The sequence below is a fragment of the Pseudomonas sp. NFX15 genome (genome assembly GCF_049132105.1).
Classification (GTDB): domain Bacteria; phylum Pseudomonadota; class Gammaproteobacteria; order Pseudomonadales; family Pseudomonadaceae; genus Aquipseudomonas.
The window spans coordinates 168,055-225,725 of record NZ_JAFMPV010000006.1 but is presented as its reverse complement, the minus strand read 5'-3'; the positions used below and the strand labels follow the sequence as shown (position 1 = coordinate 225,725).

The window sequence follows — 57,671 nt, the reverse complement described above, 5'->3', positions numbered from 1 at the left end:
TGCTGTTCGGTGGCTGACAAGCCCTCGATGGTGGTGATGCTGTGCCCCGCCACGGCGGCGACCGGCAACTGGCAGGAACGCACCGCGACACCGTCCAGGTGCACGGTGCAGGCACCGCACAGGCCCATGCCGCAGCCGAACTTGGTGCCGGTGAGTTTCAAGTGGTCACGCAATACCCATAACAAGGGCGTGGAGGGCGACGTGTCGGCCAGCTCGCGTCGTTCGCCGTTTACCGTGAATTCGATCATTGTCAGGCTCCAAGAGAGCGGCCCGTCTTTGTGCAGGCCTGGTGCTCGATTATTCGGAGCATTGAGAAAATCGGGCCAGCGACGATTTCTGCCATCCTGTGTAAGTAGGACTAACAGCATGTACAAGCGATACCCGTCAGTGCAGTCCATGAGCGCGTTTATCCAGGCGGCGCGCAGCGGCAGTTTCTCCAGTGCGGCGCGCAAACTCGACCTGACCCACAGCGCCATCAGCCAGCAGATTCGCGCCCTGGAAGACTTCATCGGCCAGCCGCTGTTCGTGCGCGAAGGTGGCGGCAGCAACCTGACCGATGCCGGGCAACTGTTCGCCAGCGTGCTGTCCGACGGGTTGGCGCAGATCGACCGGGCGCTGTCGTCGGTGAAAAACCGCAGCGTGGCGCAGCGCCTGACCCTGGATGTCGACAGTGAACTGGCCCAGAGCTGGCTCAATCCGCGCCTGCCGCAGTTGCTCGATCTGCTGCCCGAGCATGAGGTAGTGTTGCTGTCGATGCCGCGTTCGGATCGCAGCGCTTTCGAGCGCGTTGACCTGGCCTTGCGCTATGGCTATGGCGATTGGGACGATTGCGAGATGACGCAGATCTGCGGGGACCGGGTGATGGCGGTGGCTTCGCCTGGCTTGCTTGAACGGCACGGTTTGCAAGGGCCGCTGAGCCCGGCGCAAATCCTCGAATTGCCGTTGCTGGGGTATACGCGGCGGTCGTGGATTCCATGGCTGGATGCGGCGGGCATGCCGGCAGTCGAGCCTGCGGCGCGGGTGGTGTTCGACAATGCGGCGAACCTGATTGCCGCGGCCGAGGCCGGCGTTGGCGCAGGTTTGGTGCGTGGATTGCTCGCAGCGGATGCGCTGCGCAGCGGGCGGTTGGTGCTGCTGAACGAGGCGTACATCGCGGCGCATTACAACCTGTATGCGGTGTGGCCGCCGGGGCAGGCCGAACGGGTGGCGCCGGTGGTCGAGGCGATCAAGCAGCTGGCTTCGCGTACACAGGTCTGACGCCTTCGCTGGCAAGCCAGCGCCTACACGGGATGCACCACGATCCCTTGCAGGCGCTGGCTTGCCAGCGAAGAGGACGGCACATCCAACATCCAGCCCCATATCGAACACGTATCAACACCCCGCCCAATTAATATTGTACGAACCCGACCCCCCCTTCCAATACTTCCCCCCAAGCAGCCAGCGTCCCGAGCCGGATGCGACCAGGCGAGGGAATGCGTGAGTCTTTGCGCATAGAAATGGCCGATTGCCCGGGACGTGGCTGCTGCGAACCGCAAGGTTCCCTTCCCGCTATCAGGAGATCGACTTCAATGATCATCGATATCAGCTGCTATCCCACCGATCTGGTGGACCTCGCCTGGAGGCATGACGGTGACCCGTTCACCGGCGAGCGTCTGCTGGAGATGATGGATGGCCCGTACATGGTCAACGGCAAACCTCGCCGCATCGACAAAGCCTTCATCCAGCCCCCACAGGGCAACACCATCTACACCTGGACCGACGGCGACCTGACCGGTCGCGAGTCCATCGACGCCTACATGGCCTACACGCTGAAAATGGTCCAGACCTACCCGGACCGCTTCATCGGCTGCTTCGTCTACAACCCACGCTGCGGCGTGGAAAACGGCGTCGAGGCAATCGAGCGCTACGTCAAGGAACACGGCTTCAAGATGGTCCAGATGCAGGCCAACATGCACGCCTACCGTCCTGACCGTGCCCTCGACTGGGTGCGCCCGGCTTTCGAGAAATGCGCCGAGCTGGGCATCCCGGTCAAGCTGCACACCGGCGACGGGCCGTACAGTATCCCGTCGGAATGGGTGCCGATGATCAAGGAGTTCCCCAACGTCGATTTCATCATGGCCCACTTCGGCGTGCAGACCGGTGGCGTCTATGTGTTCGAACCGATGCAATGGGCGATGGAGTTGCCCAACGTCTACTGCGAGTCGGGCTGGTGCCTGCAATCGCGGATCGTTGAATTCGCCAAGGTCCTGCCGACCCACAAGATCCTCTTCGGCACCGACACCCCGCCGAACGAGCCGGGCATGTGGCTGCGCCTACTCGAAGTGCTATGCCACGAGCCGCCGCAGGGCCTGAACCTCGACGAGGACACCCTCGAAGAGTACCTGGGCAACAACACCGCACGGATGATCGGCCTCGAACCGACCCCTCCCCCTCGTTCCGTTTGCGAAGCAGAGGCGCAACTCAAGCGCCCCGTCACCACGCAACTGGCCAGGAGCTGAACCGATGATTATCGATACCCATCTGCACCCCACCAACCTGGTCGACGAGGCCTGGCGCCACACCGGCGAACCCTTCACCGGCGAGCGCATGCTCAAGCTGATGGACGGTCCGTACATGATCAACGGCAAGCCGCGCCGCATCGACATGGGCTTCATCCAGCCGCCACCGGGCAACACCGGTTATCGCGACGGCAACCGCCGGGGCCGCGAGGGCGTGCGCGACTACATGTCCTACGTCGCCGAACTGTGCGTGAAGTACCCGGATCGCTTCATCGGCAACTTCAACTTCAACCCGCGCTGGGGACCGGAAAACGGTGCGGCGGAGCTGGAATTCCACATCAAGGAATACGGTTTCAAGATGCTCAAGCTGCACGCCAACATGCACGGCTATCGCCCGGACCGGGCGCTGGACTGGCTGCGTCCGGCGATGAAGGTTTGCGCCAAGTACAACATCGTGGTGCTGATCCACACCGGCGACGGTCCGTACACCATTCCGACGATGTTCTACCCGATCATCCGCGAGTTCCCGATGGTCAACTTCATCATCGGTCACTTCGGCATCCAGACCGGTGGCAACTACTCGTTCGAAGCGTTCTGGATGGCCATGGACACACCGAACGTGTACTGCGAATCCGGCTGGTGCTTCCAGTCGCGGATCGTCGAATTCGCCAAGGACCTGCCGCGCAACAAGATCGTGTTCGGCACCGACTCGCCGCCGAACGAACCGGGCATGTGGCTGCGCGAACTCGAGGTGTTGTGCTCGCCGGCGCCGCAAGGCCTGGGCATCGACGAGGATCACCTTGAGGACTACCTGGGCAACAACATCGCCCGGTTGTGCGGCATCGAACCGACGCCACCCCCCAAGGACCTGATCGAGGCGGACATTCGTCTGACCACGACCTACCTGTAACGCCATGCCCTGTAGGAGCTGGCTTGCCAGCGAAGAGGCCCGACAGTCATGCGGTGCTTTTGCGGGCGCATTCGCCGGCAAGCCGGCTCCCACAGGGCAAAGCAATGTTTTTTATGAGGTGAAACCATGACCCTCTCCACGCTCGGCGATACCCAGGATTTCCATGTCTTCATCGACGCCTATCGCCGGCAATACCCGGACGATGTGCTCAGCGTCCGCCATTCCCTTTCTGCCGACCAGGACGTCACCGCCCTGGTCGATGCCCTCGCCGCCCAGGGCCGTGACCCGCTATTGATCTGCGAAAACGTCGGCGCGCTTGGTGTGCCGGTGGCCACCAATCTGTTCGCCTCCCGGACCCGCATTGCGCGCCTGTTCGGGGTGGATCCGGCGCAGTTGCACGAAACCTTCCAGCGCCGCGCCAACCAGCCCATCGCCCCGCGCTACGTGGAAAGCGGCCCGGTGCTGGATGAAATCTTCGAAGGCGAAGCCGTAGACCTCGCGCTGCTGCCGATGCTCAAGCATTTCGACAGCGACCGCGGGCCGTACATCACCAACGCCATCATTATTGCCGAAGACCCGGTGACCGGCATCGCCAACATGAGTTATCACCGCTCCATGCGCCACGCCCGGCAGACCCTCGCCACCAGCCTGCATTCACGCGGTCACCTGTGGCGCATGCTGCAAACCGCCCGCGAGCGCGGCGAAGAATTGCGCGTGGCCATGGTGGTCGGCGCGCATCCGCTGTTCATGCTCGCGGCTGCGGCGCGCTTGCCGTTCGGCAGTGATGAGCGTGCCGTGGCCGGCGGGTTGTTCGGCGCACCGCTGGAACTGGTGAAAACCCCGCGCTATGGCATCGGCGTACCGGCCTTTGCGGAGTTCGTCCTCGAAGGCGCCATCGACCCGGCGGCGTATGCCGAAGAAGGCCCCTTCGGTGAGTTCAGCGGTTATTCCTCGGACCGCTCGACCAACAACGTGCTGCGGGTCGACACCCTGATGCGGCGCAAGGATGCCTGGCTGGTGGATGTGGTCGGCGGGCGCTACGCCGAACACCTGACCCTGGCGCGGCTGCCCCGGGAAGCGGAGATGAGCGAGAAGCTCAAGGCGCGCTTCCCCGCTGTCACCGCCGTGCACTACCCCAACTCCGGCACCCACTTTCATTGCTACGTCGCCCTGGACCAGAGCCGCGACGGCGAGGCGCGGCAGATCATGCTCGCCTTGCTCGGCTGGGACCCGTACCTGAAGACCGTGGTCGCGGTGGACAGCGACATCGACATCAGCGACGACAGCCAGGTGCTGTGGGCACTGGCCACGCACTTCCAGCCGCATCAGGACATCTTTGTCATCGATGGGTTGCCCGGTAGCCCGCTGGACCCGTCGTCCTCGGTCAACGGCACCACCTCGCGCATGGGCCTGGACGCCACCCGGGGTTCGGGCTTCGACGGGATCAAGGCGCAACTGGACCAGGAGGTGGTCGAGCGCGCCCGCCAACTGCTCGCGGGCCTGCCATCATGAACCGCCAGCGCATGGTGGTCGGCATCAGCGGCGCGTCGGGTTTCATCTACGGTGTGCGCCTGCTGCAATTGCTCGCCGAACTGGACATCGAAAGCCACCTGGTCATCAGCCGTGCTGCGCTGCTGACCATGGCCCACGAAACCGACTACAAACTGGCCGACGTCACCGCGCTGGCCAGCCACTACCACCGCGCCGATGACGTGGCCGCCGGGATCGCCAGCGGTTCGTTTCGCTGCCTGGGCATGGTGGTCGCGCCGTGCTCCATGCGCACCCTGGCGGAGATCGCCACCGGCACCTCGTCGGGCCTGATCGGCCGCGCCGCCGATGTCACCCTCAAGGAACGTCGCACCCTGGTACTGATGGCCCGGGAAACCCCGCTGACCCTCGCCCACCTGCGCAACATGACCGCCGTCACCGAGATGGGCGGGATCATCGCCCCGCCCGTCCCGGCCTTTTACGCCCGCCCAAAAGACCTGGCGCAAATGGTCGACCACAGCCTCGGCCGCGTCCTCGACCTGTTCGGGCTCGATGCCGGCACGGCGTTGCGCTGGGGTGAACCCACAAAACCCTGTAGGAGCGAGCTTGCTCGCGATAGGGCAATCACATCCAACATCCCTGCTGGCTGACACACCGTTATCGCGAGCAGGCTCACTCCTACAGTTGAAAGCACTCCGACCTACCAAGGAGCATCACATGAACACCCCATTCAACGCCCCGACCCCGAACACCAAAATCCCCGTGACCATCCTCACCGGCTTCCTCGGTGCCGGCAAAACCACGTTGCTCAATTACATCCTCAAGGAAAACCACGGGCGCAAGATCGCCGTGATCGAGAACGAGTTCGGCGAGGTCGGCATCGACGGCGACCTGGTGCTCAGCTCCGAGACCGAAGAAATCTACGAGATGGTCAACGGCTGCGTGTGCTGCACCGCTGAAGTACGCGAAGACCTGGTGCGCATCGTTCGCGAACTGGTGGCGCGCCCGGTGCGGCTCGATCACATCCTGATCGAAACCAGTGGCCTGGCCGACCCGTACCCGGTGGCCCAGAGCTTCTTCATCAACGACCCGATTGCCGAGGAAGTGGAACTCGATGCAATCGTCACCATGGTCGACGCCAAGCACATCGCCCAGCACCTGGAAGACCTGCAACTCGATGGCGTGGACAACCAGGCAGTGGACCAGATCGTCTGCGCCGACCGCATCGTCATCAACAAGGTCGACCTGGTCAGCGCCGCCGAGGTGGCGTCCCTGAGCGAGAAGATCCGTGGCTTGAACGCCACGGCGGACCTGGTGACCTCCAGCTATGCCGAGATCGACCTGTCGAAGATTCTCGGCATCGGTGCCTTCGAGTCCAGCCAGAAACTGATGGAAATCGGCGCCGAGCACAATCATCACGCCGACGAAGATCACCACGAACATGACGATGCCGACCATGAGCACGACCCGAGCGTGACGTCGGTGGGCATTGCCGTGGACGGTGCGGTGAACCTCGGTGACTTCCACCGCTGGATCACCCAACTGCGCACCGAGCAGGCCGACAACCTGTACCGCATGAAAGGTGTGCTGGCGGTCGCCGATCAGGATCAGCGCTACGTACTGCAAGGCGTGCACAGCCTCGTCGAGTTCCGCGCTTCAACGTCATGGGGCAACGAACCACGCTCCAGCAAGATTGTGTTCATCGGCCGCGACCTGGACCGCGCGGCCCTGAACCAGGGCTTTGCCGCCTGCCTGGCAGGCTGAAACAGGCATCGGAGCCGGTGGATGGCGGTTCCGGGCACATGAATGACTGATGCCCACCAGTCAGGACACCGAAAACCTGTAGGCGCTGGCTTGCCAGCGATGACGGCTTGGCAGTCACCTTCTTTGTCGACTGACCATCCGCTTTCGCTGGCAAGCCGGCTGCTACAAGGAATGAGGCGTGGCTGAACAGGCATCAGAACGAATACCCCTCTCTACCGAATAACAACAGCAAGAGGTGATTCTCCATGTCGTCAGCCAATACCCCCTCCATCGTCCACCCCGTCGACCGGGTCCTGCCGGTGCGGCAAATGCTCACCCTCGGCCTGCAACACATGGCCGTGTCGTACATCGGCGCCATCGCCGTGCCGTTGATTGTCGCCAGTGCCCTGAAAATGTCCCAGGCCGACACGGTGGTGCTGATCAGCACCACACTGTTCTGCTCCGGCATCGCGACCCTGTTGCAAACCGTCGGTTTCTGGAAGTTCGGCGTGCGCCTGCCGATTTTGCAGGGCGTGGCGTTCAGCAGCGTGGGACCTGTGATCGCCATCGGCAGCAACCCGGAGGTGGGATTCGCCGGGGTCTGCGGCGCGGTGATCGGCGCGGGGATTTTCACCATGCTGATGGCACCGTTCGTGGGTCGATTGCGCCGCTTCTTCCCGCCGGTGGTCACCGGCTGCATCGTCACCGTGATCGGCTTGCAGCTGTTTCCGATTGCCTATGAGTGGGTCGGCGGCGGGCGGCATGCGGCTGACTTCGGCGCGCCGGCGTACCTGGCGGTCGCGGCGGTGGTGTTGCTGAGCATCTTGCTGGTCAACCGTTATGGCAGCCCGATGCTGCGCAACATGGCGGTGTTGGTCGGCATGTTGATCGGCGCAGCGCTGGCCTACGGATTGGGCATGGGCAGTTTCCACAGCGTGCAGGAATCGCCGTGGCTCACCGTGCCCTACCCGTTCTACTTCGGCCTGCCGACCTTCAGCCTGATCCCCATCGCCACGATGGTGGTGGTGATGATCGTGCAGATGGTCGAGTCCATGGGGCTGTTCGTGGCCATCGGCGACATCGTCGACAAACCGGTGGAAGAAAAGCAGGTAATCAACGGCCTGCGCGCCAATGGCCTGGCCAGCACCATCGCCGGGATGTTCGCGGCGTTTCCGTTCATTGCCTTCATGGAAAACGTCGGACTGGTGATCTTGACCGGCGTGCGCAGCCGCTGGGTGGTCGCCATCAGCGGTTTGCTGATGTGCTCGGTGGCGCTGGTGCCCAAGGCCGGCGCGATCATCGCCTCGATGCCGACCGCCGCCCTTGGCGGTGCCGGCATCGCCATGTTCGGCGTGGTCGCGGCGGCCGGCATCCAGACCCTGGCCAAGGTCGACTACGAGCGCAATCGCTACAACGTGCTGATCGTCGGCTTCACCATCGCCGCCGCGCTAGTGCCGGTATTGGCCCCGACGCTGTTCAAGCAATTGCCCGAGTGGTCGCAGCCGTTCCTGCACAGCAGCGTGGTCATCGCCTGCCTGGTGTCGGTGTTGCTCAACGCCACCCTCAACGGTGTCGGCGTGCCTGATACCACCGCCAGCAAATCCGCCACCCACAGCCTCTGACTGGAGCCGACCATGACTCAACTGCAAAACATCCTGATCAAAAACCCGCTGGCGGTGATGACCGGCCTGCGCGGCCCACGGGCCAGGGCCGGCGCCGTGGATATCCGCGTCGTCAACGGGCGCATTGCCGAAATGGCCGCCGGCCTTGAAGCGCAACCTGGCGAACGGGTGATCGATGCGCGTAACGCGGTGGTGTACCCGGGCTGGATCAACACTCACCATCACCTGTTCCAGAACCTGCTCAAGGCCGTGCCCGAAGGCTTGAACCAGGATTTGCAAGGCTGGCTGGCCAGCGTGCCCTACCCGCGCCTGAATCGCTTCACCCCGCAACTGGCGCGCATCGCCGCACAACTGGGCATGGCCGAGTTGCTGCTGTCGGGGGTGACCACCTGCGCCGACCACCACTACCTCTACCATGCCCACGGCACCACCGAGACCGGCGACCTGCTGTTCGACATGGCGGAGTCGTTCGGCCTGCGTTTCGTGCTGTGCCGGGGCGGCGCACTGGAGTCGGCCAGTGCTCATCCGGGGTTCTCGAAGACCGCGCTGCAACCGGAAACCCTCGACCAGATGGTCGGTGACATCGAGCGGCTGAAATCGCGTTATCACCAGGACACCCCGGACGCCCTGCGCCGGGTGGTCGTGGCGCCGACCACACCGACGTTTTCCCTGCCGCCGACGCTGCTGCGGGAACTGGCCCACACCGCCCGCGGCCTCGGCTTGCGCCTGCACACGCACCTGTCGGAGACGCAGAACTACGTGAATTTCTGCCGCGAGAAATACAACTGCCTGCCGGTGGAGTTCGTCGCCGAACACGAATGGCTCGGCCCGGACGTATGGTTTGCCCACGCGGTGCACCTGCAACCCGGCGAAATCCGCATGCTCGCGCAAACCGGCACAGGCATCTCCCATTGCCCGGTGAGCAATGCGCGACTGGGCAGCGGTGTAGCACCGGTGCCGCAGATGTATGAGGCCGGGGTGCCGATTTCCCTGGGCGTCGATGGCGTGGCGTCCAACGAGTCCGGGAGCATGGTCGGCGAAGCGAACACCGCGTGGCTGATTCACCGGGCCGAACAAGGCGCCTCGGCGACCACCGCCGAAGATGTCATTCACTGGGGTACGGCCGGTGGTGCGCAGGTGCTGGGGTTGGGCGCGGTCGGCACGCTCGAAGTCGGTCAGGCGGCCGACCTGGTGATCTATGGCCTCGACCATCCGCGTTTCTTCGGCTTTCACGACATCGCCGTGGCACCGGTGGTGGCGGGTGAGCCGATTACGGTGAAGTACAGCCTGGTCGGTGGCCGGGTGGTGGTCGACAACGGCGTGATTCCTGGGCTGGACGTGCAACGGATGCGCGCCGAAGCGTGGGATGGCGTCCGGCAGTTGATGAGCGTGGACGACTGACCCACCACCACTCCACCCCCTGTAGGAGCTGGCTTGCCAGCGAAGGCGGCGTGTCAGTCAACATTAATGTTGGATGTAGCGGCCTCTTCGCTGGCAAGCCAGCGCCTACAAGGGTTCTATCATTTTCAGGTGAGATGCCATGTCCGGCCTCAACGATCTTTTGCACGCCATCGACACCGCCGCCCGCGACGGTGAAGAAACCATCCTCGCCACCGTGGTCAAGGTCGAGGGCTCGGCCTACCGGCGCCCCGGTGCGCGGATGCTCATCCCCTTGCACGGCCGCACCGTCGGTACTGTCAGCGGCGGTTGCCTGGAGCAGGACCTGGCGAAAAAAGCCTGGTGGCTCACCGACGCCGGCGAACCGGTGGTGCGCCGCTACAGCACGGGCGCCACCGACGATGAAGACGACGAACAAAGCGCATTGACCTTCGGCCTCGGTTGCAACGGCACGGTGTTCGTCCTGCTCGAACGCGTGCGGGCAAAATCCTCGTCGCCCGTCATCGAACTGCTGCGTCGGGTGCGCGAGACACAACGACCGGCCGCCATGGCCACGGTGATTGCCACGTCCCGCAATGCCTCGGCGCGGGTCGGCGACCGGTTGCTGTCCGACAGCGATGGCACCTTGCGTCATGCACCACTGAGCACGGCGATGCGCGCCGACCTGCGCAAGACCCTGAGCGAGAAAAAGTCATCGATACGCCTCTACACCGACGCTCGCGGTGAAGTCGAAGTGTTCTTCGAATACGTTGCCCCGCCGCCGCGCCTGGTGATTTTCGGCGCCGGCCACGACGCGCAACCGCTGGTGCGCATGGCCAAGTTGCTGAACTGGCATGTCACGGTCATCGACAGCCGCAGCCACTTCGCCAGGCCGGAACGTTTTCCCCTGGCCGACGCGGTGATCTTCGCCAGCCTCGACAACCCGTTCGAACTGCACCCTCTCGTCGATGGCGCCGCCGTGAGCGTGATGACCCATAGCTATCGCCAGGACCGGCATTGGCTCGGGCAGTTGCTGCACGCCGCACCCGCCTACCTCGGCCAGCTCGGTCCCAAGGAACGCACGGAGCGCCTGCTAGCCGAGATTGGTCCGGGATCATCGGCTCTGCATTACCCGATAGGTCTGGATCTTGGCGGCGATGCACCGGAAAGCGTCGCGCTGTCGATACTCGCGGAAATGACCGCGGTGATGAATCAGCGCCTGGGCGGAATGCTCCGGCATCGGGTCAAACCGATTCACCCGGCGAATTTGCTGGTCTGCGAAAAACTCGCGGTGATGGCCGAACTGTAGGAGCCGGCTTGCCAGCGAAGAGGCCCGTAAGTTGAGCGGTGATCTCAGGGGCGCCTTCGCCGGCAAGCCGGCTCCTACAGGAATTTGTCATCAGCCCGCGCGGTGCGTACTGGCCACCGCCGCCGATGCAGCGAGCATCGCGCGTAACAACACCGCACACCCGGCCGCCAGGTCATCCGGCGCGGCGTTTTCGATTTCGTTGTGACTAATGCCGCCTTCGCACGGCACGAAGATCATCCCGGCCGGGCCGAGTTCGGCGAGGAAAATCGCGTCATGCCCGGCGCCGCTGACGATGTCCATGTGCGACAGGCCCAGGCCATGCGCTGCACCGCGCACGGCTTCGACACAGCCCTTGTCGAAATACAGTGGCGGGAAGTCGGCCGTCGGGGTCAGTTCGAAGGTCAGGCCGTGTTCGTCGCAGGTGGTTTCAATCACCTCGCGCACTTCGGCGATCATCGAGTCCAGGCGTGCCGGCTCCAGGTGCCGGAAGTCCAGGGTCATGCGCACTTCACCGGGAATGACGTTGCGCGAGCCGGGATAGGCTTGCAGGCAACCGACGGTGCCGCAGGCATGGGGCTGATGGCCGAGGGCGGCGCGATTGACCGCACCGACGATCACCGCCGCGCCGACCAGCGCGTCCTTGCGCAGGTGCATCGGCGTCGGGCCAGCGTGTGCTTCGACACCACGCAGCTTGAGGTCGAACCATTTCTGCCCGAGGGCGCCCATGACTACGCCAATGGTCTTGCGCTCGTCCTCAAGGATCGGCCCCTGTTCGATATGCGCTTCGAAATAGGCGCCGACCTTGTGGCCGCTGACCTTGCGCGGGCCGGCATAGCCAATGGCATTCAGGGCCTCGCCGACGGTCACGCCTTCGGCATCAACCTTGGCCAGGGTTTCCTCGAGGGTGAATTTTTCGGCAAACACGCCGGAACCCATCATGCACGGAGCGAAGCGCGAGCCTTCTTCGTTGGTCCAGACCACCACTTCCAGCGGTGCTTCGGTCTCGATGTTCAGGTCATTGAGGGTGCGCAGCACTTCCACACCGGCCAACACGCCGAAGCAACCATCGAACTTGCCACCCGTGGGCTGGGTGTCGATGTGGCTGCCGGTCATCACCGGAGGCAGGTCGGGGTTGCGCCCGGGGCGACGGGCGAAGATGTTGCCAACGGCGTCGATGCTGACACTGCAGCCGGCCTCCTTGCACCAGTTGACGAAAATGTCCCGGGCCTGGCGGTCGAGGTCGGTCAGGGCCAAGCGACACACGCCTCCCTTGACCGTGGCGCCAAGCCTGGCCAGCTCCATGAGCGATTGCCAGAGGCGATCGCGGTTGATGTGCTGATGGCTGGATTGCAGAACGTCGACGGCCGCGTTCATGGTGATCTCCTCAAGCTGTTCTTATGTGTTTATTCAGGCAGTTCTCGGGTGTTAGTGAGGCCGTCTTCGCTGGCAAGCCAGCGAAGAGGCCAGTCGCTACACCGCCGATTTCGCTACAGACGGGCTGGGCCGCATCACGCTCAACCCGTAATAAATCAACCCACCCAGCGCCGAGCCGGTGAACCAGCCGTAGCTGTAGAACCAGCTGAAGGCATCGCTGCCCAGGGACAGCAGGGTCAGCACCACCGGCACGCCGAACGCCAGGAAACCGCACCCGTTCCACGCCGGGTACACGTCATCGCGGTACAAACCGGCGAGGTCCAGTTGCTGTTTCTTGATCAGGAAATAGTCCACCACCATGATCCCGGCAATCGGCCCCAACAAGCTCGAATAACCCAGCAGCCAGTTGGAATAGACCGACTCCAGGCTGACGTCCGACACGATCCAGCCGAGTTTTTTCAGCAATTCATGCCCCATCAGGCCCAGCCCCACCAGGCCGGTCAGGATCACGGCCTTGGTCCGGTTGATGACCTTGGGCGCGATGTTCTGGAAGTCATTGGTCGGCGACACAATGTTGGCCGCAGTGTTGGTCGACAGCGTGGCGATGATGATCAGCGCCATGGCAATCGCGACCCAGACCGGGCTCTGGATATGGCCGATCAGCGTCACCGGATCGGACACCGTCACCCCCACCAGTTTCACCGACGCGGCGGTCATCACCACGCCAAGAGAGGCGAACAGGAACATGGTCAGCGGCAAGCCGATGATCTGCCCGACGATCTGGTCCTTCTGGCTTTTCGCGTAGCGGCTGAAGTCCGGGATGTTCAGCGACAAGGTGGCCCAGAAGCCCACCATCGCCGTCAGCCCGGCAGCGAAGTAACTCACCACGCTCGCCCCTTCGGGACGCTTGGCCGGGATCGCCATCAATTCAGTCATCGACACGTTCGGCATGGCCCACACCAGCAAGCCTGCGCCCACCGCCACCAGCAGCGGGGCCGACAGGGTTTCCAGCCATTTGATCGACTCGGCGCCACGTATCACCACCCACAGGTTCAGTGCCCAGAACACCATGAAGCCAATGACCTCACCGGTACCGCCCAGGGATTTCCAGCCCTCGAACACCGAGCCGAGAAACAGATGGATCGCCAACCCGCCGAACAGGGTCTGGATGCCGAACCAGCCACATGCCACCAGGGCGCGGATCAGGCACGGAATGTTGGAGCCGAGCACGCCGAAGGACGAGCGCAGCAACACCGGAAACGGAATGCCGTACTTGGTGCCCGCAAAGGCGTTGAGGGTCAGGGGGATCAGCACAATGATGTTGGCAAACAGAATGGCCAGCAGCGCCTCACCGACGCTCAGGCCGAAATACGCGGTCAGCACGCCGCCGAGGGTGTAGGTCGGCACACAGATCGACATGCCGACCCACAGCGCGGTGATGTGCCATTTGTTCCAGGTGCGTTCGTGCACCTTGGTCGGTGCAATGTCGTGGTTGTAACGGGGACTGTCGAGGACATCGGTGCCGGCTTCCAGCTCAAACAAGCCGTCGCGTTCGGTCACTTGCGATCTGATCTGTTGCATGGCCGCTCCACTGTTCTTTTGATTATTTTTACGCATCAGGGGCTGGCGGCTTCAATAAACGTGCCGAGTGCCCCGCTTGCGCATCGGGCAGTTCCACAAACTCTTGATAAGCAACTGATGTTCATCAGGTTTAATTCATCAAACAGGTTGTCCTCGGTGACTTGATTTAACACTCAGGCCGAATGTCATCCAAGTTGTCCGATCAGTCAGGACTCAATCTGGTGCGCTAATCTTTTTCCCAACGTTGCGCAGACCGCATAGGTCCTGCACAAACAGCTGATTTCACATAAGAAATCTTGACCATATTTGGATCCTGTCAAGTGCGTCAAAATGGTGAGGGGCCTCACCATTTTGGTGAATTAAACATTTAATCGTTATTTATCAATAGGTTGATTACTACATAAGCTTATAAAAAATAATCTTGCCGATTCCGATATCTACGGCTAGCGTTTAATCCTGACAGCGCTGACAGGAATTATTCTATGCCGGCTGTTTTTATCTAAAACATCTAGAACCGGCATAAACCGGTCATTGCCTGCGAGGAACTCGGAATGTCTCTGTTGATCCGTGGCGCCACCGTTGTTACCCATGATGAAAGTTATCGCGCCGATGTGTATTGCGCAGACGGCGTGATCAAATCCATCGGCGACAATCTCGATGTTCCTGCCGGCGCCGAAGTGCTCGACGGCAGCGGCCAATACCTGATGCCCGGCGGCATCGACCCGCACACCCATATGCAATTGCCGTTCATGGGCACCGTGGCCAGCGAGGACTTCTACAGTGGCACGGCGGCGGGCCTGGCTGGTGGCACCACGTCGATCATCGATTTCGTGATTCCGAACCCGCAGCAATCCTTGCTCGAAGCCTTCCACCAGTGGCGTGGCTGGGCCGAGAAGTCGGCGTCGGACTACGGCTTCCACGTCGCCATCACCTGGTGGAGCGATCAGGTCCGCGAGGAAATGGCCGAGCTGGTCAGCCAGCATGGGATCAACAGCTTCAAGCATTTCATGGCCTACAAGAACGCGATCATGGCCGCCGACGACACCCTGGTCGCGAGTTTCGAACGTTGCCTGGAATTGGGCGCGGTGCCGACCGTGCACGCGGAAAACGGTGAGCTGGTGTATCACCTGCAACGCAAGCTGATGGCCCAGGGCATTACCGGGCCGGAAGCGCATCCACTGTCGCGGCCTTCTCAGGTTGAAGGCGAAGCGGCGAGTCGGGCGATCCGCATCGCCGAAACCTTGGGCACGCCGTTGTACCTGGTGCATGTCTCGACCAAGGAAGCACTGGACGAAATCACCTACGCCCGTGGCAAAGGCCAACCGGTGTACGGCGAAGTGTTGGCCGGGCACCTGCTGCTGGACGACAGTGTCTACCGCGATCCGGACTGGCAAAACGCCGCCGGTTACGTGATGAGCCCACCGTTCCGCCCTCGCGGCCATCAGGAAGCACTCTGGCATGGCCTGCAATCGGGCAACCTGCACACCACCGCCACCGACCACTGCTGCTTTTGCGCCGAGCAAAAAGCCGCGGGCCGCGACGACTTCAGCAAGATCCCCAACGGCACCGCCGGCATCGAGGACCGCATGGCGGTGTTGTGGCATGAAGGCGTGAACAGCGGGCGTTTTTCGATGCAGCAATTTGTTGCGCTGACCTCCACCAACACGGCGAAGATCTTCAACCTCTACCCACGCAAAGGCGCAATCCGCGTCGGTGCCGACGCCGACCTGGTGCTGTGGGACCCGCAAGGTACACGGACCATTTCCGCCAAGACCCACCACCAGCAGGTGGACTTCAACATCTTCGAAGGCAAGACCGTGCGCGGCGTGCCCAGCCATACCATCAGCCAGGGCCGCGTGGTCTGGGCCGACGGCGACCTGCGGGCCGAGCGCGGGGCCGGGCGGTATATCGAACGGCCGGCGTACCCGGCGGTTTTTGATTTGCTGAGCAAGCGGGCGGAGTTGAATCAGCCGGTTGCAGTTAAGCGCTGATAGCGGCCTTCGGCCTTTCGCTGGCAAGCCAGCGCCTACAAGGGAACGCATTCCAATCTGTAGGAGCTGGTTTGCCAGCGAAGGGGCCGGTACAGACAACACAAAAAAACAATGCCCATTCAGAGGCAGCACCTCAAATAACCGTGAGGCCAACACCGTGATCAAGTCCCTGACTCACCTTCCCCATCCCTACGAGAATGCGGCCGCTCTCGCCGGCCATTTCACCGACCTGGCGCCGCCACTCAACGAGCGCCAGGCGCACCTGGAAGCCTCGCGTTGCCTGTATTGCTATGACGCGCCCTGCGTCAATGCCTGCCCGAGCGAGATCGACATTCCCTCGTTCATCCGCAACATCCAGCAAGACAACGTGCAAGGCGCCGCACAGAAAATCCTCTCGGCCAACATCCTCGGCGGCAGTTGCGCACGGGTCTGCCCGACGGAAATCCTCTGCCAGCAAGCCTGCGTGCGCAACAACGCCCACGAGTGCGCACCGGTGATGATCGGCCTGTTGCAACGCTACGCCGTGGACAACGCGCATTTCAGCACTCACCCGTTCCAGCGCGCTGCCACCACCGGCAAGCGCATTGCCGTGGTCGGCGCCGGCCCGGCGGGGTTGTCCTGTGCCCATCGCAGTGCCATGCACGGGCATGACGTGGTGATTTTCGAGGCACGGGAAAAGGCTGGCGGCCTCAACGAGTACGGGATCGCCAAATACAAACTGGTGGACGATTACGCGCAACGGGAACTCGACTTCCTGCTGGACATCGGCGGCATTGAAATCCGCCACGGCCAGAAGCTCGGCGACAATCTGACCCTCAGCGAACTGCAACAACAGTTCGATGCGGTGTTCCTCGGCCTCGGCCTCAACGCCAGCAAACAATTGGGGCTGGCCCACGAGGACGCGCCCGGCCTGCTCGCCGCCACCGACTACATTCGCGAGCTGCGCCAGGCCGATGACCTGAGCCAACTGCCCTTGGCCGACCATTGCATCGTCCTTGGCGCCGGCAACACCGCCATCGACATGGCCGTGCAAATGGCTCGCCTCGGCGCTCACGATGTGAACCTCGTATACCGTCGAGGCCGGGAGGACATGGGAGCGACCCATCACGAACAAGAGATTGCCAAGGCCAATCAGGTGCGGCTGATGACCTGGGCGCAACCCGAAGCAGTCCTCCTCGATGACCAGGGCCAGGTGCGCGGCATGCGGTTCGCCCGTACCCATCTGGTCGAAGGTCGCCTGCAAACCACCGGTGAAACCTTTGAACTGGCCGCCGACGCGATCTTCAAAGCCATCGGCCAGGCTTTCGACAGCAACGCCCTCGTCGATCCACTGGCCCGCGAACTCAAGCGCCAGGGCGATCGCATCGAGGTCGATGACAACCTGCGCACCAGCATTCCCGGCGTGTATGCCGGTGGCGACTGCACCAGCCTCGATCAAGACCTCACCGTGCAAGCCGTGCAGCATGGCAAGCGCGCCGCCGAAGCGATCAACGCTCAACTGATGCTCAACGTGGAGGCTGCGTAAATGGCCGATCTGTCGATTGTCTTCGCTGGCATCAAGGCACCCAACCCATTCTGGCTGGCCTCCGCGCCACCCACCGACAAAGCCTACAACGTGGTCCGCGCCTTCGAGGCCGGCTGGGGCGGCGTGGTCTGGAAAACCCTGGGCGAAGATCCGGCGGCAGTGAACGTGTCGTCGCGCTACTCGGCGCACTTCGGGGCCAACCGCGAGGTGCTGGGCTTTAACAACATCGAGCTGATCACCGACCGCTCGCTTGCGATCAACCTGCAGGAAATCACCCAGGTCAAGAAGGACTGGCCGGACCGTGCGCTGATCGTGTCGTTGATGGTGCCCTGCGTCGAAGAATCCTGGAAACACATCCTGCCGCTGGTGGAAGCCACCGGCGCCGACGGCATCGAACTGAACTTCGGTTGCCCCCACGGCATGCCGGAACGTGGCATGGGTGCGGCGGTCGGCCAGGTACCGGAATACGTCGAACAGGTCACCCGCTGGTGCAAGACCTATTGCTCGCTGCCGGTGATCGTCAAGCTCACGCCGAATATCACCGACATCCGCGTCGCCGCTCGCGCCGCCCACCGTGGCGGTGCCGATGCGGTGTCGCTGATCAACACCATCAACTCGATCACCAGCGTCAACCTCGAACGCATGGTCGCCAATCCTATGGTCGGCAGCCAAAGCACCCACGGCGGCTACTGCGGCTCGGCGGTCAAGCCAATTGCGCTGAACATGGTCGCCGAAATCGCCCGCGACCCACAAACTCGTGATCTGCCGATCAGCGGCATTGGCGGCATCGGCAACTGGCGCGATGCGGCGGAGTTCATCGCGTTGGGGTGTGGCTCGGTGCAGGTGTGCACGGCAGCCATGCTGCATGGTTTCCGGATTGTCGAGGAGATGAAGGACGGCTTGTCACGCTGGATGGACAGTCAAGGCTACGCCAGCATTGCCGAGTTTTCCGGGCGGGCGGTGGCCAATACCACGGACTGGAAGTACCTGGACATCAATTATCAGGTGATCGCGAAGATTGATCAGCAGGCATGTATCGGTTGCGGGCGTTGCCACATTGCCTGTGAAGACACCTCGCACCAGGCGGTGGCCAGCCTCAAGCAGGCGGATGGCACGCACAAGTACCAGGTGATCGATGACGAGTGCGTGGGCTGCAATCTGTGCCAGATCACCTGTCCGGTGCAGGACTGTATCGAGATGGTGCCGGTGGAAACGGGCAAGCCGTTTCTGGACTGGAATCATGATCCGAGGAATCCGTATCACGTCAGTGCTTGAGGTCAGCGGCGCCTGAACTGGCGCCTTCGCGGGCAAGCCCGCTCCTACAGTGAAACGCGTTTCAACTGTAGGAGTGAGCCTGCTCGCGATAGGGCCCTGCGCGACAACATAAATCTCAAGGCTCCAACCCGATCCCCCGCAAAATCACACGGGTCACCGTCTGCACGGCCTTCTCGAACTGCATGTCCGACAGCGGCTGGTGGTCGTTGAGAATGTTCACCTGGTGATCGAAGTCGGCATAGTGCTGGGTCGAGGCCCAGATCATGTACAGCAGGCTCGACGGCTCCACCGGCAGGATGCGTTTGTCGTCCACCCACTGGCGGATTTTCGCTTCCTTCATCTTGGCCCAATCGTAAAGGCTCGCGTCCAGTGCTTCGCCCAGCGTCGGGGCGCCGTGGATGATTTCATTGGCCCAGACTTTCGACCCGTAAGGCCGGCTGCGGGAATGGTTCATCTTGGCGCGGATGTAGCTGCTGAGCACCACGCGGGGATCATCGAACATCTCGAAGCACAGCGCGTCCTGCTTCCAGACTTCCAGCAGGTCGAACAATACCGCGCTGTACAGTTCGGTCTTGGTGCTGAAGTAGTAATGCAGGTTGGAGCGCGGCAGTTGCACCTCGGCGGCGATGTCGGCCATGGCCGTGCTGCCGAAGCCCTTTTCAGCGAAGACCTTTTCCGCCCCCAGGAGGATTTTTTCGACGTTAGTGCGACGAATCTCGATCTTGTGATTGCCCATGCGGGTCCCCGACAACAACGTTGAGCAAGACTAGCATCCGCTCTGACTGCGGTGACAGGCTAAATCGAAACTTCGTACAGGCGCTGTCGTAAAGCTAAACTCTGTGCACTTGGAAACTGCCTGAGGTACTCACGATGCTGCTCAAGAAAACCCTGACCGTCGCGGCCCTGCTCGGCTCGCTGCTCGCCGCTTCTTCGGTGTTCGCCCATGCCCACCTGAAAAGCCAGACGCCAGCCGCCGACAGCACCGTGGCGGCACCCGCGCAACTGCGCCTGGTGTTCTCCGAAGGGGTCGAAGCCAGCTTCACCAAAGTCACCCTGACCCGCGATGGCGCCCCCGTGGCAGTCAAAGCGCTGACCACCGAAGGCAGCGACAAGAAGACCCTGATCGTCACACCGGACGCGCCGTTGACTGCCGGCGCCTACAAAGTCGAATGGCACGCCGTGTCGGTCGACACCCACAAAAGCGAAGGTGCCTACGCCTTCAAGGTGGCCCAGTAATCCATGGCGAGCGCGTTGGTGCTGTGCCGCTTCCTGCATTTCATCGTGGTGTTGATGCTGTTCGGGGCCTGGGTGTTCAGGCCCTTGCTGCTGCGTGGCGAAAGCGCACTGGATCCGCGGCTGGCACGCCTCTCGCGCTGGCTGGCGGTGGTGGCGTTGGCCAGCGGGGTCTGCTGGTTAGTGCTGATCACCGCCAGCATGGCCGGAACCTGGGACGCCGCGTTCGATCCAGCCACCCTGCAATTGGTGCTGGGCAATACTTTTTTCGGCCAGGTCTGGCGCTGGCACTTGCTGTTTAACCTGATACTGGTGGCGCTATTGCTGACGCCACTGCGGGCCAGCCTTGTACTGCGTCTGGTCCTTGGCGGGCTGCTGCTGGCTACGCTGGCTCCGATCGGCCATGGCGCGATGCTCGATGGCATCGCCGGGCAATTGCTGATCCTCAATCAACTCGTCCACTTGATCTGCGTGGGTGCCTGGCTCGGCGGCTTGATGCTACTGGTGATGATTTTGCGGGCGCCTGCGGAGCATTCGATTCGCGTGATGTTGCAGCGCTTCAGCGGTGTCGGTTACGGCCTGGTCGCGGGCCTGCTGATCACCGGGCTGATCAATGTGCGGGTGCTGACCGGGGCGTTCTGGCCGACGCCGTTGTTCACCGGGTTCGCCTTGATTTTGCTGATCAAGGCTGCATTGGTGGTGACGATGCTGGGCCTGGCGTTCTTCAACCGACTGCGCATCGATGACTGCGAACAGCGTCTGCCAGCCCTGCGCACCAGCGTGATGCTGGAGTGGATGCTGGGCATCGGCGCCGTCGCTGCAGTCTCGCTGCTGGGCACCCTGCCCCCGATGATTTCCGCCTGAACCCACACCCCCCTTGTAGGCGCTGGCTTGCCAGCGAAAGCGCTCTACCCGCCACTAGTGATGTGCCTGAAAGGACGCCTTCGCTGGCAAGCCAGCGCCTACAGGTTCTTTGGTAGCCGGCCTGCCGCTGCATGTCGTCGTACAACTTCCGGTTGACATCCCTTTAAAATCCCGCAAATATCGCTTCAAATGTTGTACGACGACGTATGACAATCATAAAAACAAGAAACAATGGAGCGTCAATGTGAGCAAGCTCGTCCGCAATTCGTCCGTCCGTTCTTCGCAACCACGCTTTTCCCGTCGTCATACCCTGAGCCTGATCGGCTGCAGCGGTCTTGTCCTCGCCCTGCCGCTGACCAGCCAGGCCGAAGGTTTCGCCGATGACGCCAAGGCCACGCTGAATCTGCGCAACGCCTACTTCAACCGCAACTTCACCAACCCGGCCTACCCACAAGGCAAGGCTGAAGAGTGGACGCAAAACTTCATTCTCGATGCCAAGTCCGGCTTCACCCAGGGTACCGTCGGGTTCGGCCTGGATGTGCTGGGCCTGTACTCGGTCAAGCTCGATGGCGGCAAAGGCACCGGTGGCACCCAGCTGCTGCCGCTGGACCATGATGGCCGCCCGGCCGACACCTTTGGCCACACCAACGTGGCGTTCAAGACCCGGCTGTCGCAGACCGAAGTCAAGGTCGGCGAGTGGATGCCGGTGTTGCCGATCCTGCGTTCGGACGACGGCCGTTCCCTGCCGCAAACCTTCCGTGGCGGCCAGGTCACGTCGAAAGAAATCGACGGCTTGACGCTCTACGGCGGCCAGTTCCGCGCCAACAGCCCGCGCAACGATTCGAGCATGGGCGACATGTTCATGAACGGCAAAACGGCGTTCACCTCGGACCGTTTCAACTTCGGTGGCGGCGAGTACCTGTTCAACGAAAAACGCACGCAAGTGGGCGTCTGGTACTCGGAACTCAGCGACATCTATCAGCAGCAGTTCTACAACGTGATCCACACCCAGCCTGTCGGCGACTGGACCCTGGGCGCCAACCTCGGCTACTTCATCGGCAAGGAAAACGGCAGCGCCCTGGCCGGCGATCTCGACAACAAAACCGCCTTCGCCCTGCTTTCGGCCAAGTACGGCGGCAGCACGTTCTATGTCGGCCTGCAAAAACTGACCGGCGATGATCTGTGGATGCGGGTCAACGGCACCAGCGGCGGCACCCTGGCCAACGACAGCTACAACTCCAGCTACGACAACGCCCGGGAAAAATCCTGGCAGGTTCGTCACGACTATAACTTCGTCGCCCTCGGTATTCCCGGCCTGACCCTGATGAACCGCTACATCAGCGGTGACAACGTGCACACCGGCGCCATCACCGACGGCAAGGAATGGGGCCGCGAATCGGAACTGGCCTACACGGTGCAGAGCGGTCCGCTGAAAAACCTCAACGTGAAGTGGCGCAACGCGAGCATCCGCAAGAACTTCAGCACCAACGAGTTCGATGAAAACCGGGTCTTCATCAGCTACCCGATCAGCCTGCTGTAAACACAAAGCCCTTGTAGGAGCGGGCTTGCCAGCGACAGCGTCGGGTCAGCCGCCGCAGGTATCGAATGAGCTACCGCCTTCGCTGGCATGCCAGCTCCTACAGGATACGATGCGTGTTGCAATGACCCTCCGTCCCTTTCGGCCCAGCGTGCGTTGACAAGCAACGGACACCCTAACGATACTTCGGCAAAGTCGTACGACAACCTACAACGATTCAATAACAACAACTGCGTGTCCAGGATTCCCATGACGACCACTACAACCACCCAAACGCCTTTCAATCGCCTGCTGCTGACCGGCGCCGCCGGTGGCCTGGGGAAAATCCTGCGCGAAAGCCTGCGACCCTACGCCAACGTGATTCGCCTGTCGGACATCGCCGACATCGCCCCGGCGATGGATGACCGTGAAGAAGTCGTACCCTGCGACCTGGCCGACAAACAAGCGGTGCATCAACTGGTCGAAGGCGTGGACGCAATCCTGCACTTTGGCGGCGTGTCCACCGAGCGCTCGTTTGAAGAGATCCTCGGTGCCAACATCTGCGGCGTGTTCCACATCTACGAAGCGGCGCGCCGCCACGGCGTGAAGCGGGTGATCTTCGCCAGCTCCAACCATGTGATCGGCTTCTACAAGCAAGACGAAGTCATCGACGCCCACTCCCCTCGCCGCCCGGACAGCTACTACGGTTTGTCCAAATCCTACGGCGAAGACATGGCCACATTCTATTTCGACCGCTATGGCATCGAGACCGTCAGCGTGCGCATCGGCTCTTCGTTCCCTGTGCCGCAAAACCGCCGGATGATGAGCACCTGGCTGAGCTTTGGCGACCTCACCCAATTGCTCGAACGCGCGCTGTACACGCCAAATGTCGGCCACACCGTGGTCTACGGCATGTCCGACAACAAGGACATCTGGTGGGACAACCGCTTTGCCACGGCCCTGGGTTATGCCCCGAACGACAGCTCCGAAGTGTTCCGCGAACAGGTCGAAGCCCTGCCGCTGCCGGCTGCCAATGACCCGACGCGGGTCTATCAGGGCGGCGCCTTTTGCGCAGCCGGGCCATTCGGCGACTAAGCCTTCGCGCCCGCAGGGTCCCCACAACAAAAACCAAGGGAATGAGTTGCCATGCAAGCCGAATTGATTGTCGATGCCCGCAACGCGGTCGGTGAAAGCCCGGTCTGGGTGCCCGAGGAAAACGCCCTGTACTGGGTCGATATTCCCGCGGGCGACTTGCAACGCTGGAGCGCCGATGGCGGACAGGTTGAGTCCTGGAAAACCCCGGAGATGCTCGCCTGCATCGCACGTCACCGCGACGGCGGCTGGGTCGCCGGCATGGAAAGCGGGTTCTTCCGCTTGCATCCACGCGACGATGGCAGCCTCGACAGCGAGTTGCTGGCCCACGTCGACCATACTCGCGACGACATGCGTTTGAACGATGGGCGTTGCGATCGTCAGGGCCGCTTCTGGGCCGGCAGCATGGTGTTGAACATGGGCGCCAATGCCGCCAACGGCACGTTGTATCGCTACAGCGCCGGGCAACGTGGCCCGCTCGACGCCCGGCTGAACGGCTTTCTGGTGCCCAACGGCCTGGGTTTCAGCCCGGACGGACGCACGATGTATTTGTCTGACTCCCACCCGCAGGTCCAGCAGATCTGGGCCTTCGACTACGACATCGACACCGGCACACCCTCCAGGCGCCGCGTGTTCGTGGACATGAACCAGTATTGCGGACGCCCTGACGGCGCGGCAGTCGATGCCGAAGGCTGCTACTGGATTTGCGCCAACGACGCCGGTTTGATCCACCGATTTACCCCCGATGGTCGACTCGACCGTTCCCTCGCCGTACCGGTGAAAAAACCCACCATGTGCGCCTTCGGTGGCGCTCGACTGGACACGCTGTTCGTGACCTCGATCCGCCCCGGCGACGACCATGACCCGCAATCACTGGCCGGTGGCGTGTTCGCCCTCGACCCCGGCGTCAAGGGATTACCGGAACCCCTGTTCAACGCTTGAACCTTCTCGCAACAAAACGCTTGTGCTGCATCGCTGTGCCTTGAATAAAAAAAACAACAAAACTGGAGACACCCCCAATGGACTTCAAACGCACCTTGCTCGCCGCTGCACTTCCCCTCACCGCAACACTCGCCTTTACCCTCAGCAGCGCCGCCCAGGCACTGGAAATCAAATTTGCCGATATCCACCCCGCCGGTTATCCGACCGTGGTGGCGGAAGAACAACTGGGCAAAACCCTGGTCACCGACAGCAATGGAGCCCTGACCTTCAAGATGTTCGCCGGCGGTGTGCTCGGCTCGGAAAAGGAAGTGGTCGAACAGGCCCAGGTCGGCGCCATCCAGATGGCTCGCGTCAGCCTCGGGATCGTCGGCCCGGTGGTGCCGGACGTGAATGTGTTCAACATGCCGTTCGTGTTCCGTGACCAGGCTCACATGCGCAAGATCATCGACGGCGAAATCGGCGACGAAATCCTCGACAAGATCACTCACTCCGAATTCAACCTGGTGGCCCTGGCCTGGATGGATGGCGGCACGCGCAACCTCTACACCAAGAAACCGGTGCGCAGCCTGGCAGACCTCAAGGGCATGAAAATTCGCGTGCAAGGCAACCCGATGTTCATCGAAACCATCAATGCCATGGGCGGTAACGGCATCGCGATGGACACCGGCGAAATTTTCAGCGCCCTGCAAACCGGGGTGATCGACGGCGCCGAAAACAACCCGCCGACCATGCTCGAACACAACCACTACCAGAACGCCAAGTTCTACAGCCTGACCGGGCACCTGATCCTGCCCGAGCCGATCGTAATGTCGAAAACCACCTGGGAAAAACTTACGCCCGAGCAGCAGACCCTGGTGAAGAAAGCCGCCAAGGCAGCCCAGGCCCAGGAACGCACCCTGTGGGACGCGAAATCGGCCAGCAGCGAGGAGAAGCTCAAGGCCGCCGGCGTCGAGTTCATCACCGTCGACAAAAAACCTTTCTACGAAGCAACCGCCTCGATCCGCGAAAAATACGGCGCACCCTACGCCGACCTGATCAAGCGCATCGAAGCCGTTCAGTAACCCTCCCGCATTCAAGAAAGGCCCGGCGCCGCTGACGTTGGTGTACGTCAGTGCGCGCCCGGTTACGGTGGAACCCGATGAAGAATCTGCTGCTAGGCATCAATGACAAGCTCTACATGACCTGTATCTGGGTCGCAGGGCTCTGCGTGCTGGCCATTGCGTTAATCATTCCCTGGGGCGTTTTTGCCCGCTACGTACTCGGCACCGGCTCCAGCTGGCCGGAGCCCACCGCCATTCTGCTGATGATGGTGTTCACCTTCATCGGCGCTGCCGCCAGTTATCGGTCGGGCTCGCACATGGCAGTGGCCATGCTCACCGACCGCCTGGCGCCGCAACTGCGCAAGGCCTCGGCCATACTCGCGCAACTGCTGATGGCGACCATCTGCCTGTTCATGGCCATCTGGGGCAGCAAGCTGTGCCTGTCGACCTGGAACCAGTTCATGAGCGCCCTGCCAACATTGCGAGTGGGCATCACCTACTTGCCGATACCGGTTGGTGGTGTATTGACGCTGGTGTTTGTCCTGGAAAAACTCTTGCTCGGTGACCAGAGCAACCGCCGGGTCGTGCGTTTCGACCTCGTTGAAGAAAACGAAGGGGCTGCCTGAATGGACGCATTTATCCTGTTGGGCAGTTTTATCGCGTTGATCCTGATCGGCATGCCGGTCGCCTACGCATTGGGGTTTGCCGCACTGATCGGCGCGTGGTGGATCGACATCCCGTTCCAGGCGCTGATGATTCAGGTCGCCGGAGGCGTGAACAAGTTCTCCCTGCTGGCCATCCCATTTTTCGTCCTGGCCGGCGCGATCATGGCCGAGGGTGGCATGTCCCGGCGCCTGGTGGCGTTCGCCGGGGTCTTGGTGGGGTTTGTGCGTGGCGGCTTGTCGCTGGTCAATATCATGGCCTCGACGTTTTTTGGCGCGATTTCCGGTTCCTCGGTGGCAGACACAGCCTCGGTCGGTTCGGTGCTGATTCCGGAAATGGAACGTCGTGGCTATCCCCGCGAGTTCGCCACGGCGGTAACCGTCAGTGGTTCGGTGCAAGCGCTGCTGACGCCACCGAGCCACAATTCGGTGCTCTACTCGCTGGCCGCCGGCGGCACGGTATCGATTGCCTCACTGTTCATGGCCGGCGTGGTACCGGGCCTGTTGATGAGTGCGTGCCTGATGGTGCTGTGCCTGATCTTCGCCAAAAAGCGTGACTACCCCAAAGGTGAAGTCATCCCGATGCGCGAAGCGCTGAAAATCTGCGGCGAAGCGCTGTGGGGGCTGATGGCGATGGTGATCATCCTCGGCGGCATTCTGTCGGGTATTTTCACCGCCACCGAATCGGCGGCGATTGCGGTGCTGTGGTCATTCTTCGTGACCATGTTCATTTACCGCGACTACAAGTGGAGTGAACTGCCGAAGCTGATGCACCGTACCGTGCGGACGATTTCGATCGTGATGATCCTGATCGGCTTCGCCGCGAGCTTCGGCTACGTCATGACCCTGATGCAGATCCCCGCGAAGATCACCACGCTGTTCCTGACCCTGTCGGATAACCGCTACGTGATCCTGATGTGCATCAACGTCATGCTGCTGTTGCTCGGCACGGTGATGGACATGGCGCCACTGATCCTGATCCTTACGCCGATCCTGATGCCGGTGATCCTGGGGATTGGCGTGGACCCGGTGCAGTTCGGCATGATCATGCTGGTGAACCTGGGGATTGGTCTGATTACACCGCCAGTGGGTGCGGTACTGTTTGTGGGGTCGGCCGTGGGTAAAGTCAGTATCGAAACAACCGTCAAGGCGCTGATGCCGTTCTACGCCGTGCTGTTCCTGGTGTTGCTGGCCGTGACCTACATTCCGGCACTGTCGCTGTGGTTGCCGCATTTGGTGTTGTAACGCTGTTCTGCAGGAGCCGGCTTGCTGGCGAAGTCGGGTTCAAGGCCGCCTTCGCCGGCAAGCCGGCTCCTGCAAAAGGCACCCCGTATTCATTCAAATCGCAGGTCAAAATGACGCCAAGTCTCTTCGAGCTCAACGACGAGCTCACCCGTCTCACCCTGGCCCCGGAACTCGGCGCCAGCATCGTCAACTGGACAGTGCGCGGCAGCGGGCAACCTTTGTTGCGTCACAGTGACGCCCATGCGCTGAACACTGGCCTGCCTGGCAAACTCGGCTGTTTTCCCTTGGTCCCCTGGTCCAATCGTATCGCCGAAGGCGGTTTCGATTGCCCCGATGGCTGGCTGGCACTGGCGCCCAACAGCCTCACCGACCCGCTGCCGATTCACGGTAGCGCCTGGCAGCAACCGTGGCAGGTGGTTTCCCGGACTCAGGATGAACTCGTCCTGCAACTCGACAGCGCAACGCCCTTCGCCTATCGCGCCCGGCAACGTTTCCACCTGAGCGCGGGCAAGCTGAGCATCGACCTGCAGGTCACGCATCTGGCAGAACAGGCTGCATGGCACGGCTTGGGACTGCATCCGTACCTGCCGCGCACGCCGCACACCCGGCTACAGGCGCCCGCTCGGCAGGTGTGGTTGTGCGACGGGGCAAAACTGCCGACCGAACTGAGTGCGTTGCCGGCCGAGTGGGATTTCCGGCAACCCAAGGCATTGCCCGAATCACTGCTGGACAATGGTTTTTGCGAATGGGATGGCCACTGCCTGATCGAGCAGGCGGACCTGGGTTACGCCCTGGAGTGCCAGGCCACCGGCAGCGATTATTACTTGCTCTATTGCCCGGTGGGCCTGGAGTTTTTTTGCATCGAACCGGTGAGTCATCCGGTCAATGCGCACCACCTGCCGGGTCGGCCAGGGCTGCGTTTGCTCGAGCGAGGCCAATCCATGGCACTCGGTTTCAGCCTGCAATACCGCGCGTTGTAAGGCTCAGGCACGGAACATCATGTAGACGGCGACGATCAGGCAAACACTGGCGAAGCCGATCTGCAACGCCCGTGCCGGCACTCGCGCACACAGTTTGCGACCAACGATCATGCCGACGACGCTCGCGCCAATGAACGTCGCGCCGACGCTGTCGATGCGCACCCCGGCGTGAAACGCACCAACCACACCGATGGCCGAAATCAGGCTGATCACCATCAGCGACGTCGCGACAATCCCGCGCATCTGCACATCGGTCAGTTGCTTGAAGGCCGGCACGATCAGAAAACCGCCGCCGACCCCGAGCAAGCCCGAGACCACGCCGGTCACAGCCCCGAGCGCGGCAAGGGTCGCGGTGCATTTGGCGGTCCAGGAAAAGCGCCCGGTCTGCTGGTCGAGCATGCAGTTCTTCTGGCCCCAGTTGGCATGGCCGTGATCGCTCGGACCTTCATCCTTACGTTCACGGCGCAACATGCGCCAGGCCACCATGACCATCAGCAGGCTGAACAGGATCATCAGGATTTTTTCCGGCAACTGATGGGCGAAGTAAATGCCCACCGGCGAAAACACCGCACCGAGCGCGGCAATCAACAACGCGGCGCGATAACGCACCAGGCCATGGCGCAAGCCGTCAATGGCGCCGACCGCTGCCGCACTGCCCACCGCAAACAGCGCCACCGGAGCGGCCTGGGTCATGCTCCAGCCCAAGCCCAATACTAGGGCCGGTACCGCGAGAATCCCGCCACCCGCTCCGGTCAGGCCCAACACCAAACCCATTACCACGCCAAACAAAGCTGCCAGCAACATAGTGAGTTCTCAGTCGACCTTGGACACTTGCGTCAGCCATTCGCGGCCCTTGAGCATGCCGTTCCAATAGAACCAGGGTAGCAATGTCGCCTTCAGCCACCACGCTGAACGGCGCGGTTTCGTGGGGTCCAGGGCGAAGGTCGGGAGCAATTTACCGGCGTAGCCGAACTCGGCGAGGATCACCTTGCCCTTCTCCACCGTCAGCGGGCAGGAACCGTAGCCGTCGTACTTTAACGGCAGCGGTTGTTGCCTGCGCAAGGCCAGCAGGTTTTCGGCCACTACCACGATTTGCTTGCGTACCGCCGCGGCGGTCTTGGCATTGCCGGTGCCGCAGATGTCGCCCAGCCCAAACACCTCCGGGTAACGCGGATGCTGCAGGCTGTACGGATCGACTTCACACCAGCCAGCGGCATCGGCCAGCGGGCTTTGGGCAATGAAGTCCGCGGGCACCTGAGGTGGCACGACATGCAGCAGGTCAAAGGTTTTTGCCTGGCGGGTGACCTTGCCGTCGGCGTCCTTGACCTCGAACCACGCGGTTTTCGCCGGGCCATCGACCTTGACCAGGTTCGAGTTGAACGCCAACCGGGCGTTGTATTTCTCGATGTACTTCATCAGCGGCGGGACAAAGGTCGCGACGCCAAACAACGCCGCGCCCGCGAGATTGAATTCGACATCGATGTTGTTCAGCACAGCCGTTTTGCGCCAGTGATCGCAGGACAGGTACAGCGCCTTTTGCGGCGCTCCAGCGCATTTGATCGGCATGGCCGGCTGGGTGAACAGGGCTTTGCCGCCGCGCAGTTTCTGCACCTGGTCCCAGGTGTAGGTCGCGTGCCGGTAGCTGTAATTGGAGGTGACGCCGTGCTGGCCGAGCGACGCTTCCAGGCCTTCGATTTTCTCCCAGGCCAGGCGCAGCCCCGGGCAGACGATCAGGTTTTGATAACGGAGCGTGCGCCCATCATCCAGGCTCAGTTGGCGCTGATCGGGGTCGATGCCGGTCACCGCCGCCTGCAACCACCGGGCGCCACGCGGCATCACCGACGCCATCGGCCGCACGGTATTTTCCACGTGGTAGGCGCCACCGCCGACCAGCGTCCACGCTGGCTGGTAAAAATGCCGGGCGCTGGGTTCGATCACGGTGATGTTGAGCTGCGGATCGCGCTTGAGCAGGCTGGCAACGAAACCGATGCCTGCCGTGCCGCCGCCGATGACCACGATATCTGCACTGATGGATGGGCCCCAGTGTTGATCGTTCATTGCTTGTTCCTTTTGCTGCACGCAAGGGTTGATGCGGGTTGCGACACAAAAAATCCTACCGGTTCGGCGTGTTGTTCAGGGTTGTTCCCAACTCTTGAGCACCGCACCGCAGTAAAGTCCGGACAGGGTTTTCATCACCTGGATCACTTCATGACTGGCCAGACCGTAGAAAATGTACTTGCCTTCACGACGGGTCGCGACCAATCCCTCGTCGCGCAGGATGCCCAATTGCTGGGACAGGGTCGGTTGCCGTACACCGGTCATTTTTTCCAGCTCGCCCACGTTGCGTTCGCCCTGGGTCAACTGGCACAGGATCAACAAGCGATCTTCATTGGCCAGGGCCTTGAGGAGCGCACACGCCTTGGAGGCCGAAGCGCGCAGTTGGGCGACTTCACATTCGGTCAGACTGGATTGCATTTGCAGGATGCCTTCAACGTCACTTAAGCTGCGAACATTATGTTTAAACATAAAGTGTTGCAACCCATGACTGAATTTTCGTCCTATTGCACAGGTTCCCGCCCATGCCCGCGCTGATTGAAGCTTTCCTCGACCCGGCCTCCTCGACCTACAGCTATGTGGTCTACGAAGCCGATGGCGGTCAGTGTGCGATTGTCGACCCGGTGCTCGATTACGATGGCGCGTCCGGGCGCACTGCGACCGACCAGGCCGACAAAATCATCGGCTTCGTCCGCGCCCACCACTTGCAAGTGCAATGGCTGCTGGAAACCCACGCCCACGCCGATCACCTGTCGGCCGCGCCCTATTTGCGCCGGGAACTGGGCGGCAAGATCGCCATCGGCAAATCCATCAGCAAGGTCCAGGACGTGTTCAAGACACTGTTCAATCTGGAACCGGACTTTCGCGTCGACGGTTCGCAATTCGATCACCTGTTCGCCCCCGATGAGTCGTTCATGATCGGCAACCTCAAGGCAACCGCGCTGCACGTGCCCGGCCATACCCCGGCGGACATGGCGTACCTGGTCGACGGCGATGTGATCCTGGCCGGCGATACGATGTTCATGCCGGACGTCGGCACGGCACGCTGCGATTTCCCCGGCGGCAATGCCAACCAGATGTTCGCCTCGATCCACAAACTGCTGGCCTTCCCCGCCAGCGTGCGGTTGTACGTGTGCCACGACTACCCGCCTGAAGGCCGCGCCGCGCAATGCATGTCAACCGTGGGTGAACAGCGCCAACACAACATTCATATACGCGACGGCATCGACGAAAATGCGTTCGTCGAAATGCGCACCCGGCGCGATGCGGGGCTCGGCATGCCGACGCTGTTGCTGCCGGCGATCCAGGTGAATGTGCGGGCGGGGAATATGCCGCCCGCCGAAGACAACGGCGTGACTTATTTGAAGATACCGATCAATCAGCTTTGACTGTCGGGCAGCACCTCCTGCATGTCCCACTGCCCGCTTGCAACGCGGAAGGTAAACGCAAGCACCTGCCCTGGCGCAATGACATGTTCAATTTCACTCGTGGGCAGCGGGTGACTGATTCGAGTGGCATACGGTGCTTTGCTCACGATCAGCACCACACTGTTGGCTGGCGCAACGTCCGGCAGGTACACCAATGGCGCGTAGTTGCCGACTGACACGGTATAGCGGACAAATTTCTCGCCGTCGCTGGGGGCCGCAATCACGTACCCGTGTTCATTCGGCGAACAATCACGCACCTGGAGCGCCCAACGGCGCGAGCTATCCAGACACACCAACGCGACAGCCTCCCCCTTCGATAAACGGACACCCGGCAGCGGGACATCACTGCCATGCAAATCCAGCTTACATTCCGCGTCCGTGTCCGAAACGATCAGCAAGCGGTGAGGTTCGTCATTCAAAATCGGCGGCAGCGCCAGGGTTGCAGCCCAGTGCGTGTCATCAATTCGCACAATCATGTGACGGGCATCAGGCATGCCCTGTATAGCTGCATTTCCCGGGCTGGCCTGTACAACATCCGGGATGCCCATTGCGCGGCTGCGGTACTGATTGGAGTAGATGATGTTATCCACCAGGCGATGGCGTAACGACCAATCACAATTGATGATGAAGTATTTCATGATCGGGTAACTGGCATTGCCGGCGGCAAACCAGGACATGAGCGAGCCGGAAATATCGCTGGGGATGAAAGTCCATGGCGACATTCGATGGGCTTGAATAGCCCTCAACTCACCTGCCGGTTTGACCTCGTTGCCCACTTGATCAATAAACACTTTGAGTTGATCGTCGGAGGGGGTGTTGACACCTATCCAGCGTTGATTGACGCCCTCCCAGAAAAGCGCGTCCCGGGGATTGGTGTTATAGGAAATGACAACATTTTTTTGACCGGGTAATGCCCAAATTTGCGATACCGTCAGATCCCGATACAAAGGCGATATGATTGCGCTGCCAAAAGAGGTCTTCAAAATATCATTCAGCTCATCGTGGGCCACGGCTGTAAAGTTCCGGAACCGATGAAAATTCAGAATCACAATCTCGCGCTTGGCGTCCCAGTTAGGCGCGTAATGAAACATTAGCACCCCATCAATAATATCGCCCTTGACTGTGCGCCCGTTGTTCGTTGAGTGAAAGATGGAAAACCGGCGTGGATCACCCATCGAGTATCCGGAATAATATTGAACCCTCAGGTCCAGCACACGAATACCGGCCTCCAATTGATGAAACGGTGCAACGTCCTGGCAAACTTCCATACTGGGTGTAGACGCTGCTGTTTTGTCGAAACCCGAATTATGTGTGCCGGGTAAAATCGCCATGTGAATCGGTATATTGCGAACGACACCGTAGGTTCCCATCCAGGACGTTCGAACATTATTGAAGGGTCTGCAAATCCCACCACCCCAGCTTCCGTTGGGACACCATCCGGCGGTAATCCCGGTCTCTCTTTCCAGCGCAGTCGGCCCGGGACCACCGTCCAGTAACGGCTGGAGATCGATCAAGTCCGGTCCGCCCATGTCGCCAACAAACGGGTCAAAAACAGGCGGAATATATTCTTTTATATTTCCATGGTCATCCAGATCATCAGGATTGACGTCCAAAGAATAGGCCAAAGCAACTTTATCAAGTACGGATTTCATTATGTTTCGCTCTCATTAACTAACGTGGAGCAAGAAACATAAATAAGATCCGTACCACACACCTAAACAATCAAACTGTAGGCTGGCGCTGCACAACCGTGACTAGTTGAGTCAATATATGAACAATACCCCTGCCTTATTTATCCAGCGTCAATCCATTTGCCGGTAATGGCAGCGCCGTTTTATAACGGACTTGTTTCAGAGCAAAACTTGAACGAATGTTTGCCACCCCCGGAACTTTGGTCAAAAAGTCCATCATGAAACGCTCCAGCGACTGAATGGTCGGCACCAGCACCCGGATCAGGTAGTCCGGGTCGCCGGCCATCAGGTAGCACTCCATGACCTCGGGGCGGTCGGCAATCGCCTCTTCAAAATGCTGCAACGCCTCCTCTACCTGTTTCTCCAGGCTGACGTGAATGAACACGTTCACGTGCAGCCCCAGCAGGTCGGCATCGAGCAGCGTCACTTGTTCGCGAATCACCCCCAATTCTTCCATCGCCTTGACCCGGTTGAAACACGGGGTCGGCGACAAGTTCACCGAACGCGCCAGGTCGGCGTTGGTGATGCGCGCGTTCTCCTGAAGGCTGTTGAGAATGCCGATGTCGGTACGGTCCAGTTTGCGCATGAGACAAAACCACCTGTTTTTTATGTTTATGCAGGTTTTTTATCTGCAAATGATCTTTTGCGCAACGAAACAGAGAGAAATATTCTTCTGGGGCGGGCCTATGATTGTTGTAGGACAAGATTTCTTTTACCGAATGAAATCTGTCAGCTCACTACAAGAAATTCACAAGATCGAGCGTAGAAGCCATGACCCAAGCGTATGAACCGCTGCGCCTGCACGTCCCCGAACCCTCGGGCCGTCCAGGGTGCAAAACCGACTTCTCCTACCTGCACCTGACCGATGCCGGTACGGTGCGCAAACCCCCAATCGACGTTGAACCGGCTGACACGGCTGACCTGGCCCGTGGCCTGATTCGCGTGCTCGACGACCAAGGCAATGCCCTCGGTCCTTGGGCGGAAAACGTGCCCGTGGAGATCCTGCGCAAAGGCATGCGTGCCATGCTCAAGACCCGCATCTACGACAACCGCATGGTGGTCGCCCAGCGTCAGAAAAAGATGTCGTTCTACATGCAGAGTCTCGGCGAAGAAGCCATCGGCAGCGCCCAGGCCCTGGCCTTGAACATCGACGACATGTGCTTCCCGACCTACCGCCAGCAAAGCATCCTGATGGCCCGCGACGTACCGCTGGTCGACCTGATCTGCCAGTTGCTGTCCAACGAGCGCGATCCGCTCAAGGGCCGCCAGCTGCCAATCATGTACTCGGTCAAGGACGCCGGTTTTTTCACCATTTCCGGCAACCTCGCCACTCAATTCATCCAGGGCGTGGGCTGGGGTATGGCTTCGGCGATCAAGGGCGACACCAAAATCGCCTCGGCGTGGATTGGCGACGGCGCCACCGCTGAATCGGACTTCCACACCGCCCTGACCTTCGCCCACGTGTACCGCGCGCCGGTGATCCTCAACGTGGTTAACAACCAGTGGGCGATCTCGACCTTCCAGGCGATTGCCGGTGGTGAAGCCACCACCTTCGCCGGTCGTGGCGTCGGCTGCGGCATTGCCTCCCTGCGGGTCGATGGCAACGATTTCTACGCCGTGTATGCCGCCTCTGCCTGGGCTGCCGAACGTGCGCGCCGCAATCTCGGCCCGACCATGATCGAATGGGTCACCTACCGCGCCGGCCCGCACTCGACTTCCGATGATCCATCCAAATACCGTCCTGCCGATGACTGGAGTCACTTCCCGCTCGGCGATCCGATTGCGCGCCTCAAGCAGCACCTGATCAAGATCGGCCAGTGGTCCGACGAGGAACACGCTGCCGTAAGCGCCGAACTGGAAGCCGAAGTGATCGCCGCGCAAAAAGAAGCCGAACAGTACGGCACCCTCGCCGGCGGCCAGATTCCGAGCGCCGCGACCATGTTCGAGGACGTCTATAAAGAGATGCCGGAGCACTTGAAGCGCCAGCGTCAAGAGTTGGGGATCTGACATGAACGATCACAACACCAATATCGAGCTGGAAACCGCCATGACCACGACCACCATGACCATGATCCAGGCCCTGCGCTCGGCCATGGATGTGATGCTTGAACGTGACGACAACGTCGTGGTGTTCGGCCAGGACGTGGGCTACTTCGGCGGCGTGTTCCGCTGCACCGAAGGCTTGCAGAACAAGTACGGCACCTCGCGGGTGTTTGACGCGCCGATCTCCGAAAGTGGCATCGTCGGTGTGGCCGTGGGCATGGGCGCCTACGGTCTGCGCCCGGTGGCCGAAATCCAGTTTGCCGATTACGTGTACCCGGCGTCCGACCAGATCATTTCCGAAGCGGCGCGCCTGCGTTATCGCTCGGCCGGCGAGTTCACCGCACCGATGACCCTGCGCATGCCTTGCGGCGGTGGCATCTACGGCGGCCAGACCCACAGCCAGAGCATCGAGGCGATGTTCACCCAGGTTTGCGGCTTGCGCACGGTGATGCCGTCCAACCCGTACGACGCCAAGGGATTGCTGATTGCCTCCATCGAAAACGATGACCCGGTGATCTTCCTCGAGCCAAAACGCCTGTACAACGGCCCGTTCGACGGCCACCACGACCGCCCGGTAACCCCGTGGTCCAAGCATCCCGCCGCGCAAGTGCCGGACGGTTACTACACCGTGCCGCTGGACGTCGCCGCGATCACCCGTCCGGGCAAGGACGTCACCGTGCTGACCTACGGCACTACGGTGTACGTCTCGCAAGTCGCTGCTGAAGAAAGCGGCATCGATGCCGAAGTCATCGACCTGCGCAGCCTGTGGCCGCTGGACCTGGAAACCATCGTCAAGTCGGTGAAAAAGACCGGCCGTTGCGTGGTGGTGCACGAGGCCACCCGCACCTGCGGTTTCGGCGCCGAACTGGTGTCGCTGGTGCAAGAGCATTGCTTCCATCACCTGGAAGCGCCGATCGAACGCGTCACCGGTTGGGACACCCCCTACCCGCACGCGCAAGAGTGGGCGTATTTCCCAGGCCCGTCCCGAGTGGGCGCGGCGTTGAAACGGGTCATGGAGGTCTGAATGGGCACGCACGTTATTAAAATGCCGGACATTGGTGAAGGCATTGCAGAAGTGGAACTGTCGGTTTGGCACGTCAAGGTCGGCGACATGGTTGTCGAAGATCAGGTGCTGGCCGATGTCATGACCGACAAAGCGATGGTGGACATTCCGTCGCCGGTGCATGGCAAGGTGATTGCCCTCGGTGGCCAGCCGGGCGAAGTGATGGCGGTTGGCAGCGTGTTGATCAGCATTGAAGTCGAAGGCGCGGGCAACGTTAAGGCGTCGGCGCAACCGGACCCTGTTGAAGAAGTGCCGGTTGCAGCAGCGAAAGTCGAAACCGTGGTTGAACGCAAACCGGTCGCGGCCCCTGCGCCAAAAGCTGCCGTTTGCCAGGGCCCGATGGTCGCTCGCGAAGCCGACGAGCGTCCGCTGGCCTCCCCGGCCGTGCGCAAACATGCGCTGGACCTGGGCATCCAATTGCGCCTGGTGCGTGGCACCGGCCCGGCCGGTCGCGTACTGCACGAGGACCTCGACGCTTACCTGGCTCAAGGTCAGTCGAATGCTTCGGCACCGGTGGCGGCGGCTTACGCCCAGCGCACCGATGAACAGCAGATCCCGGTGATCGGCATGCGCCGCAAGATCGCCCAGCGCATGCAGGACGCCACCCAGCGTGCGGCTCATTTCAGCTACGTCGAAGAAATCGACGTGACCGCCGTGGAAGAGTTGCGTGCGCACTTAAATGAAAAACATGGCGCGACCCGCGGCAAGCTGACCTTGTTGCCGTTCCTGGTGCGCGCCATGGTCGTCGCCCTGCGCGACTTCCCGCAGATGAACGCCCGCTACGACGACGAAGCCCAGGTCATCACCCGCCTCGGCGCGGTGCATGTGGGTGTTGCGACCCAGAGCGATGTCGGCCTGATGGTGCCCGTGGTGCGTCACGCCGAAGCCCGCAGCCTGTGGGACAGCGCATCGGAAATCTCGCGTTTGGCCAGCGCCGCACGCAACGGCAAGGCCAGTCGCGACGAGTTGTCCGGTTCGACCATCACCCTGACCAGCCTCGGTGCTCTGGGCGGGATCGTCAGCACGCCGGTGCTGAACCTGCCGGAAGTGGCGATTGTCGGCGTGAACAAAATCGTCGAACGGCCCATGGTAATCAAAGGCCAGATCGTGATCCGCAAGATGATGAACCTCTCCAGCTCTTTCGATCACCGCGTGGTCGACGGCATGGACGCGGCGCAATTCATCCAGGCCATCCGTGGTTTGCTCGAACAACCCGCTACCTTGTTTGTGGAGTAAGGAATGCAGACTTTGAACACCACGCTGCTGATCATCGGCGGCGGCCCTGGCGGTTATGTGACGGCGATCCGTGCCGGCCAGTTGGGCATTGCGACCATTCTGGTGGAAGGCCAATCGCTGGGCGGCACCTGCCTGAACATCGGCTGCATTCCGTCCAAGGCACTGATTCACGTCGCCGAGCAGTTTCACCAGACGCAACACCACAACCAGCATTGCGCCTTGGGCATTAGCGTTTCGGCGCCGACCCTGGACATCACCAAGAGTGTCGAGTGGAAGGACGGCATCGTTGATCGCCTGACCACCGGTGTGGCGGCGTTGCTGAAAAAGAACAAGGTCCAGGTCGTTCAAGGCTGGGCCAAGGTCGTTGATGGCAAGACCGTGGATGTCGGCGACACGCGCATCCAGTGCGAGCACCTGGTGCTGGCCACCGGTTCCAAGAGCGTGAACCTGCCGATGCTGCCAATTGGCGGGCCGATTATCTCGTCCACCGAAGCCCTGGCGCCGACATCCGTACCGAAGCGACTGATTGTGGTCGGTGGCGGTTACATCGGCCTGGAGCTGGGGATTGCCTATCGTAAGCTTGGCGCCGAGGTCTGTGTGGTCGAGGCGCAGGAACGCATCCTGCCGGCCTACGACGCCGAACTGACTCAACCGGTGCACGACGAACTGAAAAAGCTCGGTGTGAAGCTTTACTTGAAGCACAGCGTGCAAGGCTTTGATTCGTCAAACAATACCTTGCAGGTTCGAGAACCGGACGGCGCGACCCTGAACCTGGAAACCGATCAGGTGCTGGTGGCCGTCGGTCGCAAGCCGAACACCCAGGGCTGGAACCTCGAAGCGCTGAACCTGGACATGAACGGCGCGTCGATCAAGATCGACCACCGCTGCCAGACCAGCATGCGCAACGTGTATGCCATCGGTGACCTGAGCGGCGAACCGATGCTCGCGCACCGGGCCATGGCCCAGGGCGAGATGGTGGCCGAGCTGATCAGCGGTAAATCCCGCGAATTCAACCCGACCGCCATTGCCGCCGTGTGCTTTACCGACCCGGAACTGGTGGTGGTCGGCAAGACGCCGGACGAAGCCAAGGCCGCGGGTTGGGACTGCATTGTCTCGAGCTTCCCGTTCGCCGCCAACGGCCGGGCCATGACGCTGGAATCGAAAAGCGGCTTCGTACGCGTGGTCGCCCGTCGCGACAATCATCTGATTGTTGGCTGGCAGGCGGTGGGCGTGGGGGTGTCGGAGTTGTCCACGGCGTTTGCGCAAAGCCTTGAGATGGGCGCACGGCTGGAGGACATCGGCGGCACCATCCATGCGCATCCGACGCTGGGTGAAGCGGTGCAGGAAGCGGCGCTGCGAGCGTTGGGGCATGCGTTGCACATGTAAATCCAGGCATGCGCCGGACCTGTAGGAGCCGGCTTGCCGGCGAAATCGTCGGATCAGTCGACAAACTTGTAGAATGAACGACCGCCTTCGCTGGCAAGCCAGCTCCTACAGAGAACGCAATCTGGGCTGCGAAATGGGCCCGGAATGAAGTATTGTTGTGCCCATCCGGAAAAACGTCAGAAGCCTTGAACCGTTTCGGCGGTTGTTAAGTGATAGAGGGTGTCATGGGTAACGAAAGCATCAATTGGGACAAGCTGGGTTTTGACTACATCAAGACCGACAAGCGCTATCTGTCGTACTTTCGCAATGGCGAATGGGACAAAGGCACCCTGACCGAAGATAACGTGCTGCACATCAGCGAAGGTTCCACTGCCCTTCACTATGGCCAGCAATGCTTCGAAGGCATGAAGGCCTACCGTTGCAAGGACGGCTCGATCAACCTGTTCCGCCCGGACCAGAACGCCCTGCGCATGCAGCGCAGCTGCGCCCGCCTGCTGATGCCGACGGTGGACACCGAGCAGTTCATCGAAGCCTGTAAAGCCGTGGTTCGCGCCAACGAGCGTTTCATTCCGCCGTACGGCACCGGCGGCGCGCTGTACCTGCGTCCGTTCGTGATCGGCGTGGGTGACAACATCGGCGTGCGCACTGCGCCCGAGTTCATCTTCTCGATCTTCTGCATCCCGGTCGGCGCCTATTTCAAGGGCGGCCTGACCCCGCATAACTTCCAGATCTCCAGCTACGACCGCGCCGCGCCACAAGGCACCGGTGCCGCCAAGGTCGGTGGCAACTATGCCGCCAGCCTGATGCCGGGTTCCAAGGCCAAGAAAGCCCACTTCGCCGACGCGATCTACCTGGATCCGATGACCCACACCAAGATCGAGGAAGTCGGTTCGGCCAACTTCTTCGGGATCACCCACGACAACAAGTTCGTGACCCCGAACTCGCCGTCGGTACTGCCGGGCATCACCCGCCTGTCGCTGATCGAACTGGCCAAATCGCGTCTGGGCCTGGAAGTGATCGAAGGCGACGTGCTGATCGACAAACTGTCGGACTTCAAGGAAGCCGGCGCCTGCGGCACCGCTGCCGTGATCACGCCGATTGGCGGCATCAGCTACAACGACCACCTGCACGTGTTCCACAGCGAGACCGAAGTCGGCCCGATCACCCAGAAGCTCTACAAAGAGCTGACCGGCGTGCAAACCGGCGACATCGAAGCGCCAGCAGGCTGGATCGTCAAGGTCTGACCTGACGCCAGCCACAAAAAAGCCCTCCATCGGGTGACCGATGGGGGGCTTTTTGTTGCCAGCGAGGCGCCTGTCCTGACACACCGCAGCACTGTAGGAGCCGGCTTGCCAGCGAAGGCGGTGTGTCGGGCGATGTGGATGTTGGATGTGCCAGCGAAGGCGTCCTCAAAACCACACAAAATCCAAAACCTTTTTCGCCAGCAAGCTGGCTCCTACAAGTCTTGAACGTGCGGATTCCGCTGTTTCGTGAAGTTTCGTCCGAGTGAGGCTAGAAAGGTTCAAGCGGCGACATTTAATGCTTAGATACAACATTTAATGAAAAATTTCAGAGCGGTCCTACATCCAAGTAAATACAGGTGTAATAACTTTGTCTCCGCTCTGAATGCTGAGACAAGGATACAAACTGTGCGTGAAAAGGACATTCCGAAAGTGTGGGGCCCCTCCTACCGGTGATGGGCATCACCGAACGGAATCGTCGCGTTGTTGGCTCCCTCCAATCTGGGCGATAGTGCCTTGTACACGGAGGATCAGCTCAGGGAATTGAAGCACGCACGTACGCGCGTACGATTGCGAGTCGAAGAGCAGCAGGACGGCACGTTGAAAGGTTATGGTTTCAACACCCAGACGCGTCGCGAATGGGAGATGATTCCAGTCGTAACCTTCAAGGCTCAGGGTTCCGAATACATAGCTGATTTCGGCAGCGGAATAACATTGATTTGGACCCCTGCCACCGATCCGAGCTCAACGTCCCCAGTTCCACCACTCGAAGCTCCTCCGCGAGCACCTCATATATGGATCTATCCGCCTACCCCAATGGCTGACAGCATTATCGTCAACCCGATATATCCTCCCGAATACAAAGATTTCATTCTCGTATTTCCATCGGGTTCGGGCATAAAGCCGCTTTACATCGTCTTTTCATTGGAATTTGATGCTGCCAGCTACCACGGCAAAACTGATTCGGCTATCAAAAGTAAAGGTCCAGCAAATGGGCAGGATGCACTAGATAACTCGGTGCAGGTAAAACCAACATCACCTCGCCGAATTTCCGTAGATCCGGAAACTGGAGAATTCGTCGTTTTTGACCGTACAGGGGGGGACGTTTACCACGGTCACGTCAGACCTTGGGATAAACTCCATCAAGACATGAAAAACGCATTGATTAAGGCTCAAAAAGTCGACAATAAAGGCAACGTTCTCGGAGCTAAAAAGTGACCCGTATCTACCAGGATCCTTCAGTCAATCACGATGAAGCCGTACGCCTTCTCGCCAGTCATCTAGACGCAAACGTTGTCCATGCGCTGGTCTCGATTGGCCTCAATGAAGAGGATCGCGTCTGGGCTCAGGACACCTGCCTTGGTTATCTCGAAAGCGGATCCGAGTCTGAAACGGCTGCTGCCGTCACGGCGCTTGGACACATTGCTCGCAGGTTTGGTGAGATTAATCTTGATAAAGTCACTCCAGCATTTGAACGGGTGAAGTTGAAGTTTCCATCATTGGAAGCAATCACTGCGGACACGCTTGATGATATCGAGATGTTCACCTGATCCACCGAGGTCCGCAGTGGTTGACGCTCAACCCAACACCCCAACCCGCTCCGCATCCGGCCAGAACAACGCCGCCTGCCCCATGTGCTGCCCCTGATGATCGACCAGCGTCCACATCTTGCCTTCATGAATCATGAAGGCATTGCCCTGCCGATCTACCCGATAACCGCTGTAGCCGTGCGCGATGCCATGGGCCGTAACCTGTTCCAACAAGGTCTGGCGCAGGGCGCGGTCCAGAGGTGAGGCGCTGAACCTTGAGGGCATGCCGAGAAATTCCGAGCGCGGGTATTTGAAGCACGCCAGCGCCTGTTCATTGCCGTAGAAGAACAGCGGATCGACTTCGGTACCGTGGGCCAACAGGCTGTAAGGCGCGTGGGCGTGCAGCCAGTGCAGGCGTTCAGGTGTGCTCAGCGCCGGAGGGGATGGCAGCTGTTCGCCAGTCCAGTGCCGATAGGACGCATCCAGCCGCTCAAGCGCGGTGGCGTACTCGTGCTCGCGGTCAGTCATCGCGCGTCAGCACTTGGAGCAGTTCAATTTCAAAGATGAGATTGGAATTCGGCGTGATCTTGCCCAGGGTGCGTTCGCCATAAGCCAGGTGCGCCGGCACCAGCAGCTTGCGCTTGCCGCCGACCTGCAGGCCGATGATGCCCTGGTCCCAACCCTTGATCACGCGACCGGTGCCGATCACGCACTGGAACGGTTTGCCACGGCTGTAGGAAGAGTCGAACTCGGTGCCATCCTCCAGCCAGCCACGGTACTGGGTGGTGATCAGTGCGCCTTTTACCGCGGCTTTTCCGTCACCCGCCTGAAGATCGATTACCTGAAGCTCGTCATTCATTGGATTCACTCGTATGCTCATTCGCCCTAAAGGGGCTGATGGGCGTCGTTTTCCCAGATTTACCCTCGATTGGCAACCTCCGGGGCCTGCATGCGCTGGGTCAAAAGGGGTCGGCTGAACTTTTAAAATCAACCATTACCCGTACGGTTCACTGTCCTGATGGCCATCCCCGAATGATCCTGCTCTGGACCAGCGTCCTCTTTGGTTTGCTCGCGCTCACCCTGGTCATCGTGTTGATCTGGCGCGAACGCTCGCTGCAGCAGCAACTGGCGGAACATCGCGCGATCATCAGCAGCCTGTCCGAGAGCCGCAACATCCACCAGGACGGCGATGCAGAGCGCTTCAAGCGCAGCCAGTATTTCGCCCGGATTGGCACCTGGGACTGGGATGTCGACACCGACCGGTTGTATTGGTCGGAGGCGATTTTCGGCATGTTCGGGTTCAAGATCGGCGAGGTCACGCCCTCCTACGCGCTGTTTTGCTCCTGCGTGCACCCGGACGACCGGCTACGGGTTCGCGCCGGCGAGTTGCGTTGCCTGGAAACCGGCGAAAACCATGATGAGGAATACCGCGTGGTCTGGCCCGACGGCACCCTCCGCTGGCTGCGCGAGACCGGTAATGTGGTCAAGAATGAGCAGGACGACACCATCAAGATGATGGGCGTGGTGCGCGACATCACCGAAGAAAAGGCCTCGGCCAACCATCTCAAGCACCTGGCCCATTTCGATCCGCTGACTGGCCTGCCCAATCGCCTGGTACTGGAAGAGCGCCTGTCCGAAGCACTGGAGCTTGCGCGCCAGAGTGCCAAGCGGGTGGCGCTGGTGTTTGTCGACCTCAATGGTTTCAAGGCCATCAACGACCGTTATGGCCATGCCGCCGGCGACCGCGTGCTGGTCACCACCGCCACGCGGCTCAAGCGTATCCTGCGCGGCACCGACACAGTCGCCCGGATCGGCGGCGACGAATTCGTGGTCATCCTCCAGAACCTGCCTCCAGGCAAAAGCCTGCAAGACGAAGCGCGCACCATTTGCCAGAAAATTTTCGTCGAACTCTCCCCGCCTGTCGCCGTTGGTAACGACCAGCGCCACATCGGCACCAGCCTCGGCGTCGCGGTATTCCCCGACCACGCTCCGAGCATTGACCGCTTGCTGCACATTGCCGACCTGGCGATGTACGAGGCCAAGCGCAGCGGCAACAATCAGTACCGGTTGGGCGGCGAAACGCAGAGTCATTCGCGGGTTTGAATGCAACCGCCGGGCCACGCACGGGCCCGCCATTGAATGCATTGATCCGCCTCACGCATCAATGCATGCCAACAATGCAATTAACATATCGATGCCCCTGCTCCACTATCCGCCTCAATAAGAACCGTGCGCAGCGTCCAGTCGGCACACGTCATAAAAGCGGTGGAGTACACGTCAAATGACAGCATCAATCCAACGGCCCGCGACTGCCGGTCGCTCCCGGGCCAGTGCGATTTTCCGGGTCACCTCGGGTAACTTCCTCGAACAGTTCGACTTCTTCCTTTTTGGTTTCTATGCCACGCAGATCGCTGGCGTATTCTTTCCGGCCAGCAGCGAATTCGCCTCGCTGATGATGACCTTCGCGGTGTTCGGCGCAGGCTTTTTGATGCGTCCATTGGGCGCCGTGGTGCTGGGTGCCTATATCGACGACGTTGGCCGTCGCAAAGGCTTGATCGTGACCCTGTCGATCATGGCCAGCGGCACCATACTGATTGTGCTGGTGCCCGGCTACGAAACCATCGGTCTGTTCGCACCGGCCCTGGTGCTGATCGGACGGCTGCTGCAGGGTTTTTCCGCCGGCGCGGAACTGGGTGGGGTTTCGGTGTATCTCGCCGAAATCGCCACCCCCGGCCGCAAGGGCTTTTTTACCAGTTGGCAGTCGGGTAGCCAGCAAGTGGCGATCATCGTCGCCGCCGCACTGGGCTATGCCTTGAACCAGTGGATGGCGCCGAGTGTGATTGCCGATTGGGGTTGGCGGATTCCGTTTTTCGTCGGTTGCATGATCGTGCCGTTCATCTTTTTGCTGCGCCGCAACCTGGAAGAAACCGAAGCGTTCGCCACCCGTAAACATCGCCCGAGCATGGGTGAAGTGTTCCGCACCCTGGGGCAAAACTGGGTAATTGTGTTCGCGGGCATGATGATGGTCGCCCTCACCACCACTGCGTTCTACCTGATCACGGTGTACGCGCCGACCTTCGGTAAAACCGTGCTGCACCTGAGTACAGCGGATGCGCTGCTGGTGACATTGCTGGTGGGCGTCTCGAACTTCATCTGGCTGCCGATTGGCGGCGCCCTCTCTGACCGTATCGGTCGCCGACCGGTGTTGATCGCCATGGCCTTGCTGGCCATCGCCACGACCTACCCGGCGCTGACGTACCTGGTCAACGCGCCAAGTTTCCTGCACATGCTGCTGGTGTTGTTGTGGCTGTCATTCATTTATGGCCTGTACAACGGCGCGATGATCCCGGCCCTTACCGAGATCATGCCGGTCGACGTGCGGGTCGCCGGTTTTTCCCTGGCCTACAGCCTGGCCACCGCAGTGTTCGGCGGATTCACCCCGGCGATGTCGACCCTGCTGATCCAGTACACCGGCGACAAGGCGGCGCCGGGTTACTGGATGAGCTTTGCCGCGGTGTGCGCCCTGTGCGCCACGCTGATGCTCTATCGCCGCGCCTCCAATCCCCTGCAACCGGTGGTTTCATGAACCTGCCTTTTATCGAGAACATGAACATGAACAAACGGTGCACATTTGCCGCCCTCGCGTTGGTGGCCAGCCTGGGCTTGAGCGGCATGGCCCAGGCCGAAGAGATCCGTGTGATGACCTCCGGTGGCTTCACGGCGGCCTACAAGATCCTCGGCCCGAAATTCGCTGCCGCCACCGGCAATACCCTCGACACCGAGCTCGGCCCCTCCATGGGCAAGGCGCCAGAGGCGATTCCCAATCGCCTGGCCCGCGGTGAACAAGCCGACGTGGTGATCATGGTCGGCTACGCGCTGGACGACTTGATCAAGCAGGGCAAAGTCGACCCGGCGTCCCGGGTCGAACTGGCCGATTCGCGGATTGGCCTGGTGGTTCGCGAAGGCGCACCGAAGCCCGATATCAGCTCCGTCGACAAGCTGAAGCAAACCCTGCTCGACGCTCAATCCGTGGCCTACTCCGACAGCGCCAGTGGCGTGTACATCGAGCAGCAGTTGTTCAAGCGCCTGGGCATCGAGGATCAGCTCAAGGGCAAATCGACGATGGTACCGAAAATCCCCGTGGGCTCGGTGGTTGCCACCGGCGACTATCAATTGGGCTTCCAGCAGGTCAGCGAATTGTTGCCGGTGCCGGGGGTGAGTTTCGTGGCGAAGATTCCGGAATCAGTGCAGTCGGTCACCCGCTTCGCCGCCGGTATCCCGGTGGGTGCCCGGCACCCGGCCGAAGCCCGGGCCCTGCTGGCATACATGGCCTCGGCCCAGGCTCAGCCGGACGTAAAAGCCACCGGGCTGGACTCGGTCAGTCGTTGAGAGCGGTTTGCGGGACTTTCATTTCCACCACCAGTCGCTCCAGTTCCAGTGCTGCCGGGGTCAATGTTCGACCCCGGCGCTTGATCAGTCCAACGCTGCGCATCACCTGCGGATCAGTCAGCGCCACCCGCGTCAGGATCGGGTGGTCCGCTGCCGGCATCGCCATCAACGGCACTGCCGCCACGCCCAGACCCGCCTCTACCAGACCGATCATGGTCGTCACATGACGGGTTTCGCAGACACTCGCACGCTTGGGCACCACGCCGGTCAGCGCCTGGTCCAGCAGAAAACGGTTACCCGAGGTTTTATCCAGCGAGATGTAATCCTGCTGATAAAATTCGTCCCAGGTCACGCTGCTACGCCCCGCCAGCGGGTGATCGCGCCGGCACGCCACCACATACCCTTCTTGCACCAGGGGTTCGAAGTCCACTTCGGCCTCCAGCGTACCCATGAAGCTCAGACCGAAATCCGCTTCGCCATTGACCACCGCGCTCAACACTTCGTGGGCACTGGAATCGAGAACCTTGACCTTGATCCGCGGAAATTGCCGGTGATAGTGCGCGATCACCCGCGGCATGAAGTAGTAGGCCGCCGACGGTACACAGGCGACGGTGACATGCCCGAGCCGGGTCGAGGCCACCTCGCTGATACCCAGCAATGCCACGTCCAGGTCGTCCAGCAGACGTTCGACGCTAGGGATGAAGCCGCGACCGGCCTGGGTCAGGCTGACCTTGCGCGTGGTGCGTTCAAACAGCTTCACACCCAGGGCGTTCTCAAGCTTTTCGATCCGCCGGCTCAGGGCTGGCTGGGAAATACGCACCGTATCGGCGGCCTTGCGAAAGCTGCCCTGCTCGACCACCGCACGGAAAGCCTGCAAGTCATTGAGGTCGAAATTGATGGCCATGGGGATTACTCGGGAACAACAGATCGATTGATCCGGTTATTCTATTAATGTAACCAATTGATGCAATGCTTTGTCGACGGGACTTCCGCCTTCACGAGCAGGCTCGGTCCCACAGGAACGCTCCCGCAGTGGATCTTCACTGAACCCAGCCTTAATTCTTGTCAGCCCGCTGTACCGAGTCCTGGAGTTTTCTCATGCCCCATGAAGGCAACCTGCTACAAGCCGCTGTCGTGTTCCTGATGGCAGCCGTGCTCATCGTCCCGTTGGCCAAGCGCCTGCAACTGGGGGCGGTGCTGGGTTACCTGTTCGCCGGCGTGATCATCGGCCCGTCGGTGCTGGGCCTGATCGGCAATCCGCAAAGCGTGGCGCACATTTCCGAACTCGGCGTGGTGCTGCTGTTGTTCATCATTGGCCTGGAATTGTCGCCGCGACGTTTATGGGTCATGCGCAAATCGGTGTTCGGCGTCGGTCTGGCACAGGTTTTGCTGACCGGCTCGGTGATTGGCGTGGTGGCGTTGTGGGTGTTTGCCCAGCCGTTGAACACGGCGATTGTCCTCGGCCTGGGCCTGGCGCTGTCGTCCACGGCGTTCGGCCTGCAAAGCCTGGCTGAACGCAAGGAACTGACCAGCCCCCACGGGCGGCTGGCGTTCGCGATCCTGTTGTTTCAGGACATCGCCGCAATCCCGTTGATCGCTATGGTGCCCTTGCTGGCGGGTGGCGATCACAGCACCACCGCCAGCGAAGACCTGAACCACGGCCTGCAAGTGTTGATCAGCATCGCGGTGGTGGTGATCGGCGGGCGTTATCTGCTGCGGCCGGTGTTTCGCGTGGTGACCAAAACCGCATTGCCAGAGGTTTCCACCGCCACGGCGTTGCTGGTGGTAATTGGCACGGCCTGGCTGATGGAACTGGCGGGTATCTCCATGGCCCTGGGTGCCTTCCTCGCCGGCCTGCTGCTGGCGGACTCCGAATATCGCCATGAACTGGAAGCCCAGATCGAACCCTTCAAGGGCTTGTTGCTCGGTCTGTTTTTCATCAGCGTTGGCATGGGTGCGAACCTCAGCCTGTTGCTGAGCATGCCCATTGCAGTGCTGGGCCTGACCCTGTTGCTGATCGCAATCAAGCTGCCGCTGCTGTTCGTTGTCGGTCGCCTGGCTGGCGGCCTGAACAAGGTCAGTGCCATACGCCTGGGCATTGTGCTGGCGGCCGGCGGTGAGTTTGCCTTCGTGGTGTTCAAGATCGGGCGCGATCATGGGTTGTTCGCCGCACAACTGTATGACCTGCTGGTGCTGACCATCACCCTGTCGATGGCCGTGACGCCACTGTTGCTGCTGGTGTGCGCCCGCCTGGTCAGCCCGAAGGTGCAACCGGTGGTTGTGCCGGAAAAGTTTCGGGAGATCGACGCCGACGCACCGCGGGTGGTGATTGCCGGCATGGGCCGCATGGGCCAGATTGTTTCGCGTATCTTGCGCGCGCAGAACATCAAGTTCGTGGCCCTCGACACCTCGGTGGAAACCATCGAGCTGTCCCGCAGTTTTGGCGGCGTGCCGGTGTTCTACGGCGACCCGATGCGCCCGGAAATCCTCCACGCGGCCAAGGTCGGTGAAGCCGAGTTTTTCGTGATTGCCACCGACGACCCGGACACCAACATCAAGACCGCCGAACTGGTGCACAAGCTCTACCCGCACATGAAAATCATCGCCCGTGCCCGTAACCGCCAGCACGTGCATCGGCTGATGGACGTCGGCGCGCACGCCGTGCGCGAGACGTTTTATTCGAGCCTGGAAATGAGCCGGCAAACGCTGATCGGGCTTGGGCTGACCCAGGCCCAGGCCGATGCGCGGATCAAGCGTTTCAAGCAGCACGACGAAGAGGTGCTCGAAGCCCAACATGCGGTGTATGACGACGCGGTGAAGGTGCTGCAAACGGCGCAGGAAGCGCGAGCGGAGCTGGCGAAGCTGTTTGAGTCGGATCAGCTGGAAGAGCAAGCAGGCAAGAATTGAGGTCAGTTTGAGAACCTCTTCGCTGGCAAGCCAGCTCCTACAAGTCCATCGCAATCCTGTAGGAGCTGGCTTGCCAGCGAAGAACGATAACGCGGTGTGATGGATCAACAACAATTACCAGGGAACCACCATGGCTGACCACCCTGCCCCCGCCCTCAAGGAAATTTTCAACGCCGAGCGCCTGCGGCACATCGCCACCGAGATGATGGCGGTCTACCCGGCGTTCGAGGCCAAGCGCTTCCTGACGCTGGCGCAAACCGGCCTGGCCGACCTCAGCGTGATGCAGCGCATGGCCCGGGTCAGCGAGTGCTTGCACGCCGTGTTGCCGCTGGACTATGAAGCGTCGCTGCAGGTGCTGCGTGCCCTCGCCCCGCGCCTGAACAGCGGCTTCGTCAGCATGTGCCTGCCGCAGTACGTCGCCAGCTATGGCGCCCACGCGTTCGACGTCTCGATGGACGCCTTGAAGTACTTCACCGCCTTCGGCTCTTCGGAATTCGCGATCCGCCACTTCCTGCGCCGCGACCTCGAGCGCTCGCTCGAATTGATGCACGACTGGTCCTTGGACGCCAACGAACACGTACGGCGCCTGGCCAGTGAAGGCTGCCGGCCGCGCCTGCCCTGGTCGTTTCGCCTGGAACCGGTGCAAGCCGATCCACGGTTGGCCGCCGGCATCCTCGACAACCTCAAGGCCGACCCCAGCCTGTATGTGCGCAAGTCCGTGGCCAACCACCTCAACGACATCACCAAGGATCATCCCGGGTGGGTGCTGGACCTGATCGAAGGCTGGTCGCTGGACAACCGGCACACCGCGTGGATCGCCAAACACGCCCTGCGCAGCCTGATCAAACAGGGCAACCAGCGGGCACTGGCGATCATCGGCGCAGGCGGCAAGCCTGAGATCGAAATTACCGATGTGAAAGTCGAACCGCCGGTGATTGGCCTGGGAGAGAAAATCACCCTGTCGTTCGCGCTCAAATCCACCGTTGAAAGCAGCCAGCGCCTGGTGATCGACTACGCCATCGATTACGTCAAGGCCAATGGCAGCACGTCGGCGAAGGTGTTCAAGCTCAAGGCATTGACGCTGCCCGGCAACGCCATCGAAACCGTCAGCCGTGGCCAGCAGATCAAGGCGTTGACCACGCGTCGGCATTATGCGGGGCGGCACCCGGTGCACATCATGGTCAATGGGCAGCGGTTGGCCAGTACGGCGTTCGAGATTCTCGGTTGAACCTCAGGATGTGAATTGGATGGGAAGCCTTCGCTGGCAAGCCAGCTCCTACAAGGGCAACGCATTCCAATGTAGGAGCTGGCTTGCCAGCGAAGGCGCCCGCTTAGACGCCGCCCAACAACAATGGCTGCTCGCGCTCACACAACTCCACCACGTAATCCCACAACACCCGCAACCGCACCGACTTGTGCAATTCACGCCGGGTACTGATCCAGTAGCTGCGCTGAATACTGTCATCCGGCAACAGCGGCACCAGCCCCGGGTCACCGCCGGCCATATAACAGGGCAACACGGCAATCCCCAGCCCTGAACGCGCTGCTTGCTGCTGGGCGATCACGCTGGTGCTGTGAAACACCACCTGCGGGTTGCGGCAAAAGCTGTTGAGGAACATCAGCTCCTGGCTGAACAACAAGTCATCGACGTAGCCAATCCAGGCATGACGCGCCAGGTCTTCGCGACTGCGCAGCGGTGGCGAGCGGTCGAGATAGTCCTGGCTGGCATACAACGCCAGGCGATAGTCCGTGAGCTTGCGGGTGACCAGCATGTCGGCGGCCGGGCGTTCGAGGTGGATGCTGATCTCTGCCTCGCGGTTGAGAATGCTGACAAAGCGCGGCACCGCCACCAGTTCCACTTCCAGCCCCGGATAGCGTTCGAACAAGCCATTCATGCGACTGGCCAGGAACATGATGCCCAGCCCTTCCGTCACCCCGACGCGGATCTTGCCCAGCGGCGCAGTGGACTGGGTGATTTCCTCCTGGGCCAGCAGCGCCACGTTCTCCATCGCCTCGGCGTGTTTGAGCAACGCCTCGCCAGCCGGGGTCATCTCGTAACCCTGGGCATGCTGGACGAACAACGCCGTACCCAGACTCTTTTCAATCGCCTCGATGTGCCGCGCCACCGTGGCATGGGTCGTGTTCAAGCGCCGGGCAGCCGTGAGCAAACGCCCGCTGCGCTGCAATTCGAGAAAAAACCGCAGGTCATTCCAGTCGAACATGAAGCGTCCTTGTGCTTTGGCGTTCGGGATGCTGTTTGAAAACGCACAGCGGCTGCGCAAAAACTAACATTCTTTTGACGAAAGCCAACCACTAGGATGACAGGCAACAAGAACAACAAAACGAGGTCAGGGATGCAAAATTCCCTCGATGAATTCGATTACGTCGTGGTCGGCGCCGGGCCGGCCGGGTGTTTGCTGGCCAATCGACTATCGGCCAATGCGCAACATCGCGTGTTGTTGCTCGAAGCCGGCGGCCGCGACAACTATGCGTGGATTCACATTCCCGTGGGTTACCTGTTCTGCATCGGCAACCCGCGCACCGACTGGTGCTTCAAGACCGAGGCACAACCCGGCTTGCAAGGCCGCGCCTTGAGCTATCCACGCGGCAAGGTGCTCGGTGGCTGTTCCTCGATCAACGGCATGATCTACATGCGCGGCCAGGCCGGCGATTACGATGGCTGGGCTGCCGACGGCAATCCCGGCTGGAGCTGGCGAGACGTGCTGCCGCTGTTCAAGCAGAGCGAAAACCACTTTGCCGGTGCCGCCGAATTTCACGGCGCTGCAGGCGAATGGCGGGTCGAACGCCAGCGCCTGTCATGGCCGATTCTCGACGCCTTCCGCAGCGCCGCCGAACAGAGCGGTATCGCCAACCTCGATGACTTTAACCAGGGTGACAACGAAGGCTGCGGCTACTTCCAGGTCAATCAGAAGGCCGGCATCCGCTGGAACGCGGCCAAGGCGTTTCTGAAACCGGTGCGCCAACGTCCCAATCTCACCGTATTGACCGGGGTCGAAGTCGACCGCGTGCTGCTGGACAACGGCCGCGCTTCGGCGGTCAGCGCTCGCTGGCAAGGCCAGGCGAAAACCTTCAAAGCGCGCAAGGAAATCATCCTGTGTGCCGGCTCGGTCGGTTCGCCGGGCATCCTGCAACGCTCGGGCATCGGCCCGCGCCCGTTGCTGGAGCGGCTGGGCATTGGCGTCGCCCATGAACGGCCAGGCGTTGGCGGCAACCTGCAGGATCACCTGCAACTGCGGCTGATCTACAAACTGGAAAACGCCCGCACCCTGAACCAGATCGCCGGCAGCCTGTGGGGCAAGATGGGCATGGGCCTGCGCTACCTGTATGACCGCAGCGGCCCACTGTCCATGGCCCCGAGTCAACTCGGCGCGTTTGCCCGTTCGGGGCCGGAACAGACCTCGGCCAACCTCGAATATCACGTGCAACCGCTGTCGCTGGAGCGCTTTGGCGAACCGCTGCATGCGTTCCCGGCGTTCACGGCTTCGGTTTGCGACCTGCGCCCGCAGAGCCGCGGCCGGGTGGAAATCCGCTCGGCTAATCCGCAAGAAGCACCGCTGATCCAGCCCAACTACCTCAGCCACCCGGAAGATTTGCGCGTCGCCGCCGACGCCATCCGCCTGACCCGGCGCATCGTCGCCGCGCCAGCCCTGCGCGCCTTCAATCCGGTGGAATACCTGCCTGGCGACAGCCTGCAAAGCGAAGAACAACTGCACGAAGCCGCCGCGCGAATCGGCACCACGATTTTCCATCCGGTGGGCACCTGCCGCATGGGCAACGACGCCGATGCCGTGGTCGATGCGCAACTCAAGGTCCGTGGCATCCCTGGCCTGCGCATCGCCGATGCTTCGATCATGCCGCGCATCACCTCGGGCAACACCTGCTCGCCAACATTGATGATTGCCGAGAAGGCGGCGCAGATGATCCTCACCTCCGCTGCAAACACAATCCCTGTAGGAGCGAGCCTGCTCGCGATGACGGAATGACAGTCAACATCTTCGTTGATTGACCCACCGCCATCGTGAGCAGGCTCGCTCCCACAAGGACCGCATCAGATTCACGGACATCGAGCATTACCCCTGAAATGGAATACGCAACACCAGTGGAACAACAAAAAAAATCACTGTGAGGGATACCGGTATGTCAGAACACGTTCAGCCCCTGGAAGCCGTGCGCAGCGCCGGTACCAGTCACGATACGCAGAAAGTCATCTTCGCTTCGTCCCTCGGGACAGTCTTCGAGTGGTATGACTTTTTCCTCTACGGCGCCCTCGCGGCAGTGATCAGCAAGCAGTTCTTCGCCGGTGTCAACGACACCACGGCGTTCATCTTTGCGCTGATGGCGTTCGCCGCCGGCTTCATCGTCCGGCCATTCGGCGCGCTGGTGTTCGGCCGATTGGGGGACATGATCGGACGCAAGTACACCTTCCTCGCGACCATCATCCTCATGGGCCTGGCGACGTTCTGTGTCGGTCTGCTGCCGACCTACGCCAGCATCGGTATCGCCGCGCCGATCACCCTCGTGGTGCTGCGCATGCTCCAGGGCCTGGCCCTTGGTGGCGAGTACGGCGGCGCCGCCACTTACGTCGCCGAACACGCGCCGATTGGCAAACGTGGTTTCCACACCAGTTGGATTCAGTCCACTGCGACCCTCGGCCTGCTGCTGTCATTGCTGGTGGTGCTGGGCTGCCGCTACTTCACCGGCGATCAGTTCGAAGTCTGGGGCTGGCGCATCCCGTTCCTGTTTTCCATCGTGCTGCTGGGCATCTCGACCTGGATTCGCCTGAGCCTTCACGAGTCGCCGGCCTTCGTGAGAATGAAAGAGGAAGGCAAGCTGTGCAAGCAGCCGATTCGCGATTCCTTCGGCAAATGGGAAAACCTCAAGGTGGTGCTGATCGCGCTGTTCAGCATCAATGCCGGGCAAGCGGTGACCTTCTATGCCGCGCAATTCTACGTGCTGTTCTTCCTCACCCAGTTCCTGAAAATGGACCCGGCGCTGGCCAACGGCTTGCTGATTGTCAGCGTGATCATCGGCGCACCGTTCTTCATTTTCTTTGGTTGGCTGTCGGACAAGGTCGGACGTAAACCTGTGCTGATGCTCGGCCTGCTGCTGGCCACCGCGCTGTACTTCCCGATCTTCAAGACCCTGGCCCACTACGCCAACCCCGCCATCGACCAGGCCAGCCGCCAGGCGCCGATCACCGTGATGGCCGACCCGGCCACCTGCACCTTCCAGTTCGATCCGGTGGGCAAGGCCAAATTCGACAGCCCGTGCGACAAGGTCAAGACCTTCCTGGTCAAGCAAGGCCTGCCGTATCACAGCGCCGTCGCGCCGGCGGGCAGCGGTGTGCAGGTGAGCGTCGGCGATGTGAAGATCGATGGCTTCGACGAAGCCGCCTTGCGCGGTGCCGTCACGTTGGCCGGGTATCCGTCACAAGCCGACCTGCAACAGATCAACAAACCGATGATCGTCGCGCTGATCGTCGCGCTGATCATCATTTCCGCCATGTGCTACGGCCCGCTGGCCGCGTTGATGGTCGAGCTGTTCCCGACCCGCATCCGCTACACCTCGATGTCCCTGCCCTATCACATTGGCAACGGCTGGTTCGGCGGCTTCCTGCCAACCGTGTCGTTTGCGTTGGTGGTGTACACCGGGGATATTTTCTACGGGCTCTGGTACCCGGTGGTGATTACCGCGGTGAGCCTGGTGGTGGGGATGCTGTGCCTGCGTGAGACGCGCAACGTCGACCTCGACAAGAACTGATTAACCGCCGTGGCGAGGGAGCAAGGCTCTCTCGCCACGCATCGGCGATCAGACTTCGGCATCAAGCAATTCGAACTTCACCTGATCGGGGTAGAACGCCACATAATTGCGGATCTGCTCGACCGACACTTTGGGGTTCTCGTAGCTCCACACCGCGTTGGCGCCTTCATGTCCCGGCACCTGCAAACTGAAATAACTGGCATCGCCCTTGTACGGGCAATAGCTGGTGTGGTCGGTGCGGGCGTAATATTTTTCGTCGATGTCCTCGCGGGGCACGTAATACACCGGCGGGTAATTGGCCTCCAGCAACACCAGGGCCCGCGCCGAGGCGGCCACTTGAATGCCGTGAAACTTTACCAACAGGCAGCCGGGTTGCTCGGCGATAGTGATGACAGGGCTAGGACCGGAGCTTTTCATGGAAAACGTTCCTCATGACGGTGAAGGACCTGCAAATCGATGTGGAGCCTGGTTTGCCCGCGATGGGCGGCGCAGCGGCCCCAAACCTGAAACCACGATTCATCAGGTATAACCCAAGTTTGAGCTTCGCGACGGCTTCGCAGCCGAACGGGAGCGACACAAAAAGCTGTACATCCATCCAGATAATGATTGCTCAAGCGCGCATCACACGCCATTCTGTGCACCTCTCGCACATAGATCGACGTTGGTGGTTATGCGGCTGTACCTCTGTGAAAAACCTTCCCAGGCCAAAGACATTGCGGCAGTGCTCGGCGCCAAGCGCCGGGGCGATGGCTGCTGGCTGGGAACGGACGTCACGGTGACCTGGTGCATCGGCCACCTGCTGGAAACCGCACCGCCGGATGCCTACGACGCGCGCTATAAACGCTGGGTGCTGGCCGACCTGCCGATCATCCCGGACAAATGGAAGATGACCGTCAAGCCGCGCACCGCCAGCCAGTACAAGGCGGTCAAGCGCCTGCTCGGCGAAGCGTCAGAACTGATCATCGCCACGGACGCCGACCGCGAAGGCGAGATGATCGCCCGCGAGCTGGTGGAGCATTGTCGCTACCGCGGGCCGATCCGCCGACTGTGGCTGTCGGCGCTGGACGACGCGTCCATCCGCAAGGCCCTGGCGGCGCTCAAGCCGGGCGTGGAAACCTTCAGCCTCTATCACTCGGCACTCGGTCGCTCCCGCGCCGACTGGCTGATCGGCATGAACATGAGCCGGCTGTTCACCCTGCTCGGCCGCCAGTCCGGGTATCAAGGCGTGTTGCCGGTTGGCCGGGTACAAACGCCGACCTTGCGCCTGGTGGTGGACCGCGATCGCAGCATTGCCGATTTCGTTCCCGTCCCCTATTGGGCCATCGACGTGCAACTGCTGCACAACGGCACCGCGTTCACCGCGCAATGGCGAGCGGCCTCCGAGGTTTGCGACGATCAGGATCGCTGTCTTAAACAATCGCTGGCGCAAAAAGCAGCCGAGGCTATGCAAGGCGCCGCGAGTGCAAGGGTGATCAAGCTGCGCACCGAGCGGATGCGCGAAGTGGCGCCGCTGCCGTTCGACTTGGGCACGCTACAGGAAGTCTGCTCGAAGAAGCTCGGCCTCGGTGCCCAGGAAACCCTGGACATCGCCCAGGCACTGTACGAAACCCACAAAGTCATCACCTATCCGCGCAGTGATTGCGGCTACTTGCCACTGAGCCAGCACAGCGAGGCGCCAGGCATTCTGGCGGCGCTGCGCCAGGCCGATCCGGCGCTGAACGCCTTGCACGATCACCTCGATCCGCAACGCCGTTCACGGGCCTGGAACGATGCCAAGGTCAGCGCTCACCACGGCATCATCCCCACCGCCGCGGCGAAGAATCTCGAACGTCTGGCGGGCAAACAGCGCGCGGTCTACACGCTGATTCGCGCCCGCTATCTGGCGCAATTCCTGCCCAATCACGAATACGACCGCACCCAGGCCGACTTCGACTGCGCCGGCGAAGCCCTGCGCGCGGTCGGCAAGCAGATCATCGAGGCAGGCTGGAAACGCGCCTTGCCCGAAGCGCTGGCACCGAGCAAGGGACGTGAAGCCCCGGCGCCGCAAACGCTGCCCAATCTGGCCGAAGGCATCGATTGTGCGGTGGCCGGCGTGCAACTCAAGGACCTCTGGACGCAACCACCGAAGCCGTTCACCGAAGGCGATCTGATCAAGGCGATGAAGAACGTCGCCAAACTGGTGGAAGACCCGCTGCTCAAGCAAAAGCTCAAGGACACCACCGGTATTGGCACCGAAGCGACCCGTGCATCGATCATCCAGGGCCTGCTCGATCGTGGTTATCTGGTCAAGCATGGCAAGGCCCTGGCCGCGACGCCCGCCGCGTTCAGCCTGATTGACGCCGTGCCGCGGGCCATCGCCGACCCGGGCACCACAGCGATCTGGGAACAGGCCCTGGACATGGTGCAAAGCGGTGAAATGAGCCTTGAGGAGTTCGTCACCAAACAGGCCGCGTGGATGAGCAAGCAAGTCAGCCGTTGCGCCGGGCTGAGCCTGAACATCAGCGGCCCGCCGCCCAGTGGCTCCGCCGCCGCCCCGTGGAAGAAAAAACGCAAGGCCAGTACCCGCAAACCCGCGAGCGGTACCCAGCGCAGGGCAAAACCAGCGAGCAAACCGCAAGCCTGACACGGCCCTTGTGGTGAGGGAGCAAACCCCTCG

The 57,671-nt window shown here is 61.2% G+C and carries 50 protein-coding genes and 1 pseudogene (1 of these 51 running past the window's edge); 37 read left to right on the top strand and 14 right to left on the bottom strand.

Going from position 1 to position 57,671, the window contains the following annotated elements; all coding sequences use genetic code 11:
• On the bottom strand, positions 1–248 hold the 5' portion of the coding sequence (locus J1D76_RS09505) for a (2Fe-2S)-binding protein (protein ID WP_421138051.1). It extends 217 nt beyond the left edge of the window; only the first 248 of its 465 coding nucleotides appear in the window; its start codon is at positions 246–248; its stop codon lies beyond the left edge, outside the window.
• 118 nt (positions 249–366) lie between these two features.
• Here J1D76_RS09505 and J1D76_RS09500 point away from each other — a divergent pair, with 118 nt between their 5' ends.
• From J1D76_RS09500 to J1D76_RS09460, 9 genes are all read left to right on the top strand, one after another.
• On the top strand, positions 367–1,257 hold the full coding sequence (locus tag J1D76_RS09500) for a LysR substrate-binding domain-containing protein (RefSeq protein ID WP_421138050.1): 891 nt from the start codon (positions 367–369) through the stop codon (positions 1,255–1,257).
• 311 nt (positions 1,258–1,568) lie between these two features.
• A complete protein-coding gene (locus J1D76_RS09495; protein ID WP_056727736.1) occupies positions 1,569–2,498 on the top strand; it encodes an amidohydrolase family protein in 930 nt (309 codons plus the stop codon).
• Between the two features lie 4 nt (positions 2,499–2,502).
• Positions 2,503–3,408, top strand: coding sequence for an amidohydrolase family protein (locus tag J1D76_RS09490; protein ID WP_053158646.1), 906 nt, complete (start codon positions 2,503–2,505; stop codon positions 3,406–3,408).
• Between the two features lie 126 nt (positions 3,409–3,534).
• On the top strand, positions 3,535–4,920 hold the full coding sequence (locus J1D76_RS09485; RefSeq protein ID WP_421138049.1) for a UbiD family decarboxylase: 1,386 nt from the start codon (positions 3,535–3,537) through the stop codon (positions 4,918–4,920).
• Positions 4,917–5,546: a UbiX family flavin prenyltransferase gene (locus J1D76_RS09480; RefSeq protein WP_421138048.1), complete on the top strand. Its 630-nt coding sequence runs from the start codon at positions 4,917–4,919 to the stop codon at positions 5,544–5,546. Before J1D76_RS09485 ends, J1D76_RS09480 begins: the two co-directional genes overlap by 4 nt.
• A 67-nt stretch (positions 5,547–5,613) precedes the next feature.
• Positions 5,614–6,660, top strand: coding sequence for a CobW family GTP-binding protein (locus tag J1D76_RS09475; RefSeq protein ID WP_421138047.1), 1,047 nt, complete (start codon positions 5,614–5,616; stop codon positions 6,658–6,660).
• A gap of 245 nt (positions 6,661–6,905) precedes the next feature.
• On the top strand, positions 6,906–8,261 hold the full coding sequence (locus J1D76_RS09470) for a nucleobase:cation symporter-2 family protein (RefSeq protein WP_421138046.1): 1,356 nt from the start codon (positions 6,906–6,908) through the stop codon (positions 8,259–8,261).
• Positions 8,262–8,273: 12 nt separating this feature from the next.
• Positions 8,274–9,662, top strand: a complete 1,389-nt coding sequence (locus J1D76_RS09465) for an amidohydrolase family protein (RefSeq protein WP_421138045.1) — start codon at positions 8,274–8,276, stop codon at positions 9,660–9,662.
• 139 nt (positions 9,663–9,801) lie between these two features.
• The gene (locus tag J1D76_RS09460; RefSeq protein ID WP_421138044.1) at positions 9,802–10,947 is read left to right on the top strand and encodes an XdhC family protein; all 1,146 of its coding nucleotides are present in this window, start codon (positions 9,802–9,804) and stop codon (positions 10,945–10,947) included.
• A 90-nt stretch (positions 10,948–11,037) separates the two neighbouring features.
• On the opposite strand, the gene J1D76_RS09455 is transcribed toward J1D76_RS09460, so the two are convergent.
• Positions 11,038–12,321: a Zn-dependent hydrolase gene (locus tag J1D76_RS09455; RefSeq protein ID WP_421138043.1), complete on the bottom strand. Its 1,284-nt coding sequence runs from the start codon at positions 12,319–12,321 to the stop codon at positions 11,038–11,040.
• Between the two features lie 96 nt (positions 12,322–12,417).
• Positions 12,418–13,902 carry an NCS1 family nucleobase:cation symporter-1 gene (locus J1D76_RS09450; RefSeq protein WP_421138042.1) on the bottom strand — a complete coding sequence of 495 codons (1,485 nt, stop codon included), beginning with the start codon at positions 13,900–13,902 and terminating at the stop codon, positions 12,418–12,420.
• 551 nt (positions 13,903–14,453) lie between these two features.
• Here J1D76_RS09450 and hydA point away from each other — a divergent pair.
• The 3 genes from hydA to preA all read left to right on the top strand — a co-directional run bounded on the left by hydA (position 14,454) and on the right by preA (position 18,693).
• Positions 14,454–15,893: a dihydropyrimidinase gene (gene hydA, locus J1D76_RS09445; RefSeq protein ID WP_421138041.1), complete on the top strand. Its 1,440-nt coding sequence runs from the start codon at positions 14,454–14,456 to the stop codon at positions 15,891–15,893.
• A 157-nt stretch (positions 15,894–16,050) separates the two neighbouring features.
• A complete protein-coding gene (locus J1D76_RS09440) occupies positions 16,051–17,418 on the top strand; it encodes an NAD(P)-dependent oxidoreductase (RefSeq protein WP_421138040.1) in 1,368 nt (455 codons plus the stop codon).
• A complete protein-coding gene (gene preA, locus J1D76_RS09435; protein WP_421138039.1) occupies positions 17,419–18,693 on the top strand; it encodes an NAD-dependent dihydropyrimidine dehydrogenase subunit PreA in 1,275 nt (424 codons plus the stop codon).
• Positions 18,694–18,808: 115 nt separating this feature from the next.
• On the opposite strand, the gene J1D76_RS09430 is transcribed toward preA, so the two are convergent.
• A complete protein-coding gene (locus J1D76_RS09430) occupies positions 18,809–19,429 on the bottom strand; it encodes a TetR/AcrR family transcriptional regulator (RefSeq protein ID WP_421138038.1) in 621 nt (206 codons plus the stop codon).
• A gap of 134 nt (positions 19,430–19,563) precedes the next feature.
• Between J1D76_RS09430 and copC the strand changes: the two genes are divergently transcribed.
• The 9 genes from copC (at position 19,564) to J1D76_RS09385 (ending at position 28,267) form a co-directional block, all read left to right on the top strand.
• Positions 19,564–19,929, top strand: a complete 366-nt coding sequence (gene copC, locus J1D76_RS09425) for a copper homeostasis periplasmic binding protein CopC (RefSeq protein WP_421138037.1) — start codon at positions 19,564–19,566, stop codon at positions 19,927–19,929.
• A 3-nt stretch (positions 19,930–19,932) separates the two neighbouring features.
• Positions 19,933–20,790, top strand: a complete 858-nt coding sequence (gene copD, locus J1D76_RS09420) for a copper homeostasis membrane protein CopD (RefSeq protein WP_421138036.1) — start codon at positions 19,933–19,935, stop codon at positions 20,788–20,790.
• Positions 20,791–21,034: 244 nt separating this feature from the next.
• Positions 21,035–22,330, top strand: a complete 1,296-nt coding sequence (locus tag J1D76_RS09415; protein ID WP_421138035.1) for an OprD family porin — start codon at positions 21,035–21,037, stop codon at positions 22,328–22,330.
• Positions 22,331–22,576: 246 nt separating this feature from the next.
• A complete protein-coding gene (locus J1D76_RS09410) occupies positions 22,577–23,401 on the top strand; it encodes an NAD-dependent epimerase/dehydratase family protein (RefSeq protein ID WP_421138034.1) in 825 nt (274 codons plus the stop codon).
• Between the two features lie 51 nt (positions 23,402–23,452).
• Positions 23,453–24,340, top strand: coding sequence for an SMP-30/gluconolactonase/LRE family protein (locus tag J1D76_RS09405; protein ID WP_421138033.1), 888 nt, complete (start codon positions 23,453–23,455; stop codon positions 24,338–24,340).
• A gap of 77 nt (positions 24,341–24,417) precedes the next feature.
• Complete coding sequence (locus J1D76_RS09400; protein ID WP_421138032.1) at positions 24,418–25,401, top strand: TRAP transporter substrate-binding protein; 984 nt, start codon at positions 24,418–24,420, stop codon at positions 25,399–25,401.
• 77 nt (positions 25,402–25,478) lie between these two features.
• On the top strand, positions 25,479–26,006 hold the full coding sequence (locus tag J1D76_RS09395) for a TRAP transporter small permease (RefSeq protein WP_421138031.1): 528 nt from the start codon (positions 25,479–25,481) through the stop codon (positions 26,004–26,006).
• Positions 26,007–27,287: a TRAP transporter large permease gene (locus J1D76_RS09390; protein WP_421138030.1), complete on the top strand. Its 1,281-nt coding sequence runs from the start codon at positions 26,007–26,009 to the stop codon at positions 27,285–27,287.
• Positions 27,288–27,397: 110 nt separating this feature from the next.
• The gene (locus tag J1D76_RS09385) at positions 27,398–28,267 is read left to right on the top strand and encodes an aldose 1-epimerase (protein WP_421138029.1); all 870 of its coding nucleotides are present in this window, start codon (positions 27,398–27,400) and stop codon (positions 28,265–28,267) included.
• A 3-nt stretch (positions 28,268–28,270) separates the two neighbouring features.
• Here the strand turns inward: J1D76_RS09385 and J1D76_RS09380 are convergent, their stop codons facing one another.
• The 3 genes from J1D76_RS09380 to J1D76_RS09370 form a co-directional block, all read right to left on the bottom strand.
• Entirely contained in the window at positions 28,271–29,071 is an 801-nt protein-coding gene (locus J1D76_RS09380) for a sulfite exporter TauE/SafE family protein (RefSeq protein WP_421138028.1), read from the bottom strand.
• A gap of 9 nt (positions 29,072–29,080) precedes the next feature.
• Complete coding sequence (locus J1D76_RS09375) at positions 29,081–30,325, bottom strand: FAD-dependent oxidoreductase (RefSeq protein ID WP_421138027.1); 1,245 nt, start codon at positions 30,323–30,325, stop codon at positions 29,081–29,083.
• Positions 30,326–30,400: 75 nt separating this feature from the next.
• Positions 30,401–30,742, bottom strand: coding sequence for an ArsR/SmtB family transcription factor (locus J1D76_RS09370; protein WP_016775194.1), 342 nt, complete (start codon positions 30,740–30,742; stop codon positions 30,401–30,403).
• A 104-nt stretch (positions 30,743–30,846) separates the two neighbouring features.
• Here J1D76_RS09370 and J1D76_RS09365 point away from each other — a divergent pair, with 104 nt between their 5' ends.
• Positions 30,847–31,710, top strand: coding sequence for an MBL fold metallo-hydrolase (locus J1D76_RS09365; RefSeq protein WP_421138026.1), 864 nt, complete (start codon positions 30,847–30,849; stop codon positions 31,708–31,710).
• Here J1D76_RS09365 and J1D76_RS09360 read toward each other — a convergent pair.
• Positions 31,701–33,401 (bottom strand): hypothetical protein, encoded by a 1,701-nt coding sequence (locus J1D76_RS09360; RefSeq protein WP_421138025.1) that lies wholly within the window; start codon positions 33,399–33,401, stop codon positions 31,701–31,703. The genes J1D76_RS09365 and J1D76_RS09360 overlap by 10 nt on opposite strands.
• 136 nt (positions 33,402–33,537) lie before the next feature.
• Complete coding sequence (bkdR, locus tag J1D76_RS09355) at positions 33,538–34,026, bottom strand: Bkd operon transcriptional regulator BkdR (protein WP_421138024.1); 489 nt, start codon at positions 34,024–34,026, stop codon at positions 33,538–33,540.
• 185 nt (positions 34,027–34,211) lie between these two features.
• Between bkdR and J1D76_RS09350 the strand changes: the two genes are divergently transcribed.
• From J1D76_RS09350 to J1D76_RS09320, 7 genes and pseudogenes are all read left to right on the top strand, one after another.
• Positions 34,212–35,447 (top strand): 3-methyl-2-oxobutanoate dehydrogenase (2-methylpropanoyl-transferring) subunit alpha, encoded by a 1,236-nt coding sequence (locus tag J1D76_RS09350; RefSeq protein WP_421138023.1) that lies wholly within the window; start codon positions 34,212–34,214, stop codon positions 35,445–35,447.
• 1 nt (position 35,448) lies between these two features.
• Positions 35,449–36,507, top strand: a complete 1,059-nt coding sequence (locus tag J1D76_RS09345) for an alpha-ketoacid dehydrogenase subunit beta (RefSeq protein ID WP_421138022.1) — start codon at positions 35,449–35,451, stop codon at positions 36,505–36,507.
• Positions 36,508–37,782, top strand: coding sequence for a dihydrolipoamide acetyltransferase family protein (locus J1D76_RS09340; protein ID WP_421138021.1), 1,275 nt, complete (start codon positions 36,508–36,510; stop codon positions 37,780–37,782).
• Positions 37,783–37,785: 3 nt separating this feature from the next.
• On the top strand, positions 37,786–39,168 hold the full coding sequence (gene lpdA / locus J1D76_RS09335) for a dihydrolipoyl dehydrogenase (protein ID WP_421138020.1): 1,383 nt from the start codon (positions 37,786–37,788) through the stop codon (positions 39,166–39,168).
• A 224-nt stretch (positions 39,169–39,392) separates the two neighbouring features.
• On the top strand, positions 39,393–40,412 hold the full coding sequence (locus J1D76_RS09330) for a branched-chain amino acid aminotransferase (protein WP_421138019.1): 1,020 nt from the start codon (positions 39,393–39,395) through the stop codon (positions 40,410–40,412).
• A 468-nt stretch (positions 40,413–40,880) separates the two neighbouring features.
• A pseudogene (locus J1D76_RS09325) lies at positions 40,881–41,627 on the top strand (S-type pyocin domain-containing protein); the annotation flags it as partial.
• Complete coding sequence (locus tag J1D76_RS09320; protein WP_421138018.1) at positions 41,624–41,959, top strand: hypothetical protein; 336 nt, start codon at positions 41,624–41,626, stop codon at positions 41,957–41,959. The pseudogene J1D76_RS09325 and the gene J1D76_RS09320, both read left to right, overlap by 4 nt.
• Before the next feature lie 27 nt (positions 41,960–41,986).
• Here the strand turns inward: J1D76_RS09320 and J1D76_RS09315 are convergent, their stop codons facing one another.
• Entirely contained in the window at positions 41,987–42,466 is a 480-nt protein-coding gene (locus tag J1D76_RS09315; RefSeq protein ID WP_421138017.1) for an MEKHLA domain-containing protein, read from the bottom strand.
• Complete coding sequence (locus J1D76_RS09310) at positions 42,459–42,797, bottom strand: FKBP-type peptidyl-prolyl cis-trans isomerase (protein WP_421138016.1); 339 nt, start codon at positions 42,795–42,797, stop codon at positions 42,459–42,461. The genes J1D76_RS09315 and J1D76_RS09310 overlap by 8 nt, the downstream gene beginning before the upstream one ends.
• Positions 42,798–42,970: 173 nt before the next feature.
• Between J1D76_RS09310 and J1D76_RS09305 the strand changes: the two genes are divergently transcribed.
• From J1D76_RS09305 to J1D76_RS09295, 3 genes are all read left to right on the top strand, one after another.
• Positions 42,971–44,041, top strand: coding sequence for a diguanylate cyclase domain-containing protein (locus J1D76_RS09305; RefSeq protein ID WP_421138015.1), 1,071 nt, complete (start codon positions 42,971–42,973; stop codon positions 44,039–44,041).
• Between the two features lie 178 nt (positions 44,042–44,219).
• Positions 44,220–45,524 carry an MFS transporter gene (locus J1D76_RS09300; RefSeq protein WP_421138014.1) on the top strand — a complete coding sequence of 435 codons (1,305 nt, stop codon included), beginning with the start codon at positions 44,220–44,222 and terminating at the stop codon, positions 45,522–45,524.
• A gap of 26 nt (positions 45,525–45,550) precedes the next feature.
• Complete coding sequence (locus tag J1D76_RS09295; protein WP_421138099.1) at positions 45,551–46,327, top strand: substrate-binding domain-containing protein; 777 nt, start codon at positions 45,551–45,553, stop codon at positions 46,325–46,327.
• On the opposite strand, the gene J1D76_RS09290 is transcribed toward J1D76_RS09295, so the two are convergent.
• Complete coding sequence (locus J1D76_RS09290) at positions 46,317–47,231, bottom strand: LysR family transcriptional regulator (protein ID WP_421138013.1); 915 nt, start codon at positions 47,229–47,231, stop codon at positions 46,317–46,319. The two genes, J1D76_RS09295 and J1D76_RS09290, sit on opposite strands and share 11 nt — an antisense overlap.
• 194 nt (positions 47,232–47,425) lie before the next feature.
• On the opposite strand from J1D76_RS09290, the gene J1D76_RS09285 reads away from it, so the two are divergent.
• Positions 47,426–49,234 (top strand): monovalent cation:proton antiporter-2 (CPA2) family protein, encoded by a 1,809-nt coding sequence (locus J1D76_RS09285; protein WP_421138012.1) that lies wholly within the window; start codon positions 47,426–47,428, stop codon positions 49,232–49,234.
• Between the two features lie 130 nt (positions 49,235–49,364).
• On the top strand, positions 49,365–50,462 hold the full coding sequence (locus J1D76_RS09280) for a DNA alkylation repair protein (RefSeq protein ID WP_421138011.1): 1,098 nt from the start codon (positions 49,365–49,367) through the stop codon (positions 50,460–50,462).
• Positions 50,463–50,565: 103 nt separating this feature from the next.
• On the opposite strand, the gene J1D76_RS09275 is transcribed toward J1D76_RS09280, so the two are convergent.
• Entirely contained in the window at positions 50,566–51,456 is an 891-nt protein-coding gene (locus J1D76_RS09275; RefSeq protein ID WP_421138010.1) for a LysR family transcriptional regulator, read from the bottom strand.
• Positions 51,457–51,588: 132 nt separating this feature from the next.
• On the opposite strand from J1D76_RS09275, the gene J1D76_RS09270 reads away from it, so the two are divergent.
• A complete protein-coding gene (locus J1D76_RS09270; RefSeq protein ID WP_421138009.1) occupies positions 51,589–53,238 on the top strand; it encodes a GMC family oxidoreductase in 1,650 nt (549 codons plus the stop codon).
• 154 nt (positions 53,239–53,392) lie between these two features.
• Complete coding sequence (locus tag J1D76_RS09265; RefSeq protein ID WP_421138008.1) at positions 53,393–55,015, top strand: MFS transporter; 1,623 nt, start codon at positions 53,393–53,395, stop codon at positions 55,013–55,015.
• 48 nt (positions 55,016–55,063) lie between these two features.
• On the opposite strand, the gene J1D76_RS09260 is transcribed toward J1D76_RS09265, so the two are convergent.
• Positions 55,064–55,432, bottom strand: coding sequence for a DUF427 domain-containing protein (locus J1D76_RS09260; protein WP_421138007.1), 369 nt, complete (start codon positions 55,430–55,432; stop codon positions 55,064–55,066).
• A 253-nt stretch (positions 55,433–55,685) separates the two neighbouring features.
• Here J1D76_RS09260 and J1D76_RS09255 point away from each other — a divergent pair, with 253 nt between their 5' ends.
• Complete coding sequence (locus J1D76_RS09255; protein WP_421138006.1) at positions 55,686–57,638, top strand: DNA topoisomerase III; 1,953 nt, start codon at positions 55,686–55,688, stop codon at positions 57,636–57,638.
• The last annotated feature ends 33 nt before the right edge of the window (positions 57,639–57,671 follow it).

Excerpts from the sequence above, each read along its gene's own strand:
- J1D76_RS09490 (WP_053158646.1), top strand. The coding sequence starts at position 2,503 with ATGATTATCGATACCCATCTGCACCCCACCAACCTGGTCGACGAGGCC.
- J1D76_RS09470 (WP_421138046.1), top strand. The coding sequence starts at position 6,906 with ATGTCGTCAGCCAATACCCCCTCCATCGTCCACCCCGTCGACCGGGTC.
- hydA (WP_421138041.1), top strand. The coding sequence starts at position 14,454 with ATGTCTCTGTTGATCCGTGGCGCCACCGTTGTTACCCATGATGAAAGT.
- J1D76_RS09315 (WP_421138017.1), bottom strand. The coding sequence starts at position 42,466 with ATGACTGACCGCGAGCACGAGTACGCCACCGCGCTTGAGCGGCTGGAT.
- copC (WP_421138037.1), top strand. The coding sequence starts at position 19,564 with ATGCTGCTCAAGAAAACCCTGACCGTCGCGGCCCTGCTCGGCTCGCTG.
- J1D76_RS09430 (WP_421138038.1), bottom strand. The coding sequence starts at position 19,429 with ATGGGCAATCACAAGATCGAGATTCGTCGCACTAACGTCGAAAAAATC.
- J1D76_RS09465 (WP_421138045.1), top strand. The coding sequence starts at position 8,274 with ATGACTCAACTGCAAAACATCCTGATCAAAAACCCGCTGGCGGTGATG.
- J1D76_RS09380 (WP_421138028.1), bottom strand. The coding sequence starts at position 29,071 with ATGTTGCTGGCAGCTTTGTTTGGCGTGGTAATGGGTTTGGTGTTGGGC.
- J1D76_RS09265 (WP_421138008.1), top strand. The coding sequence starts at position 53,393 with ATGTCAGAACACGTTCAGCCCCTGGAAGCCGTGCGCAGCGCCGGTACC.
- J1D76_RS09340 (WP_421138021.1), top strand. The coding sequence starts at position 36,508 with ATGGGCACGCACGTTATTAAAATGCCGGACATTGGTGAAGGCATTGCA.
- J1D76_RS09255 (WP_421138006.1), top strand. The coding sequence starts at position 55,686 with ATGCGGCTGTACCTCTGTGAAAAACCTTCCCAGGCCAAAGACATTGCG.
- J1D76_RS09270 (WP_421138009.1), top strand. The coding sequence starts at position 51,589 with ATGCAAAATTCCCTCGATGAATTCGATTACGTCGTGGTCGGCGCCGGG.
- J1D76_RS09500 (WP_421138050.1), top strand. The coding sequence starts at position 367 with ATGTACAAGCGATACCCGTCAGTGCAGTCCATGAGCGCGTTTATCCAG.
- J1D76_RS09260 (WP_421138007.1), bottom strand. The coding sequence starts at position 55,432 with ATGAAAAGCTCCGGTCCTAGCCCTGTCATCACTATCGCCGAGCAACCC.
- J1D76_RS09385 (WP_421138029.1), top strand. The coding sequence starts at position 27,398 with ATGACGCCAAGTCTCTTCGAGCTCAACGACGAGCTCACCCGTCTCACC.
- J1D76_RS09275 (WP_421138010.1), bottom strand. The coding sequence starts at position 51,456 with ATGTTCGACTGGAATGACCTGCGGTTTTTTCTCGAATTGCAGCGCAGC.
- J1D76_RS09400 (WP_421138032.1), top strand. The coding sequence starts at position 24,418 with ATGGACTTCAAACGCACCTTGCTCGCCGCTGCACTTCCCCTCACCGCA.
- preA (WP_421138039.1), top strand. The coding sequence starts at position 17,419 with ATGGCCGATCTGTCGATTGTCTTCGCTGGCATCAAGGCACCCAACCCA.
- J1D76_RS09365 (WP_421138026.1), top strand. The coding sequence starts at position 30,847 with ATGCCCGCGCTGATTGAAGCTTTCCTCGACCCGGCCTCCTCGACCTAC.
- J1D76_RS09395 (WP_421138031.1), top strand. The coding sequence starts at position 25,479 with ATGAAGAATCTGCTGCTAGGCATCAATGACAAGCTCTACATGACCTGT.
- J1D76_RS09495 (WP_056727736.1), top strand. The coding sequence starts at position 1,569 with ATGATCATCGATATCAGCTGCTATCCCACCGATCTGGTGGACCTCGCC.
- J1D76_RS09375 (WP_421138027.1), bottom strand. The coding sequence starts at position 30,325 with ATGAACGATCAACACTGGGGCCCATCCATCAGTGCAGATATCGTGGTC.
- J1D76_RS09460 (WP_421138044.1), top strand. The coding sequence starts at position 9,802 with ATGTCCGGCCTCAACGATCTTTTGCACGCCATCGACACCGCCGCCCGC.
- J1D76_RS09405 (WP_421138033.1), top strand. The coding sequence starts at position 23,453 with ATGCAAGCCGAATTGATTGTCGATGCCCGCAACGCGGTCGGTGAAAGC.
- J1D76_RS09450 (WP_421138042.1), bottom strand. The coding sequence starts at position 13,902 with ATGCAACAGATCAGATCGCAAGTGACCGAACGCGACGGCTTGTTTGAG.
- J1D76_RS09390 (WP_421138030.1), top strand. The coding sequence starts at position 26,007 with ATGGACGCATTTATCCTGTTGGGCAGTTTTATCGCGTTGATCCTGATC.
- J1D76_RS09330 (WP_421138019.1), top strand. The coding sequence starts at position 39,393 with ATGGGTAACGAAAGCATCAATTGGGACAAGCTGGGTTTTGACTACATC.
- J1D76_RS09310 (WP_421138016.1), bottom strand. The coding sequence starts at position 42,797 with ATGAATGACGAGCTTCAGGTAATCGATCTTCAGGCGGGTGACGGAAAA.
- J1D76_RS09285 (WP_421138012.1), top strand. The coding sequence starts at position 47,426 with ATGCCCCATGAAGGCAACCTGCTACAAGCCGCTGTCGTGTTCCTGATG.
- J1D76_RS09345 (WP_421138022.1), top strand. The coding sequence starts at position 35,449 with ATGAACGATCACAACACCAATATCGAGCTGGAAACCGCCATGACCACG.
- J1D76_RS09280 (WP_421138011.1), top strand. The coding sequence starts at position 49,365 with ATGGCTGACCACCCTGCCCCCGCCCTCAAGGAAATTTTCAACGCCGAG.
- J1D76_RS09485 (WP_421138049.1), top strand. The coding sequence starts at position 3,535 with ATGACCCTCTCCACGCTCGGCGATACCCAGGATTTCCATGTCTTCATC.
- J1D76_RS09305 (WP_421138015.1), top strand. The coding sequence starts at position 42,971 with ATGATCCTGCTCTGGACCAGCGTCCTCTTTGGTTTGCTCGCGCTCACC.
- J1D76_RS09410 (WP_421138034.1), top strand. The coding sequence starts at position 22,577 with ATGACGACCACTACAACCACCCAAACGCCTTTCAATCGCCTGCTGCTG.
- J1D76_RS09350 (WP_421138023.1), top strand. The coding sequence starts at position 34,212 with ATGACCCAAGCGTATGAACCGCTGCGCCTGCACGTCCCCGAACCCTCG.
- J1D76_RS09480 (WP_421138048.1), top strand. The coding sequence starts at position 4,917 with ATGAACCGCCAGCGCATGGTGGTCGGCATCAGCGGCGCGTCGGGTTTC.
- J1D76_RS09455 (WP_421138043.1), bottom strand. The coding sequence starts at position 12,321 with ATGAACGCGGCCGTCGACGTTCTGCAATCCAGCCATCAGCACATCAAC.
- J1D76_RS09295 (WP_421138099.1), top strand. The coding sequence starts at position 45,551 with ATGAACAAACGGTGCACATTTGCCGCCCTCGCGTTGGTGGCCAGCCTG.
- copD (WP_421138036.1), top strand. The coding sequence starts at position 19,933 with ATGGCGAGCGCGTTGGTGCTGTGCCGCTTCCTGCATTTCATCGTGGTG.
- J1D76_RS09290 (WP_421138013.1), bottom strand. The coding sequence starts at position 47,231 with ATGGCCATCAATTTCGACCTCAATGACTTGCAGGCTTTCCGTGCGGTG.
- J1D76_RS09475 (WP_421138047.1), top strand. The coding sequence starts at position 5,614 with ATGAACACCCCATTCAACGCCCCGACCCCGAACACCAAAATCCCCGTG.
- lpdA (WP_421138020.1), top strand. The coding sequence starts at position 37,786 with ATGCAGACTTTGAACACCACGCTGCTGATCATCGGCGGCGGCCCTGGC.
- J1D76_RS09370 (WP_016775194.1), bottom strand. The coding sequence starts at position 30,742 with ATGCAATCCAGTCTGACCGAATGTGAAGTCGCCCAACTGCGCGCTTCG.
- J1D76_RS09360 (WP_421138025.1), bottom strand. The coding sequence starts at position 33,401 with ATGAAATCCGTACTTGATAAAGTTGCTTTGGCCTATTCTTTGGACGTC.
- bkdR (WP_421138024.1), bottom strand. The coding sequence starts at position 34,026 with ATGCGCAAACTGGACCGTACCGACATCGGCATTCTCAACAGCCTTCAG.
- J1D76_RS09300 (WP_421138014.1), top strand. The coding sequence starts at position 44,220 with ATGACAGCATCAATCCAACGGCCCGCGACTGCCGGTCGCTCCCGGGCC.